At 61.6% G+C, this 56,130-nt stretch carries 51 protein-coding genes and 1 other RNA gene (1 of these 52 running past the window's edge); 26 read left to right on the top strand and 26 right to left on the bottom strand.

Annotated elements, in window-relative coordinates; genetic code table 11:
• Positions 1-6: 6 nt before the first annotated feature.
• From HDC30_RS11310 to HDC30_RS11300, 3 genes are all read right to left on the bottom strand, one after another.
• On the bottom strand, positions 7-381 hold the full coding sequence (locus HDC30_RS11310; RefSeq protein WP_027610463.1) for a YcfL family protein: 375 nt from the start codon (positions 379-381) through the stop codon (positions 7-9).
• Between the two features lie 15 nt (positions 382-396).
• Positions 397-1,791 (bottom strand): COG3014 family protein, encoded by a 1,395-nt coding sequence (locus tag HDC30_RS11305; protein WP_183782995.1) that lies wholly within the window; start codon positions 1,789-1,791, stop codon positions 397-399.
• Positions 1,792-2,032: 241 nt separating this feature from the next.
• Entirely contained in the window at positions 2,033-3,412 is a 1,380-nt protein-coding gene (locus tag HDC30_RS11300; RefSeq protein ID WP_096796116.1) for a COG3014 family protein, read from the bottom strand.
• Positions 3,413-3,540: 128 nt separating this feature from the next.
• Between HDC30_RS11300 and HDC30_RS11295 the strand changes: the two genes are divergently transcribed.
• The 3 genes from HDC30_RS11295 to HDC30_RS11285 all read left to right on the top strand — a co-directional run bounded on the left by HDC30_RS11295 (position 3,541) and on the right by HDC30_RS11285 (position 6,986).
• The gene (locus HDC30_RS11295; protein WP_183782993.1) at positions 3,541-4,440 is read left to right on the top strand and encodes a LysR family transcriptional regulator; all 900 of its coding nucleotides are present in this window, start codon (positions 3,541-3,543) and stop codon (positions 4,438-4,440) included.
• Positions 4,441-4,526: 86 nt separating this feature from the next.
• Positions 4,527-6,422 carry an FTR1 family protein gene (locus tag HDC30_RS11290; RefSeq protein ID WP_096796118.1) on the top strand — a complete coding sequence of 632 codons (1,896 nt, stop codon included), beginning with the start codon at positions 4,527-4,529 and terminating at the stop codon, positions 6,420-6,422.
• A 108-nt stretch (positions 6,423-6,530) separates the two neighbouring features.
• Complete coding sequence (locus HDC30_RS11285; RefSeq protein ID WP_183782991.1) at positions 6,531-6,986, top strand: YaiI/YqxD family protein; 456 nt, start codon at positions 6,531-6,533, stop codon at positions 6,984-6,986.
• A gap of 130 nt (positions 6,987-7,116) precedes the next feature.
• Here the strand turns inward: HDC30_RS11285 and elbB are convergent, their stop codons facing one another.
• Positions 7,117-7,785, bottom strand: coding sequence for an isoprenoid biosynthesis glyoxalase ElbB (elbB, locus tag HDC30_RS11280; protein ID WP_183782989.1), 669 nt, complete (start codon positions 7,783-7,785; stop codon positions 7,117-7,119).
• Between the two features lie 279 nt (positions 7,786-8,064).
• Positions 8,065-8,715 (bottom strand): DedA family protein, encoded by a 651-nt coding sequence (locus HDC30_RS11275; RefSeq protein WP_027610469.1) that lies wholly within the window; start codon positions 8,713-8,715, stop codon positions 8,065-8,067.
• A 207-nt stretch (positions 8,716-8,922) separates the two neighbouring features.
• Between HDC30_RS11275 and hemB the strand changes: the two genes are divergently transcribed.
• Both hemB and ppk1 read left to right on the top strand, forming a co-directional pair.
• Complete coding sequence (gene hemB, locus HDC30_RS11270; RefSeq protein ID WP_183782987.1) at positions 8,923-9,936, top strand: porphobilinogen synthase; 1,014 nt, start codon at positions 8,923-8,925, stop codon at positions 9,934-9,936.
• Positions 9,937-9,954: 18 nt separating this feature from the next.
• Positions 9,955-12,180 (top strand): polyphosphate kinase 1, encoded by a 2,226-nt coding sequence (ppk1, locus tag HDC30_RS11265; protein ID WP_041072035.1) that lies wholly within the window; start codon positions 9,955-9,957, stop codon positions 12,178-12,180.
• A gap of 242 nt (positions 12,181-12,422) precedes the next feature.
• Here the strand turns inward: ppk1 and ppx are convergent, their stop codons facing one another.
• From ppx to HDC30_RS11240, 5 genes are all read right to left on the bottom strand, one after another.
• Positions 12,423-13,925, bottom strand: coding sequence for an exopolyphosphatase (ppx, locus tag HDC30_RS11260; protein ID WP_096796121.1), 1,503 nt, complete (start codon positions 13,923-13,925; stop codon positions 12,423-12,425).
• Between the two features lie 235 nt (positions 13,926-14,160).
• Positions 14,161-14,898: an amino acid ABC transporter ATP-binding protein gene (locus tag HDC30_RS11255; protein ID WP_139055145.1), complete on the bottom strand. Its 738-nt coding sequence runs from the start codon at positions 14,896-14,898 to the stop codon at positions 14,161-14,163.
• A complete protein-coding gene (locus tag HDC30_RS11250; RefSeq protein WP_007968438.1) occupies positions 14,885-15,535 on the bottom strand; it encodes an amino acid ABC transporter permease in 651 nt (216 codons plus the stop codon). The genes HDC30_RS11255 and HDC30_RS11250 overlap by 14 nt, the downstream gene beginning before the upstream one ends.
• Entirely contained in the window at positions 15,532-16,200 is a 669-nt protein-coding gene (locus HDC30_RS11245) for an amino acid ABC transporter permease (protein WP_183782985.1), read from the bottom strand. Before HDC30_RS11245 ends, HDC30_RS11250 begins: the two co-directional genes overlap by 4 nt.
• A 22-nt stretch (positions 16,201-16,222) precedes the next feature.
• A complete protein-coding gene (locus HDC30_RS11240) occupies positions 16,223-17,008 on the bottom strand; it encodes a transporter substrate-binding domain-containing protein (protein WP_183782983.1) in 786 nt (261 codons plus the stop codon).
• 256 nt (positions 17,009-17,264) lie between these two features.
• Between HDC30_RS11240 and HDC30_RS11235 the strand changes: the two genes are divergently transcribed.
• The 6 genes from HDC30_RS11235 to HDC30_RS11210 all read left to right on the top strand — a co-directional run bounded on the left by HDC30_RS11235 (position 17,265) and on the right by HDC30_RS11210 (position 24,629).
• On the top strand, positions 17,265-17,972 hold the full coding sequence (locus HDC30_RS11235; RefSeq protein WP_027610476.1) for a FadR/GntR family transcriptional regulator: 708 nt from the start codon (positions 17,265-17,267) through the stop codon (positions 17,970-17,972).
• A 120-nt stretch (positions 17,973-18,092) separates the two neighbouring features.
• Positions 18,093-18,422: a thioredoxin TrxA gene (trxA, locus tag HDC30_RS11230; RefSeq protein ID WP_003177349.1), complete on the top strand. Its 330-nt coding sequence runs from the start codon at positions 18,093-18,095 to the stop codon at positions 18,420-18,422.
• Positions 18,423-18,669: 247 nt separating this feature from the next.
• On the top strand, positions 18,670-19,929 hold the full coding sequence (rho, locus tag HDC30_RS11225; RefSeq protein WP_003229334.1) for a transcription termination factor Rho: 1,260 nt from the start codon (positions 18,670-18,672) through the stop codon (positions 19,927-19,929).
• A gap of 195 nt (positions 19,930-20,124) precedes the next feature.
• A complete protein-coding gene (locus tag HDC30_RS11220) occupies positions 20,125-22,125 on the top strand; it encodes an acyltransferase family protein (RefSeq protein WP_183782981.1) in 2,001 nt (666 codons plus the stop codon).
• Positions 22,126-22,194: 69 nt separating this feature from the next.
• Complete coding sequence (gene ubiD, locus HDC30_RS11215) at positions 22,195-23,661, top strand: 4-hydroxy-3-polyprenylbenzoate decarboxylase (protein WP_003229330.1); 1,467 nt, start codon at positions 22,195-22,197, stop codon at positions 23,659-23,661.
• Positions 23,661-24,629, top strand: a complete 969-nt coding sequence (locus HDC30_RS11210; RefSeq protein WP_183782979.1) for a CDP-6-deoxy-delta-3,4-glucoseen reductase — start codon at positions 23,661-23,663, stop codon at positions 24,627-24,629. Before ubiD ends, HDC30_RS11210 begins: the two co-directional genes overlap by 1 nt.
• A 9-nt stretch (positions 24,630-24,638) precedes the next feature.
• Here HDC30_RS11210 and HDC30_RS11205 read toward each other — a convergent pair whose 3' ends face one another.
• Positions 24,639-25,112: a sn-glycerol-3-phosphate transporter gene (locus HDC30_RS11205; RefSeq protein ID WP_115988654.1), complete on the bottom strand. Its 474-nt coding sequence runs from the start codon at positions 25,110-25,112 to the stop codon at positions 24,639-24,641.
• 353 nt (positions 25,113-25,465) lie between these two features.
• Between HDC30_RS11205 and HDC30_RS11200 the strand changes: the two genes are divergently transcribed.
• Complete coding sequence (locus tag HDC30_RS11200) at positions 25,466-26,134, top strand: gamma-glutamylcyclotransferase (protein WP_047596692.1); 669 nt, start codon at positions 25,466-25,468, stop codon at positions 26,132-26,134.
• On the opposite strand, the gene glpT is transcribed toward HDC30_RS11200, so the two are convergent.
• On the bottom strand, positions 26,110-27,459 hold the full coding sequence (glpT, locus tag HDC30_RS11195) for a glycerol-3-phosphate transporter (protein WP_027610481.1): 1,350 nt from the start codon (positions 27,457-27,459) through the stop codon (positions 26,110-26,112). The genes HDC30_RS11200 and glpT overlap by 25 nt on opposite strands.
• Before the next feature lie 225 nt (positions 27,460-27,684).
• Here glpT and HDC30_RS11190 point away from each other — a divergent pair, with 225 nt between their 5' ends.
• Together HDC30_RS11190 and HDC30_RS11185 are read left to right on the top strand one after the other, a co-directional pair.
• On the top strand, positions 27,685-28,314 hold the full coding sequence (locus tag HDC30_RS11190) for a hypothetical protein (RefSeq protein ID WP_027610482.1): 630 nt from the start codon (positions 27,685-27,687) through the stop codon (positions 28,312-28,314).
• Between the two features lie 177 nt (positions 28,315-28,491).
• A complete protein-coding gene (locus HDC30_RS11185) occupies positions 28,492-29,106 on the top strand; it encodes an energy transducer TonB (protein WP_027610483.1) in 615 nt (204 codons plus the stop codon).
• Between the two features lie 69 nt (positions 29,107-29,175).
• On the opposite strand, the gene HDC30_RS11180 is transcribed toward HDC30_RS11185, so the two are convergent.
• Positions 29,176-30,153, bottom strand: coding sequence for an NADPH:quinone oxidoreductase family protein (locus HDC30_RS11180; RefSeq protein ID WP_096796130.1), 978 nt, complete (start codon positions 30,151-30,153; stop codon positions 29,176-29,178).
• 150 nt (positions 30,154-30,303) lie between these two features.
• On the opposite strand from HDC30_RS11180, the gene HDC30_RS11175 reads away from it, so the two are divergent.
• A complete protein-coding gene (locus tag HDC30_RS11175) occupies positions 30,304-30,711 on the top strand; it encodes a flagellar basal body-associated protein FliL (protein WP_027610485.1) in 408 nt (135 codons plus the stop codon).
• Between the two features lie 16 nt (positions 30,712-30,727).
• Here HDC30_RS11175 and HDC30_RS11170 read toward each other — a convergent pair whose 3' ends face one another.
• The 4 genes from HDC30_RS11170 to HDC30_RS11155 all read right to left on the bottom strand — a co-directional run bounded on the left by HDC30_RS11170 (position 30,728) and on the right by HDC30_RS11155 (position 36,105).
• Positions 30,728-31,846 carry an ABC transporter permease gene (locus HDC30_RS11170; RefSeq protein ID WP_027610486.1) on the bottom strand — a complete coding sequence of 373 codons (1,119 nt, stop codon included), beginning with the start codon at positions 31,844-31,846 and terminating at the stop codon, positions 30,728-30,730.
• Positions 31,846-34,572, bottom strand: a complete 2,727-nt coding sequence (gene rbbA, locus HDC30_RS11165) for a ribosome-associated ATPase/putative transporter RbbA (protein WP_183783502.1) — start codon at positions 34,570-34,572, stop codon at positions 31,846-31,848. The genes HDC30_RS11170 and rbbA overlap by 1 nt, the downstream gene beginning before the upstream one ends.
• Positions 34,569-35,534 (bottom strand): HlyD family secretion protein, encoded by a 966-nt coding sequence (locus HDC30_RS11160; protein WP_183782977.1) that lies wholly within the window; start codon positions 35,532-35,534, stop codon positions 34,569-34,571. Before HDC30_RS11160 ends, rbbA begins: the two co-directional genes overlap by 4 nt.
• A 121-nt stretch (positions 35,535-35,655) precedes the next feature.
• Positions 35,656-36,105, bottom strand: coding sequence for an EVE domain-containing protein (locus HDC30_RS11155; RefSeq protein ID WP_183782975.1), 450 nt, complete (start codon positions 36,103-36,105; stop codon positions 35,656-35,658).
• A 197-nt stretch (positions 36,106-36,302) separates the two neighbouring features.
• On the opposite strand from HDC30_RS11155, the gene HDC30_RS11150 reads away from it, so the two are divergent.
• The gene (locus HDC30_RS11150; RefSeq protein ID WP_003229308.1) at positions 36,303-36,458 is read left to right on the top strand and encodes a hypothetical protein; all 156 of its coding nucleotides are present in this window, start codon (positions 36,303-36,305) and stop codon (positions 36,456-36,458) included.
• A gap of 35 nt (positions 36,459-36,493) precedes the next feature.
• Here the strand turns inward: HDC30_RS11150 and HDC30_RS11145 are convergent, their stop codons facing one another.
• The 4 genes from HDC30_RS11145 to HDC30_RS11130 all read right to left on the bottom strand — a co-directional run bounded on the left by HDC30_RS11145 (position 36,494) and on the right by HDC30_RS11130 (position 37,912).
• Entirely contained in the window at positions 36,494-37,099 is a 606-nt protein-coding gene (locus tag HDC30_RS11145; protein ID WP_115985878.1) for a 5-formyltetrahydrofolate cyclo-ligase, read from the bottom strand.
• A gap of 80 nt (positions 37,100-37,179) precedes the next feature.
• Positions 37,180-37,358, bottom strand: a non-coding RNA gene (ssrS, locus tag HDC30_RS11140) — 6S RNA.
• A 30-nt stretch (positions 37,359-37,388) separates the two neighbouring features.
• Complete coding sequence (locus HDC30_RS11135; protein WP_007967943.1) at positions 37,389-37,706, bottom strand: cell division protein ZapA; 318 nt, start codon at positions 37,704-37,706, stop codon at positions 37,389-37,391.
• Complete coding sequence (locus HDC30_RS11130; RefSeq protein WP_007967945.1) at positions 37,703-37,912, bottom strand: TIGR02449 family protein; 210 nt, start codon at positions 37,910-37,912, stop codon at positions 37,703-37,705. The genes HDC30_RS11135 and HDC30_RS11130 overlap by 4 nt, the downstream gene beginning before the upstream one ends.
• Before the next feature lie 134 nt (positions 37,913-38,046).
• Between HDC30_RS11130 and HDC30_RS11125 the strand changes: the two genes are divergently transcribed.
• The 8 genes from HDC30_RS11125 (at position 38,047) to gcvH (ending at position 47,193) form a co-directional block, all read left to right on the top strand.
• Positions 38,047-38,607 carry a YecA family protein gene (locus tag HDC30_RS11125; protein ID WP_183782967.1) on the top strand — a complete coding sequence of 187 codons (561 nt, stop codon included), beginning with the start codon at positions 38,047-38,049 and terminating at the stop codon, positions 38,605-38,607.
• Between the two features lie 27 nt (positions 38,608-38,634).
• Positions 38,635-39,969, top strand: coding sequence for a Xaa-Pro aminopeptidase (pepP, locus tag HDC30_RS11120; protein ID WP_183782965.1), 1,335 nt, complete (start codon positions 38,635-38,637; stop codon positions 39,967-39,969).
• Positions 39,966-41,153, top strand: coding sequence for a 2-octaprenyl-6-methoxyphenyl hydroxylase (gene ubiH, locus HDC30_RS11115; protein ID WP_183782963.1), 1,188 nt, complete (start codon positions 39,966-39,968; stop codon positions 41,151-41,153). The genes pepP and ubiH overlap by 4 nt, the downstream gene beginning before the upstream one ends.
• 109 nt (positions 41,154-41,262) lie before the next feature.
• Positions 41,263-42,480 carry a 2-octaprenyl-3-methyl-6-methoxy-1,4-benzoquinol hydroxylase gene (locus HDC30_RS11110; protein WP_183783500.1) on the top strand — a complete coding sequence of 406 codons (1,218 nt, stop codon included), beginning with the start codon at positions 41,263-41,265 and terminating at the stop codon, positions 42,478-42,480.
• Between the two features lie 220 nt (positions 42,481-42,700).
• Positions 42,701-43,705 carry an extracellular solute-binding protein gene (locus HDC30_RS11105; protein ID WP_183782961.1) on the top strand — a complete coding sequence of 335 codons (1,005 nt, stop codon included), beginning with the start codon at positions 42,701-42,703 and terminating at the stop codon, positions 43,703-43,705.
• Between the two features lie 199 nt (positions 43,706-43,904).
• Positions 43,905-45,521, top strand: a complete 1,617-nt coding sequence (locus HDC30_RS11100) for an iron ABC transporter permease (RefSeq protein WP_134784918.1) — start codon at positions 43,905-43,907, stop codon at positions 45,519-45,521.
• 156 nt (positions 45,522-45,677) lie between these two features.
• Complete coding sequence (gcvT, locus tag HDC30_RS11095) at positions 45,678-46,760, top strand: glycine cleavage system aminomethyltransferase GcvT (protein ID WP_027610497.1); 1,083 nt, start codon at positions 45,678-45,680, stop codon at positions 46,758-46,760.
• 49 nt (positions 46,761-46,809) lie between these two features.
• On the top strand, positions 46,810-47,193 hold the full coding sequence (gene gcvH / locus HDC30_RS11090; RefSeq protein WP_027610498.1) for a glycine cleavage system protein GcvH: 384 nt from the start codon (positions 46,810-46,812) through the stop codon (positions 47,191-47,193).
• A gap of 56 nt (positions 47,194-47,249) precedes the next feature.
• Here the strand turns inward: gcvH and HDC30_RS11085 are convergent, their stop codons facing one another.
• Positions 47,250-48,392, bottom strand: a complete 1,143-nt coding sequence (locus HDC30_RS11085; RefSeq protein ID WP_183782960.1) for a DegT/DnrJ/EryC1/StrS aminotransferase family protein — start codon at positions 48,390-48,392, stop codon at positions 47,250-47,252.
• A 156-nt stretch (positions 48,393-48,548) separates the two neighbouring features.
• Here HDC30_RS11085 and gcvP point away from each other — a divergent pair, with 156 nt between their 5' ends.
• A complete protein-coding gene (gcvP, locus tag HDC30_RS11080) occupies positions 48,549-51,422 on the top strand; it encodes an aminomethyl-transferring glycine dehydrogenase (protein ID WP_183782958.1) in 2,874 nt (957 codons plus the stop codon).
• 190 nt (positions 51,423-51,612) lie between these two features.
• Here gcvP and HDC30_RS11075 read toward each other — a convergent pair whose 3' ends face one another.
• The 3 genes from HDC30_RS11075 to HDC30_RS11065 all read right to left on the bottom strand — a co-directional run bounded on the left by HDC30_RS11075 (position 51,613) and on the right by HDC30_RS11065 (position 54,212).
• Positions 51,613-51,933, bottom strand: coding sequence for a DUF2388 domain-containing protein (locus HDC30_RS11075; protein ID WP_177409030.1), 321 nt, complete (start codon positions 51,931-51,933; stop codon positions 51,613-51,615).
• 65 nt (positions 51,934-51,998) lie between these two features.
• Positions 51,999-53,783, bottom strand: a complete 1,785-nt coding sequence (locus HDC30_RS11070; protein WP_027610501.1) for a GspE/PulE family protein — start codon at positions 53,781-53,783, stop codon at positions 51,999-52,001.
• Between the two features lie 90 nt (positions 53,784-53,873).
• Complete coding sequence (locus tag HDC30_RS11065; protein ID WP_183782956.1) at positions 53,874-54,212, bottom strand: hypothetical protein; 339 nt, start codon at positions 54,210-54,212, stop codon at positions 53,874-53,876.
• A 126-nt stretch (positions 54,213-54,338) separates the two neighbouring features.
• On the opposite strand from HDC30_RS11065, the gene HDC30_RS11060 reads away from it, so the two are divergent.
• Positions 54,339-54,809: an Lrp/AsnC family transcriptional regulator gene (locus tag HDC30_RS11060; RefSeq protein WP_007951785.1), complete on the top strand. Its 471-nt coding sequence runs from the start codon at positions 54,339-54,341 to the stop codon at positions 54,807-54,809.
• 114 nt (positions 54,810-54,923) lie between these two features.
• Here HDC30_RS11060 and HDC30_RS11055 read toward each other — a convergent pair whose 3' ends face one another.
• Positions 54,924-56,130, bottom strand: partial view of an inorganic triphosphatase gene (locus HDC30_RS11055; protein WP_103368201.1) — the 3' portion only. It continues 164 nt past the right edge of the window; 1,207 of the gene's 1,371 nt are visible here — the last part of the coding sequence; its start codon lies off the right edge, out of view; its stop codon occupies positions 54,924-54,926.

Here is a 56,130-nt window from a genome sequence, read left to right as displayed (position 1 = left end):
GCGGACTTAAGGCGTCTTGAGTTCGAGACGGAAATCCACGGCTTTCGGGGTCGGGGCGATGCCCTGGATGAAGCTGGTCTGAGCGCCGTACATCATCTGGCTTTTCCAGACTTCTTCCTCGGCGATCGGGAAACCTTCCGGGCCCAGCCAGGCGAAACGGTAGTAGAACGTCTTGTTGCTGTTGAGGGTGTTGGTCAACTGCACATTGACGGTCATGAAGCCGTTCTCACGGGCGACGCGCATGGCGCCGACCGCAATGTGTTTCTGCGGGCCCATGGCCACGACCTTGCTCGCGGCGCTGCCCGGCTCCGGTGGTGGCGGGGTGGCGCAGCCGCTGGCCAGGATGGCGAGAGCGGCGACGGCGAAGAGTTTCAAGCGCATGCAAAGACTCCGTTCTTAAGGTTGTTTGAGGCTGGCGACGTTGGTCGCGCCGGCGCTCGGGATGACATGGGCGGCGACGCCGCCGGCAAATACCTGATTGCCCACGGCACGCAGGCTGATCACTTGATAACGCTGATCGACGGTGACCTTGACCAACGAACCGCCGACGGCGCTCGGCAGGCTGACCTGGTGCTCGCCTTTCTTCAAGCGCAGACGCACCACCTGGGTGTTGTCCGGCAGGGTACGCCACGTACGGGTATCGGCACCTTCCAGCACAGCTGAAGAAATACCCACGGCCAGACCGGCCAGCGGGTTGGTTTCGTTGATCTTCTTCTGCGCCACACCTTTGGTGATTGCGCGCACGGTGGTGCGGACGATGATCCCCGGCATGTCATCGCGCAGGGCGCGGCGCGACATGGCGGTGGTGCTGTTGAGGGCGGTCAGGTTGACTTGCTGACCATCGACGCCAATCTGCGCGAACGGTGCGGTCGAGGTGTCAGGCTTGATGATCGGGAACGACAGCGGGGTGATCACCACGTTGTTGGAGATCGGCAATGGCAGCGGCACGCGGATCGAATCACGCGAGGGTGCCAGACCACTTTGCACCACGATCAGGATGTCGCTGTCGTCGCTCTTGGTCGGCTTGTCGAGATTGACCAGCGCCTGCTCCAGCAGTGGGGTGTTCGGACGCAGTTCGGCGGCTTTACGGTAGCCTGGCGCAGCCAGGTCTTTCTCGCCCAGGGCTTCGTAGACGAAACCGGCCAGGTAATGGCTGAACGCACTCTGGTAGCTGTTTTTCAGGCTGACCACTTCTGGCGCATCGAGGCTGGCGACCGGGTAGCCTTGCAGATCCTTGTACTGAGTCTTGATGCCTTCTTTCTCGGCCTCTTCCTCACTCTTGAGGTATTCCTTGTCGCGCAGGTCGGCGATCACCGCTTCACGTTCGTGAGTCTTCTTGATCGCGGTGCGGGCGCCGTCGAAGTCATTGACCGCCAGCAGGTTGAGGGCCATCTGCGTGGTCAACATGACTTTTTCGTAGTCGTAGCCTTCGTAGCGACGCACCTTGTCGTTGACCAGGAAGCTGCCGAACTGAGCCAGGTATTTACCGGTATCGAGCTTGACCGAATCTTCCCACTGGCCAACCACCTGATCGGCGCTGGTCCAGGCGTTCTGGCTGCCGGACAGGTCGCCCTTGGCGCGCAGCAACTCACCTTTCTCGAAGTAATAGAGCAGGTCTTTGTCCGGACCGGTGTTGTTCTTTTCCAGCAGGCTCAGCGCGGCATCGACGTTGCCGGTGGCCAGTTGCTGGTTGGTCTGGGCCAGTTCCGAATCGTAGTTGCGAAACGCCGAACAGCCGGACAGCAAAGTGACAGCGCTGAGCGCGATCAAGGTGGGAGTGCGCAATGCCATGGGGGTACTTCTTCCCTGAGCTAGTAACTGCATCAGCCGCCGGTGCTGGTCGGGCTGGTGTGACCCATCGACAGTGGCGCTGGCCTCCTGCCAATTCCTCATAACCAGAGGAGCTTTTATGCCGCGTTGCTATAGCGCGGGCGCGGCATTATAAGCGGGCGATGCTGGCCATGTAATAGCTTTTTAATTGCAGTTGTTAGTTTGGTGCCATTACTCCTCTGCTTTATCTGACACCTTTCGTTCATGGCGTTTCGGGCAGGACCAATGCCGATCCGACGTAATAGTTCTGGCCCATGAATACCCGCAGGTTGAACACTTGATGGCTGTGGTCGACGCGTACCGTGAACCCGTCTTCTGCACGAAAATACGGAAAGCGCACGCGGTGCAGGCCTTTTTTCAGGCGCAGACGGGCGACCAGGGTTTTGTCCGGCAGCGTGCGCCAGGTTCTAGTGTCAGCCTCTTCAAAAGGATCAGGATCGGTCACCACCAACGACGCCTTGGACGGATCGCGCTCGTTCTTTTGCGCCTGGCTGATGGCGGCCATGTTGGCGCGGAACATGGCGCGAGAGATGATCGCCGGCATGTCATCGCGCAATGTGCGGATGGCCATGTCCGACACGCTGTTAATCATGGTCAATGGGTGCTTTTTACCGTCGACGAGGATCTGGGTCACGGCAGGTGTGAGGGTGTCGGGCACCATCAGCGGGAACGAGATCGGTGCAACAATCGTCAGGTTTTCGTTCAGCCGCACCGGGATCGGCACTTGCACCGAACTGCGTGCCGGGGCGAAACCGGCCTGGACCACGATCAGAATCTCGCTTTCATCGGCTGCCGGTCCGGGTTTGTCCAGGTTGCGCAAAGCGTTTTCGAGCAGCGGCACGCCCGGGCGCAATTCGATCGCCTGTCGATACCCCGGCGCTGCGAGCGCGCGTTCGCCCAGCGCTTCATAAGTGAAGCCGGCCAGATAATGGCTGAATGCACTCTGGTAGCCGTTCTTCAGCTCAAGCACTTGCGGGGCATCGAGGATGGCCACCGGATAGCCTTCCAGATCCTTGTAGTGCAAGGTGATGCCCTGTTGCGTAGCTTGCTCTTGCGCCTCTTCGTATTGCCGCTCCCGCTGGCGGGCGATCAGGGTTTCGCGCTCGTGGGTTTTCTTGATGTCGGCGCGGGCCCCGTCGAAATCGTTTTCCGCCAGTTGGTTGAGGGCCATTTCGGTGGTCAGCATGACTTTTTCGTAGTCATAGCCTTCGTAACGCTGCAGCTTGTCATTGACCAGCATGGTGCCCATTTCATTACCGAAACGGGTCAGCAACTTCATGCCTGCGGAGGGCACGGCTTCTTCGCGCTGAAAAATCATCCGGTCAGCACTGCGCCACGCTTCCTGGCTTTTTGGCAGGTTGGTGCCGGCGCTGAGGATCGCGCCGCGTTCCATGAAATACAGCAGATCCTTGTCTTCCCAAGGATTGTGCAGCTCCATCAGATAAAGCGCTTCGTTGAGATTGCCCTGCGCCATCTGATCGATGGTCTGCTGCATTTCCTGATCGTAATTGCGGTAAGCGGCGCACCCACTCAGTTGCATGATGAGGCTAAGCAGCAGGTAGAGCGGCAGGCAATGGCGCATGGAGACGGGTTCTTCCTTGAACGGCAAAAGCACGGAGGTGACGCATTATAGGGGCGCTTTGCTGCTGCCGGGTGGACAAGGATTGCGCTAGGCTTGCGCGCTCAGCGCTCAACAGATCCGGGGCTTTAATGAATCAACTGCAAGCCATGCGCGCGTTTCGTTGCATCGTCGAGTGTCGCGGGTTCAGCGCCGCTGCCGAGCGCCTCGACACCACTCACTCGACCATCTCCCGGCAGTTGCAGCAGCTGGAACGCGAGCTGGGCACGCGGCTGATCAATCGCAACACCCGAGGTTTCAGCCTGACCACGGCGGGGCAGCAGTATTACGCGGCGTGCGTGGACATTCTCGATCGCCTCGATCAAGCCGCACTGGCGGTGGGGCAGGCACATGAAAGCCCCAGCGGTGTGCTGCGCATCAGTGCACCGATGGTCATCGGTACGCTGGAACTGGCGAGCTGGTTGCCGGCGTTTCAGCAGCGCTATCCCGAGATTGAAGTGGACCTGTCCTGCGATGACCGTTTCGTCGATCTGATCGCCGAGGGTTTCGATGTGGCCCTGCGCATCTGCGGACCCTTGGCCGATTCATCCATGGTGGCGCGGTTGCTGACTGTCTCGGACATGTTGCTGGTGGCTTCGCCTGTGTATGTGGCGCGCAATGGTCTGGTGCGCCAGGTGCGCGAACTCGCCGAGCAGCAGTTGCTGGCGTTTGCCGGTGGCAGTGACTGGGTGCTGACCGATACGCGTGGACTCACCACCAGCGTGCGCGTGCAGGGCCGGTTCAAGGCCGATTCGATCAGTTCGCTGCACGCCGCCGCGTTGGCCGGGGTTGGCATCGCCGCGTTCACCCGGGCCACAGTGCAGGACGATCTGTTCAGCGGCCGGCTGGTACAAATCCTGCCCAACTACAGCCTTGGGCGGCGCCACTATTACGCGCTCTATCCGCATGCCCGGCACGTTGTGCTGAAGGTGCAGGTGTTCGTCGAATTCATGCTTGAGCACTACCGCAACAGCGCCGCGGCGCTGCGTTAAAACGCCACGAGACGTCGACAAAGCTTGAGTGAAAGGCGTTCGAAGTGAACAATATGTAACTTCGCATTTCCATTTGAGACTCATTCATGACTGCCGCGTCCCGATTCCTGGCCTGGCTGGTGTTCCCGCTGTTTGCCCTGAGCAGTTTCAACCTGCTGGCCGACACCGTGGAAGGCGCCCCGCAGGCGCTGCACCTGCTCGATTACATCAGCGCCGACTACCCGCCGACGGTCGAGGCGGGCAAGGTCGTCGACGACGGCGAATATCGCGAGCAACTGGAATTCACCCAGGTGCTGCAAGGGCTGATCGGCGGTCTGCCGGCCAAACCGGAGAAGGCTGAGCTAGAGCAGGGTGTCGAGGCTCTGCACGCGGCCATCACCGCGAAACAGGACGGCGCCGACGTCGCGCGTCACGCCCGACAATTGGGGGCGAAACTGGCGGTGGCGTATGAAGTCAGCCAAGCGCCGATCATCACTCCCGATCCGACCCGGGGCGCGCCGTTGTACGCGCAGAACTGCTCGGTATGCCACGGTGAAACCGGCGCCGGCGACGGCCCGGCGGGGCTCGGCATGACGCCGCCGCCGGCCAATCTGCGCGATGCCGCACGCATCGATCACCTGAGCCTGTACGCGATCTACAGCACCCTCGGCCAAGGCGTTGAAGGCACCGACATGCCGGCGTTCGCCGATCAACTGGACGACCGTCAGCGTTGGGATCTGGCGACCTACATTGCCGGTTTCAGTGCCGACCCGGCTGCGGCCAAGTCCGACAAGACCTTCAACATCGCTGATCTGGCACGCCAGACGCCGGCCGAAGTGCAAGCCGCCGAAGGCCCGCAGGTCGCCGCAAGCTTCCGTGCCCAGCGCGCGCAACCGCCGCAGGTCAAACGCGGCCCGGCGCAATTGCTCGATTACACCGCCGCCACGCTGGACAAGAGCCTGGCGGCGTACCGCGCCGGTGATCACGATCAGGCTTACGACCTGTCGGTGGCGGCGTATCTGGAAGGTTTCGAACTGGTCGAAAGCTCGCTGGATAACGTCGACGCCAACGTGCGCAAGGACACCGAAAAATCGCTGATGGCCTACCGTCAGTCGTTGCAGGACGGCTTGCCGGTGGCGCAGGCCGAACAGCGTCTGGACGTAGCCAAGGGCAAGTTGAAAGAGTCTGCTGAACTGCTCGGCAGCGATGGCCTGAGCTGGTCGCTGAGCTTTATCTCCGGCCTGCTGATTCTGCTGCGCGAAGGCCTGGAAGCGATTCTGGTGCTGGCGGCGATCCTCGCGTTTCTGCGCAACACCGGCCAGCAGTCGGCAGTGCGCAGCGTCAACATCGGTTGGGGCCTGGCGCTGCTCGCCGGTCTTGGCACCTGGGCGCTGGCGGCGTACGTGATCGACGTCAGCGGCTCGCAGCGTGAACTGCTCGAGGGCGCCACGGCGCTGTTCGCCAGCGTCATGGTGCTGTGGCTCGGCGTGTGGATGCACGACCGGCGCCACGCCGCGGCCTGGCAGGATTACATCAAGCAGAGTCTGGTCGGCGGCGGCGGGCGTTTCGGCTTCGCGATCCTCGCGTTCTTCTCGGTGTACCGCGAGTTGTTCGAAGTGATCCTGTTCTACGAAACCCTGTGGCTGCAGGCCGGCCCCGCCGGGCATGACGCGGTGCTGGCCGGTGGTGCGACCGCACTGGTGCTGCTGATCGGTCTGGCCTGGGTGATCCTGCGCGGTTCGGCGAAACTGCCGCTGGCGCTGTTCTTCAGCATCAACGCCGGTCTGCTCTGTGCCTTGTCGGTGGTGTTCGCCGGGCATGGCGTGAAAGCGCTGCAGGAAGCCGGCATCTTCGGCACGCGACCGGTGGCGTTCTTTGAATTCGACTGGCTGGGGATTCACGCCGACGCCTATTCGCTGACGGCTCAGGCCGTGGCGATTCTGGCGATTGTTGTGCTGTACGGGCGGAGTCGGATCGCGGAGAAGAAGCGGGTCACTGCTTAACAGCATTCGCTGCGCTCACATTCGCGGGCAAGCCACGCTCCCACAGGTTTAGCGTTAACCTTGTGGGAGCGGGCTTGCCCGCGATGCTTTTTTGAAGAGGAAAAAATCATGCGTGTATGGATCGATGCCGACGCTTGCCCCCGGGCCGCCAAGGATCTGGTGGTGAAGTTCGCCCTCAAGCGCCAGTTCGAAGTGGTGCTGGTGGCCGGGCAGCCGCAGACCAAGCCGGGACTGGCCATCGTCAAACTGATCGTGGTGCCCAGCGGTCCGGATGCGGCGGACGATTATCTGGTCGAGCACGCGGTGCCTGGTGAGCTGGTGATCTGCAGCGATATCCCGCTGGCCGATCGTCTGGTGAAGAAGGGGGTGGCAGCGCTGGACCCGCGCGGCAAGGAGTTCGATGCGCAGAACATGGGCGAGCGGCTGGCGGTGCGCAACCTGTTCACCGACCTGCGTGAGCAGGGCCAGATCAGCGGCGGCCCGGCACCGTTCGGCGAGCGCGAGAAGCAGGCGTTTGCCAATGCGCTGGACCGCATCCTGACGCGCCTGACCCGCAAATCTTGAAATAATCGCCATTCCCCTGTGGGAGCGGGCTTGCTCGCGAAGGCGTCGAATCAGACAACATTGATTTGAATGACACACCGCTTTCGCGAGCAAGCCCGCTCCCACATTTCGCTCCGCATGCGGTCAGAGATCAAACATCGTTTTCGTGGGTCAGCTCCAGAACGCGATCCACCAGTTTGTTGATCCCCGAAGCCGCCTCACTGATGTTCTGCGCCAGCATGTAAGCCGGGGTCGTCACCAGTTTGCGTGCCTTGTCTTCAATGATGTCAGTCACCGCGCAGTCTTCGTGGCTGGCGCCCATCTTGTTCATCGCGGTGGCGGTGTCGGCATCGTTGCCGATGGTGCAGGTCACGCCCGGGCCGTAGATCTTCGCTGCCAGCGCCGGCGAGATGCACATCAGGCCCACCGGTTTGCCCGCTTCGGCAAATGCTTCCGCCAAGGCCAGCACCTCAGGCTGTACTGCGCAACCGGCGCCTTCAACGGCGAAGTTCGAGAGGTTTTTCGCGGCGCCAAAACCGCCAGGTACGATCAGCGCGTCGAAGTCATCGACGTCGGCCTCGCGGATGTTCTTGATGTTGCCGCGGGCAATGCGCGCCGACTCCACCAGCACGTTGCGCGTTTCGGGCATTTCTTCACCGGTCAGGTGATTGATCACATGCAATTGCGCGATGTTCGGCGCGAAGCATTGCACCTGTGCGCCGCGTTGATCCAGGCGCAGCAGGGTGATGACGCTTTCATGGATTTCGGCGCCGTCGTACACGCCGCTGCCGGACAGGATCACTGCAACTTTTTTGCTCATGGGTTTCTCTCCAGATTCATGGCGCTAAATGTCCACTAATTTGTCGTGCGTTGCCATAGGCCCAAGTGGCGGCTGCACCTGCATGGAGCGCTTTCTAAATGGATCGCAACAACGGCGGGGTGTTCATTATTTGCGGTTGCCTGCTTCGTGACGAGCAGGAGATTTTTGGCGTGAGAACGCCGCTGGCGAACGGGAGTCCGCTGGCGCAGAGGGGATAAATGACTAAAAGAGCCGGCCAGCCCGGGCTTTGCGCAGGGCTGTGCGCCAGGCGCCAGCGCGTTATTCGGCTGGCGTCTTCGGTTCGGCAGGTTTGGCCACTTCGGCTTGATTCAGCAGTGCCGCTTTTGCGGCTTGCTCATCGGCGTAAACCTGTTTTGCCAGTCGCGCATTCTTGAAGCGGCGGCGCAGCCACAGACCAACGCCAAGAATCAGCAGCGCACCGAGCACCCACAGCTCGTACTTCTTGATGCTGCCGAGCATGCCTTCGAGCACCGCGCCGAAGTGGTAGGCGGCGGCCGCCAGCGCGGTTGCCCAGATTGCCGCGCCGATGCCGTTCAGCAGCAGGTAACGTCCCGGCGGGTAACCCGACAGGCCGATCGCCACCGGCATCACCGTGCGCAGGCCATAAACGAAGCGGAAACTCAGGACCCAGATGTCCGGATGTTTGCGGATATGTTCCAGCGCGCGGTCGCCCATCATCTGCCAGCGCGGTTTGCGCGCGAGCAATTTGCGCCCGTGCTTGCGCCCCAGGAAGTACCACAGCTGATCGCCGGCATAGCTGCCGAAGAACGCCACGACCACTACCAAGTTGATGTCCATGTATCCACGGAACGCGAGGAAGCCTGCGAGCACCAGGATGGTTTCGCCTTCGAAGAACGTGCCGAGGAACAAGGCAAAGTAGCCAAAGTCATGCAGAAATTGTTGGAGCATTGTCTGGGTGCTGGCGAAATGAACGCGCAGCCTAACCCTTCGGACACATTCATGAAAGTGTCCAAATGTGTCTCGACGTGAACAATTCCTACGCTAACAATGGAATGCGGCTACATGTCACGGGGTACGCACAACTGTAATCTGTTGGTCATAATGGCCGTCTATAACTGTCACGCTCGCCCGTTTGCGCGGGCTCAGGAGTCCGCCGTGAGCTTTACCCCTGCCAATCGTCTGTTTCCCGCCACTCGCCTGCGTCGCAATCGTCGTGATGATTTTTCGCGTCGGCTGGTGCGGGAAAACGTGCTGACGGTCGATGACCTGATTCTGCCGGTGTTCGTGCTTGAGGGTGAAAACCGTCGCGAGGCCGTGGCCTCGATGCCCGGTGTCGAACGTCTGAGCATCGACCTGCTGCTTGAAGAAGCGGCGCAATGGGTCGGGCTGGGGATCCCGGCGCTGGCGTTGTTCCCGGTCACGCCTGTCGAACTGAAATCCCTTGATGCTGCCGAAGCCTGGAACCCCGAGGGCATTGCCCAGCGCGCCACGCGCGCGTTGCGTGCGCGTTTCCCGGAATTGGGCGTGATCACTGACGTCGCCCTCGATCCGTTCACCACCCACGGGCAGGACGGCATTCTCGACGAAGAAGGCTACGTGCAGAACGACATCACCGTCGACGCACTGGTCAAACAGGCTTTGTCCCACGCCGAAGCCGGCGCTCAGGTCGTGGCGCCGTCGGACATGATGGACGGTCGGATTCAGGCGATCCGCGAGGCGCTGGAGCTGGCCGGTCACGTCAACGTGCGGATCATGGCCTACTCGGCCAAGTACGCCAGCGCCTATTACGGGCCGTTCCGCGATGCCGTGGGGTCGGCGGCGAATCTGGGCAAGGCCAACAAGGCCTCGTATCAGATGGACCCGGCCAACAGCGACGAAGCGCTGCACGAAGTCGGCGCGGACTTGTCTGAAGGCGCGGACATGGTCATGGTCAAACCCGGCATGCCGTACCTGGACATTCTTTTCCGGGTAAAAGATGCCTTCAAAGTGCCGACCTTCGTCTATCAGGTTAGCGGCGAATACGCCATGCACATGGCGGCGATCCAGAATGGCTGGTTGAGCGAGGCGGTAATTCTTGAATCACTGACCGCCTTTAAACGTGCCGGCGCTGATGGCATCCTGACTTACTTTGCTGTCCGCGCCGCTCAATTGTTACGAGAGCAGAAATAGCCCTCCCAGGAACATTCGATGAATACCGAAGGACTCACTGAAGTTGCAGTAAAAGAAGCTCAACCGGTGGTGGAGCAAATCACCGAAACCCCGCCGGAACTCGAGCCTGCGCCACCCGCGCCGGTTACCGAAGCCGTCGCGGCGGCGCCAGTGATTGCGATCCCGGGCCTGGATGACAGCAGCCTGTATATCCATCGCGAGCTTTCGCAATTGCAGTTCAACATCCGCGTGCTGGAACAGGCGCTGGACGAGTCCTATCCGTTGCTGGAGCGGCTGAAGTTCCTGCTGATCTTCTCCAGCAACCTCGACGAATTCTTTGAAATCCGCGTCGCCGGCCTGAAAAAGCAGATCACCTTCGCTCGCGAACAGGCCGGTGCCGACGGTCTGCAACCGCACCAGGCACTCGCGCGGATCAGCGAGCTGGTGCACGGTCACGTTGACCGCCAGTACGCGATCCTCAACGACATCCTGCTGCCGGAGCTGGAAAAGCATCAGGTGCGCTTCATCCGTCGCCGTCACTGGACGACCAAGATCAAGACCTGGGTGCGCCGTTATTTCCGCGACGAGATCGCGCCGATCATCACCCCGATCGGCCTCGACCCGACGCACCCGTTTCCGTTGCTGGTGAACAAGAGCCTGAACTTCATCGTCGAACTGGAAGGCATCGACGCCTTCGGTCGCGATTCCGGTCTGGCGATCATCCCGGCACCGCGCCTGCTGCCACGGATCATCAAGGTTCCGGAAGAAGTCGGCGGCCCGGGCGACAACTATGTGTTCCTGTCGTCGATGATCCACGCCCACGCCGATGACCTGTTCCAGGGCATGAAGGTCAAGGGCTGCTACCAGTTCCGCCTGACCCGAAACGCCGACCTTGCGCTCGACTCCGAAGATGTCGAAGACCTTGCGCGTGCCCTGCGTGGCGAACTGTTCTCGCGGCGTTACGGCGATGCGGTGCGCCTGGAGGTCGCCGACACTTGCCCGAAACACCTCTCGGACTATCTGCTCAAGCAGTTCAACCTGAGCGAGACCGAGCTGTATCAGGTCAACGGCCCGGTCAACCTGACCCGTCTGTTCAGCATCACCGGTCTGGACAGCCACCCGGAGCTGCAATACACGCCGTTCACCCCGCAGATCCCGAAACTGCTGCAGAACAGCGAGAACATTTTCAGCGTGGTGAGCAAGCAGGACATCCTGCTGCTGCACCCGTTCGAGTCGTTCACCCCGGTGGTCGACCTGCTGCGTCAGGCGGCGAAAGACCCGCATGTTCTGGCCGTGCGCCAGACTCTGTACCGTTCCGGCGCCAACTCGGAAATCGTCGATGCGCTGGTGGACGCCGCGCGTAACGGCAAGGAAGTGACCGCAGTCATCGAACTGCGCGCCCGCTTCGACGAAGAGTCCAACCTGCAACTGGCCAGCCGTCTGCAAGCGGCCGGTGCGGTGGTGATTTACGGCGTGGTCGGCTTCAAGACCCACGCCAAGATGATGCTGATCCTGCGTCGCGAAGCCGGTGAAATCGTGCGTTACGCGCACCTCGGCACCGGTAACTATCACGCCGGCAATGCGCGTCTGTACACCGACTACAGCCTGCTGACCTCCGACGACGCCTTGTGCGAAGACGTCGGCAAATTGTTCAGCCAGTTGATCGGCATGGGTAAAACCCTGCGCATGAAGAAGCTGCTGCACGCGCCGTTCACTCTGAAGAAGGGCATGCTCGACATGATTGCCCGGGAAACCCAGTTCGCCGTCGAAGGCAAACCGGCGCACATCATCGCCAAGTTCAACTCGCTGACCGATCCGAAGATCATTCGCGCGCTGTACAAGGCCAGCCAGTCCGGCGTGCGCATCGATCTGGTGGTGCGTGGCATGTGCTGCCTGCGTCCGGGCATCGCCGGGGTTTCGCACAACATCCATGTGCGCTCGATCATCGGTCGCTTCCTTGAACACACCCGAGTGTTCTACTTCCTCAACGGCGGCGAGGAGCAGATGTTCCTCTCCAGCGCCGACTGGATGGAGCGCAACCTCGACAAGCGCGTCGAGACTTGCTTCCCGGTGGAAGGCAAGAAGCTGCTGACCCGCGTCAAGAAAGAGCTGGAGCTGTACCTGACCGACAACACCCACAGCTGGAGCCTGCAGTCGGATGGCCGTTATATCCGCAACACGCCAACCGGCAACCAGAACCCGCGCAGCGCGCAGGCGACGTTGCTGGAACGCCTGGGCAGCCCGATTCTGCCGGTGAGCAGCTGACAGCTTAAAAGCGCCCTCACCCTAACCCTCTCCCGGAGGGAGAGGGGACTGACCGAGATGAATGGTCGAGTTACGCCGACCTGAAATATCGGGTCGAAGTCAGGCTTTGAAAACAACGCGGATCGGCTCCCTCTCCCTCGGGAGAGGGCTGGGGTGAGGGGCAGGTCCACACCCGCACTCAAGTCGAACCCAATAAAAAAGGCGATCCAGAAGGATCGCCTTTTTTGCACCTGAAATTTAACTCAGTGAACAGTGAGGACAATCCCCACCCGCGTCAGCCAGTCGGCTTCGAGGCCAAAGTCAGCCTGAGTCAGCTGGTTTTCATCCAACCAGTTCTCCGGAAATTCCACGTCGAGATTGTTGCCTTTGGCATGCAGCACCACTTGCGGCATCGCCTGGGTGCCACGGATGTGGTGGAACAGGATCGCGAAGCGCAGCAGCACGCACAGGCGGATCAGCTTGTCGCCGTCGTCACCGAACTCGGCGAACTTGTCCTTGGGGATGTTGCGGCGATGGCCGCGCACCAGCAGGGCGAGCATTTGCTGGTCTTCGCGGGAGAAACCGGCAAGGTCCGAGTGCTCGATCAGATAGGCGCCGTGCTTGTGATAGTGGTAGTGCGCGATGTCGAGGCCGACTTCGTGGACCTTCGCTGCCCAACCGAGCAATTCGCGCCAGATGCCGTCATCCAGCTCCCAGTCCGCGGCGACCTGATCGAAGGCGTGCAGTGCCTTGCGTTCAACTCGCGCGGCTTGTTCCAGATCGACGTGATAGCGCTCCATCAGCGAAGTCAGGGTGCGTTCGCGCACGTCTTCGTGGTGATGGCGCCCGAGCAGGTCGTAGAGCACGCCTTCACGCAGTGCGCCTTCGCAATGATCCATGCGTTGCAGTTCGAGGGCGTCGAAGATCGCTTCAAGAATCGCCAGGCCCGCCGGGAAGATCGCCCGACGGTCAGGCTTGATGCCTTCGAAGTCGATCTTGTCGACGTCACCCAGTTTGAACAGACGACGCTTGAGCCAGGCCAGGCCTTCGGCATTCACTTCGCCGGTGCCATGCCCGCCGGCCTTCAGCGCCAGGCCGATGGCGCGGATGGTGCCCGAGGAGCCGATGGCTTCATCCCAGGTCAGGCGGTGCAGGGCGTGCTCGATGCTCATGATCTCCAGCCGCGCCGCAGTGTACGCCTGGGCGTAACGGGCCGGGGTGATCTTGCCGTCCTTGAAATAACGCTGAGTGAAGCTGACGCAGCCCATTTGCAGGCTTTCGCGCAGCAGCGGTTCAAAACGCTGCCCGATGATGAATTCGGTACTGCCGCCGCCGATGTCGGCCACGAGACGCTTGCCCGGGGTGTCGGCGAGGGTGTGCGAAACGCCCAGATAAATCAGCCGCGCTTCTTCACGGCCGGAGATGACTTCCACCGGGTGACCGAGGATTTCTTCGGCACGGTGGATGAATTCCAGGCGATTGCGCGCTTCGCGCAGGGCGTTGGTGCCGACGATCCGCACGGCGCCCAGTGGCATGCCGTTGATCAGTTGGGCAAAGCGCTTGAGGCAGTCGAGGCCACGCTGCATCGATTCTTCGTTGAGATGGCGCTCATCGTCGATACCGGCGGCGAGCTGCACTTTCTCTCCGAGGCGCTCCAGGATGCGGATTTCACCGTTCTGGGCCTTGGCCACGACCATGTGGAAGCTGTTGGAGCCCAGGTCGATTGCGGCGATCAGGGACAGATTCTTGGCTTTGGATTGCGGCATGGTCAGGGGGTCTCGGTCGATAACCCCGCCATCGTGCCACGATCAAACGCTGACGCCAACGCGCATGGTTCAAACCGTTGATCCTGCGCATAAAAGCTTGAGACCGCGGCGCGGCCATTCGCGAGCAAGCCCGCTCCCACAGGTTTTGCAGCGAACTCACCATAGTGGTCCAACAGAGATCCCTGTGGGAGCGAGCCTGCTCGCGAAGGCGTCCGCCCCATCACTGCGGGCTATTTCAGGCTGTCGCTTCCACCGTGCCAATAAAGTTCGCCAGCTCCGCCGTCTGCGGATTGGCAAACAACACCTTCGGATCCCCCACCTCATGCACCTTGCCATGGTGCATGAACACCAGCTTGTCGCCGACTTCCCGGGCAAAGCGCATTTCGTGGGTGACCATGATCAGCGTCATGCCTTCCCTGGCCAGTTGGCGCACCACGGCGAGCACTTCATTGACCAGTTCCGGGTCCAGCGCCGAGGTGATTTCGTCGCACAGCAGCACTTTCGGCGACATCGCCAATGCCCGGGCAATCGCCACGCGCTGTTGCTGTCCGCCGGACAGCCGATCCGGGAAGGCGTCGAACTTCTCCCCCAGCCCGACGCGTTCGAGCATCTTGCGCGCCAGTTCGGCCGCCTTGGCCTTCGGTACTTTCTGCACCACTTGCGGCGCGAGCATCACGTTCTCGCCCACGGTCAGGTGCGGGAACAGGTTGAACTGCTGGAACACCATGCCGACTTTCTGCCGCAGGCTGCGCAGGTCGGCGCGGGCGGCGTCGAGGTATTCGCCGTCGACTTCGATCACTCCGTCGTTGATTGACTCCAGGCCATTGAGGGTGCGCAGCAGGGTCGATTTGCCCGAGCCGCTGCGGCCGATGATCGCCACCACCTGGCCTTCCTCGACGCTCAGGTCGATGCCTTTGAGCACGTGGTGATCGCCGTAGTATTTATGCAGGGCGGAAATTCTAAGCAGAGGCATGCAGTCTCCTTTCCAGGTAGCGCGCGCTGAGCGACAAGGGGTAGCAGAGCAGGAAGTAGCCGAGGGCGACGAGGCCGTAGACCATGAACGGTTCGAAAGTGGCGTTGGCGAGCATGCCGCCGGTCTTGGTCAGCTCGGTGAAACCGATGATCGAGGTCACCGCAGTGCCCTTGACCACCTGCACCGAGAAGCCCACGGTCGGCGCCACGGCGATGCGCAGCGCCTGCGGCAGGATCACGTAGCGCAACTGCTCCAGCGGATTCAGCGCCAGGCTCGACGAGGCTTCCCACTGGCCATTGGGGATCGCTTCGACGCAACCGCGCCAGATCTCCGCCAGATAGGCGCTGGTAAACAGCGTCAAGGCAATCGCCGCGGCCATCCACGGCGAGATCTCGATCCCGGCCAGCGCCACGCCGAAGAACACCAGAAACAGCTGCATCAGCAGCGGTGTGCCCTGGAACAACTCGATCCAGGTGCGGGCGATATTGCTCGGCAACGGGTTTTTCGAGATGCGCATGACCAGAATCAGCAGACCGACGATGCCGCCACCGATGAACGCTACCAGCGACAGCGCCAGTGTCCATTGCAGACCGGTGAGCAGGTTGCGCAGGATGTCCCAGAAGGTGAAGTCGCTCATCGGCTGCTCCTCGCGATATAGCGGCGGCCGACCCAGTTCAGCAACTGGCGGATCAGCAGCGCCATGCACAGGTAGATCAGCGTGGTCAGCGCATAGGTTTCAAAGGCGCGGAAGTTGCGCGACTGAATGAAGTTGGCGGCGAAGCTCAGCTCCTCGGTGGCGATCTGCGAACACACCGCCGAACCGAGCATGACGATGATGATCTGGCTGCTCAGGGCCGGCCAGACCTTGCCCAGCGCCGGCAGCAGGACCACGTGGCGGAACGCTTCGAAACGGCTCATCGCCAATGCGGCAGCGGCCTCCAGTTGTCCGCGCGGAATCGCCTGGATGCCGGCGCGGATGATCTCGGTCGAATACGCGCCGAGGTTGATCACCATCGCCAGCACGGCCGCCTGCCACTCGGAAATCTGCACCCCGAGGGATGGCAGGCCAAAGAAGATGAAGAACAGCTGCACCAGAAATGGCGTGTTGCGGATCAACTCGACGTAGACGCCGAAGATCGCCGAGAACGGGCGGATGTTCCACGCCCGCACCAGCGCGCCGACGATGCCCACGCCGACCCCGAACAGCGCGCCAATGGCCGTCAGCTCCAGGGTGAACAGGGCGCCGCGCAGCAACAGGTCGGTGTTTTGCACCACCGGCATGAAATCGAACTGATAAGCCATCGATTGTCTCCCGCGCGACCGATCAGAGATCGGCCGGCAGAGGCTCTTTGAGCCAGGTCTGCGAGTTTTTCTCCAGCGCGCCGTCAGCCTTGGCGGTGGCGAGGATCTCGTTGACCTTGCCCAGCAGCGCGGGCTCGTTCTTGTTCACGCCGACGTAGACCGGCGAATCCTTGAGCTTCACTTTCAGCGCCGGCACGCGTTTCGGGTTCTTCTCGCTGATCGCCACCATCACCACGTTGCCGCTGGCGATCAGATCGACCTGGCCGGCGAGGTAGGCGGCGATGGTCGAGTTATTGTCCTCGAAGCGCTTGATGGTCACGCCTTCGGGGGCGACCTTGGTCAGCTCGATGTCTTCGATGGCGCCACGGGTGACGCTGATGGTTTTGCCCTTGAGGTCGTCGAGCGTAGTGACGGCCGCATCAGGCGGGCCGAACACCGCGAGGTAGAACGGCGCGTAGGCGTGGGAGAAGTCGATGACTTTCTCGCGCTCCGGGTTCTTGCCGAGGCTGGAGATCACCAGGTCGACCTTGCCGGTGGTGAGAAACGGGATGCGGTTGGTGCTGTTGACCGGGGTCAGCTCGAGTTTGACCTTGAGTTGCTCGGCCAGCAGTTTTGCCGTGTCGATATCCAGGCCACGGGGTTTCATGTCCGGGCCGACCGAGCCGAATGGCGGGAAGTCCTGAGGCACGGCAACTTTCAGTGTGCCGCGTTTGATCACGTCTTCCAGGCCATCGGCGTGGGCGGGGATCTGGCTCAGCATCAGGCTGGAAAACAGAGCGGCGAGGAGGGCTCGGTAACGCAGGGTCATGGCAAATCTCCGGATCGACGGGAAGTGATTTCTGCGATCGGACAGAGCACGGGCCGTGCCAATACCCGGATTTATCCCCGGCAGGCCGCGGGTTTGCCGGGTTTATTCGGTCTTACTGGTCTGAACAGTCAGGTTGTTTTTCGCACCCTGATGGCGCACCGGCAGCGGGCGCCGAACCCCGCTGGGGCACGACTTGCCGGATCCGGCGAATAGCTTTACAACTAGCCGCACCTTGGCCTGGCTCGTCTGAAAAACCATGAACTCGATCTCCCGCGCCGTACCCGAAGTGGCGCTGCAAGCCATACGCAAACTGATCACCGAGCAGGGTTTCGGTGCGGGCGATGCGTTGCCGTCGCAACGGGATCTGGCGGTGCAACTGGGAGTCAGCCGGGCGTCGTTGCGTGAGGCACTGTCGTCGCTCAGCGCGCTCGGCGTGGTCAGCATCCAGCCGGGCAAAGGCGTGTTCGTGCAGGCACCGGTGGAGATTGCGCAGGGTGACAATGCGCCGGGCTGGCCGTTCGCAGCGCAGGCCTCGCCGCTCGACATCTTTCAGTTGCGCTATGCGCTGGAGGGGTTTGCCGCCGGGCTGGCGGCGGTGACCTTGAGCACGTTCGATCTGGATGCGCTGGAGGACAACGTTGCGGCGATGCGCGAGCAATTGAAGGCTGGGGACTTCGAGGCCGCGGCGAAACTCGACTTCGAATTCCACCGACGCATTCTGCTGGCCAGCGGCAATCAGGCGATGCTGAGTATCCTCACCGCCAGCGCCGAGATCTTTCTGGAAAGCCAGAAGCTACCGTTCATCCGCGCCGAACGGGCGATGGAAACCTGGCAGGAACACCGCAAGATCCTTCGTGCCCTCGCGCGCCGGGCGTCCGCTGCGGCCCAGAAGGCCATGCAGGAACACGTGCGCAACGCCGCCCTGCGCACCGGAATTTCCTTCATTGCCCCCGCCACGGCGTGACTTGGGCTATACCCAAACTCATCGAGTGCCATAGCAAGACTCAATCAACTGCGGCTTCCTGAACAAGGGAAGGGCGGCTATGATGGGCCACGTTTTTTTGCTTACAACCTGGAGAATTCCATGAGCAGCGATCTTATCAAACACGTTAGCGACGCCAGCTTCGAAGCCGACGTACTCAAGGCCGAAGGCGCTGTACTGGTCGACTACTGGGCTGAATGGTGCGGCCCTTGCAAAATGATCGCTCCGGTTCTGGACGAGATTGCCGAGACTTACAAAGGCAAGCTGACCATCGCCAAACTGAACATTGACGAAAACCAGGAAACCCCGGCCAAGCACGGCGTGCGTGGTATCCCGACGCTGATGCTGTTCAAGAACGGCAACGTTGAAGCGACCAAAGTCGGCGCCCTGTCGAAGTCGCAACTGGCTGCTTTCCTCGACGCCAACATCTAAGCGTCGCAGTAAATCGCCGAAAAAAAGCCTCGCAATTTGCGGGGCTTTTTGCGTATTCAGGGCTAGACGCTCCGAAACTCAGGTGGTACATTCGGCCCCGCACTGGTTTCTCCACTGCCCCCTGCTAGCCGTCGCCGACGCACTCCTTTTCGAACAAGTTCGCGATCCTGTCGCCTTCTCCGCGGCGCGGCCTCATTAAGCCAAAAGCTTAATTTCCCCCCTCCATAAATGATTACGTCATTCCTATATGAATCTGACTGAACTCAAGCAAAAGCCGATTACCGAACTGCTCGAATTGGCCGAACAGATGGGCATAGAAAATATGGCCCGTTCGCGCAAGCAGGACGTGATTTTCTCCCTGCTGAAAAAGCACGCGAAAAGCGGCGAGGAAATCTCCGGTGATGGCGTGCTGGAGATTCTCCAGGACGGCTTCGGCTTCCTGCGCTCCGCTGACGCTTCCTACCTCGCCGGCCCGGACGATATCTACGTCTCGCCGAGCCAGATCCGTCGTTTCAACTTGCGTACCGGTGACACCATCGTTGGCAAGATCCGCCCTCCGAAGGAAGGCGAGCGTTACTTCGCTCTGCTCAAAGTCGACACGATCAACTTTGATCGTCCGGAGAACGCGAAGAACAAGATTCTCTTCGAGAACCTGACCCCGCTGTTCCCGACCGTGCGCATGAAGATGGAAGCCGGCAACGGTTCCACCGAAGACTTGACCGGTCGTGTGATCGACCTGTGCGCCCCGATCGGCAAAGGCCAGCGTGGTCTGATCGTTGCACCGCCGAAAGCCGGCAAGACGATCATGCTGCAGAACATCGCGGCGAACATCGCCCGTAACAACCCTGAAGTTCACCTGATCGTGCTGTTGATCGACGAACGTCCGGAAGAAGTAACCGAAATGCAGCGCACCGTGCGCGGCGAAGTGGTTGCCTCGACCTTCGACGAACCGCCGACCCGTCACGTGCAGGTTGCCGAAATGGTGATCGAGAAGGCCAAGCGCCTGGTCGAACACAAGAAGGACGTGGTGATCCTGCTCGACTCCATCACCCGTCTGGCCCGTGCCTACAACACCGTGATCCCGAGCTCCGGCAAGGTGCTGACCGGTGGTGTCGATGCTCACGCCCTGGAGAAACCGAAGCGTTTCTTCGGTGCTGCGCGCAACATCGAAGAAGGCGGCTCGCTGACCATTATCGCCACCGCGCTGGTTGAAACCGGCTCGAAGATGGACGAAGTGATCTACGAAGAGTTCAAGGGTACCGGCAACATGGAACTGCCTCTGGATCGCAAGATCGCCGAGAAGCGTGTGTTCCCGGCCATCAACATCAACCGTTCCGGCACCCGCCGCGAAGAGTTGCTGACCGCCGACGACGAACTGCAGCGCATGTGGATCCTGCGCAAGCTGCTGCACCCGATGGACGAAGTGGCTGCCATCGAGTTCCTGGTCGACAAGCTGAAAACGACCAAGACCAACGACGAGTTCTTCCTGTCGATGAAGCGCAAGTAACATCGCCGGTTGAACCGATTAAAAGGGCGCCCCTTTGGGGGGCGCCTTTTTTTTGCATGAAATTTACCCCGGCAATGGGAGGTTCCTGATCTGGTAAGGTCTGTGATCGGGCAACCCACAAACAGCGCTCGGAGCCTCTGTGAATAAGGCTCGAGCTGTACAAAAAACAACCACCTGATTGGCATTAAAGATTTTATGAGCACACTCGCTTATCGAAGGGATATCGACGGCTTGCGGGCAGTCGCGGTGATCGCCGTAGTGCTGTTCCATTTTGGCGTCCCGGGGTTTACCGGCGGTTTTGTCGGCGTGGACGTGTTCTTCGTGATTTCCGGCTACCTCATCACCTCGATCATCTGGAATCAGCGTCAGGCTGGCCGTTTCAGCTTCGTCGAGTTCTGGGCGCGGCGTGCGCGGCGGATTCTGCCGGCGCTGTTCGCGATGATCATTGCGGTGCTGGCGGTGGGCTGGTTCCTGCTGGCGCCCAAGGACTACGAAGAGCTGGGGCGTTCGGTGCGCTATCAGGTGACGTTCGTCTCGAACATCCTGTTCATGCGTCAGGACGGCTACTTCGACGTTGCCTCTGACCTGAAACCGCTGTTGCACACGTGGTCACTGGCGGTGGAGGAGCAGTTCTACATCTTCTTCCCGCTGCTGCTGACGTTGCTCTCGAGCCGCCTGAAACACTGGCGGCTGGCGCTGTGCGGCGTGCTGCTGGTGTCGTTCGGGCTGAGTGTGTGGGCGATCCAGCATCATCCGGAGAAAGCCTTCTTCCTGCTGCCGATGCGCGCCTGGGAGTTGCTGGCCGGGGCGATGCTGGCGGTTGCGCCGAAACACGCCTGGCGCTTGAAGCCGCTGGCCGCCCAGGCCTTGAGCCTGCTCGGCATGGGGTTGATCCTGCTGGCGGTGTTTGCCTATGACAAGTCGACGCCGTTCCCGGGTGTCACCGCGTTGCTGCCGGTGCTGGGCGTGGTGCTGCTGATTCTGGCCAACGGTCATCGCGAAACGCTGGTTGGTCAATTGTTGAGCAGTCGGGTGATGGTCGGCCTCGGGCTGATCTCCTATTCCTGGTATTTGTGGCACTGGCCGGTATTCGTGTTTTCCAGCTACGCCAGTGTCGATGAGCCGGGCGCGCTCGACACGGCCGGGTTGATTCTGCTGACCCTGGTGCTGGGTTATCTGTCATGGAAGTTCGTCGAAACGCCGTTCCGTGAACGGCGCCTGCTCGCCGGTCGTCGGCAGATTCTGCTGGCCGGTTTCTGCGGGATCCTGGTGCTCGGTCTGGCCGGGCAATCACTGCGCTGGACCGATGGCTTGCCATGGCGCCTGTCCGAGCAGGCGCTGCAATATGCCAAGGGCCGCGAGTGGCGGCCGGAGCTGATGGCATGTCTGGCGGACGACAAGACCCCTGACGACAAGCTGTTCTGCCATTACGGCGTGGCGGATCTGCCGACCCGCGCGCTGGTCTGGGGCGACAGCCATGCCACCGCGCTGATCCCGGTGTTCGATGACGGTGCCAAGGCCCACGGTGTCAGTGTGATTCTGGCCAGTTCTCCGGGTTGCATTCCGGTCGATGGGCTGGAGCATGACGGTGTTTGTGCACGCTTCAACAAGCGGGTCGAGCAGGGGCTGAAAACCCAGGCGATCAGCGATGTGGTGCTGGTCGCCCGCTGGAGCCTGTACCTGTACGGCGATGCCAAGGGTGATCTCGGGCATGTTTTGAGAACGCCAGACGGTCGTTACGATCGCGCCGAGGCGGAGCAGCGTTTTGCCGAAGGCCTGCGCACTCGCGTCGCACAATTGCGGGCAGCCGGGCATCGCGTATGGCTGGTGAAAGAGGCGCCGTTGCAGGCGTTCAGCCCGCCGTATCGGCTGACGCGGCTGGCGATGCTCGATCGTCCGGTGGATGACGTCGGACTGGCCGTCGAGGCGCACCACAAGCGTCAGGTGTTCATCAGTCAGTTGTTCGCGCAACTGGCGCAGGAGGATCCGGCGGTGCGCGTGGTCGATCCGGCGCCGCGGCTGTGTGATGACAAGGGCCTGTGCCACGCCGAACTGGGCGGCTACTCGCTGTACACCGATGACAATCACCTGTCCGAAGTCGGTGCGCGGTTTGTGGCGCCGATCCTCGAGCCGCTGTTTATCGGCCTGCAAGGCCGGGAAAACCTTGGCAAAGCGCAGACGAATGCAGCCAAGTAAGCAGCGACAGGCTGCCACAGGGCTGCATAGCAGGTAGGATGTACGCCTATTTTGAGGGTGCCATCGTCAATGAAATTCAAGGATCTTCGGGATTTCGTGCAGCAGCTTGAGCAGCGCGGAGAGTTGAAACGCATCCAGATTCCCGTCTCGCCGGTGCTGGAGATGACCGAGGTGTGCGACCGCACACTGCGGGCCAAGGGCCCGGCGCTGCTGTTCGAGAAGCCGACCGGCTACGACATCCCGGTGCTCGGCAACCTGTTTGGCACCCCCGAGCGGGTGGCCATGGGCATGGGCGCCGAGTCGGTCAGCGAACTGCGCGAGATCGGCAAGCTGCTGGCTTTCCTCAAGGAGCCGGAGCCACCGAAGGGCTTGAAGGACGCGTGGTCGAAACTGCCGATCTTCCGCAAGATCATCTCGATGGCGCCGAAAGTCGTCAAAGACGCGGTGTGCCAGGAAGTGGTCATCGAAGGTGACGACGTCGACCTGGCGATGCTGCCGGTGCAGACCTGCTGGCCCGGCGACGTCGGCCCGCTGATCACCTGGGGCCTGACTGTCACCAAAGGCCCGAACAAGGACCGCCAGAACCTCGGTATCTACCGTCAGCAAGTGATCGGCCGCAACAAGGTGATCATGCGCTGGCTCAGCCACCGTGGCGGTGCGCTGGACTTCCGTGAGTGGTGCGAGAAGCATCCGGGCCAGCCATTCCCGGTCTCCGTGGCGCTGGGCGCCGACCCTGCGACCATCCTCGGCGCCGTGACGCCGGTGCCGGACAGCCTCTCCGAATACGCTTTCGCCGGTCTGTTGCGCGGTAACCGCACCGAGCTGGTCAAGTGCCGTGGCAACGACCTGCAGGTGCCGGCCACTGCCGAGATCATCCTCGAAGGGGTGATTCATCCGGGCGAAATGGCCGACGAAGGCCCGTACGGCGACCACACCGGTTACTACAACGAAGTCGACAGCTTCCCGGTGTTCACCGTCGAGCGCATTACCCACCGGATCAAGCCGATCTATCACAGCACCTACACCGGCCGTCCACCGGATGAGCCGGCGATTCTCGGCGTGGCGCTGAACGAAGTGTTCGTGCCGATCCTGCAGAAGCAGTTCCCGGAGATCACCGACTTCTACCTGCCGCCGGAAGGCTGCTCGTACCGCATGGCCGTGGTGACGATGAAGAAGTCGTATCCGGGGCATGCCAAGCGCGTGATGCTCGGTGTCTGGTCGTTTTTGCGACAGTTCATGTACACCAAGTTCGTTATCGTCACTGACGACGATATCAACGCCCGGGACTGGAACGACGTGATCTGGGCCATCACCACGCGCATGGACCCCAAGCGCGACACGGTGATGATCGACAACACGCCGATCGACTACCTCGACTTCGCCTCGCCGGTGTCCGGCCTGGGCTCGAAAATGGGCCTGGATGCCACCCACAAGTGGCCGGGCGAAACCACTCGCGAGTGGGGCCGCGTAATCGTCAAGGACGACGCCGTCACCCAGCGGATCGATGCCATCTGGAATCAGTTAGGAATAGATTGATGCGTGTAACCCTGCAGCCCTCCGGAGCAGTGCTTGAGATACGGCCCGGCGAGCGGATTCTCGATGGTGCGCGGCGCCTGGGCTACGACTGCCCGCAAAGCTGCCGCAACGGCAATTGCCACGTGTGTGCGGCGCTGTTGGTGGAAGGCCGGGTCGAGCAGGCCGGCAAGGTGCATGACCACGGCGAGTTCTACACTTGCATAGCCGAGCCGCTGGAAGACTGCGTCCTGCTGTGGGATGGCGTGCTCGCGCTGGGAGAACTGCCGGTGCGCAGCCTGTCGTGTCAGGTCATCGAATGCCGGGATGTCGGCGGCGACACCTGGCGCGTGCGTCTGCGTGCGCCGGCCGGCAAGCCGCCGCGTTATCACGCCGGGCAGTACTTGATGATCGAGCGTGAGAACGGTGAAAAATCAGCGTTCTCCATGGCCTCGGCACCGCACGGCGGACGGGATCTGGAAATCCACGTGCTGGCCCGCGAGGCCAGTGCGCTGAGCCTGATCGAGCAAATGCAGCGCAACCCGCTGGTGCGCGTCGAACTGCCGTTCGGCGACACCCACCTCGCCGAATTGCCTGACGGGCCGCTGGTGCTGATCGCCGCCGGCACCGGCATGGGCCAGATCCACAGCCTGATCGAACACTGCCGCGCCAACGGCTTCAAACACCCGGTGCATCTGTATTGGGGTGTACGCCGTCCGGAAGATTTCTACGAGATCGAACATTGGGACGAATGGTTGAAGCTGCCCAATCTGTTCCTGCACAAAGTCGTCAGCGATCAGTGCGGTTGGGAAGGGCGCTGCGGAATGCTGCACCAGGCCGTGTGCGAAGACTTCGCCGATCTGAAGTCCCTGCATGTATACGCCAGCGGCTCGCCGGCGATGGTCTACGGGACTCTGGATGCGCTGGTGGAAGCCGGGATGGATGCGCACCAGATGCGCGCCGATGTATTTGCGTATGCGCCTCGGTCTTGAACCGCGCCCCTAGAAACGTACGCCGCTAGTCACCATCGCCGCATTGGCGCCGAGAAATACCAGCTCGGCGGCCAATGGGCCGTAGTGAGTCCCGACGGACGGAATGATCACCGGCGCAACGCCGTAGCGGTTCAAAGGAATCTTGTCCTTGTAATCACCGCGATAACCCTGCAACAGCCCACCCGTGAGTTTCAGATACACCGGGTACTCGCTGCTGTCATAGCGCTTGCCGACATAGGCATAGTTCGAACGCTGACGAAACGAATTGCGGAAAGTTGCCCCGCCAAATACCCAGCCGGAAGCCTGATTGCGTTCGATGCCGATCAAGTCCTGATGATTATTGTGTTCGGGGTCGGGCGAGTAATGTCGGGTGTAGACACTGGTCTGGGCATACCAGAAGCCTTTGCCTTGCGCATTGTCCTCGGCCAATGCATGGCCGGCCTGAGCCATCAGCAACGCGGCCAGAAGTCTTGGGATTTTCATAGTGCAGCCTCGGTTAAACGGGATGGCTTGCGCCAGAGGAAGGCCGTTATACGTAGGCGTTCAGCGACGGAGAAGAAAGAAAGTCCGACATTTTAGTAGGAAGTTTCCTGTGCCTTCATGAACGAAACCTGAACAAGCGAAGGCTTATGCATATTTCATTCGGGTATTTAAGATATTTCTGCAATGGTATTAGGCTATATAAAGCCGCATAGCCGGGGCTGATAACCCCCAGTAGCGCTATCGGGCAGGCCATACATCCTTTAGCACTTTTCGTTTTACAGTTACTGCTATATGTTCTATCCAGCGAATTGTGCTTACATCTTGTAATACTTGCGGGGCCGAACACTTCCGTCATGACAGCCATTGAATCTGCTTTTGTGAATCTGGCTTACCCTCCGCGGCTCGATCTGGGGCCGCAGCTGACCCACGAACAACTTCTCGTCTCGATGCAATCGACCATGGCGCGCCACAAGGGCGGCCCGGTGTGGCTGTTCGCCTACGGTTCGCTGATCTGGCGCCCGGAATGTACGGCGGTGGAGCGGGTGCGCGGACGAGTCCATGGCTACCATCGTGGCTTGTACCTGTGGTCGCATGAGCATCGCGGAACGCCGGAAATGCCCGGGCTGGTATTTGGTCTGGATCGCGGCGGTTCATGCAGCGGCTTCGCCTATCGGCTGCCGGAAGAGAACCTCGACGCTGCGCTGTACGCGCTGTGGAAACGCGAGATGCCGTTCCCGTCCTATCGCCCGCACTGGCTGAACTGCCGGCTCGAAGATGGCAGTCAGGTTCAGGCGTTAGGGTTTGTTTTGGAGCGACACCTGCCCAGCTATGCCGGCAACTTGCCGGATCATGTGCTGAGCCAGGTGTTCGAAAGCGCTTGCGGGCGTTACGGCACCACTCGTGATTATGTCGAGCAGACCGCCCACGCCCTGCGCAGCCACGCCATGCCGGATCGAAATCTGGAGGCGCGGCTCAAGCGCTGTCAGTCAAAAGCCGATCAGGCGACGGCTTCGCGGCTCTGACTGGCGACTTGCTTGTGCCACAGGGTCGGGGCCAGGAAGGCCATCGACAGCAGGCAAGCGCCCACCAGCAGGACAAAACCACCGTTCCAGCCGAAGTGGTCAACGGTGTAGCCCATCGCCGCACTCGCCGCGACCGAACCACCCAGGTAACCGAACAGACCGGTGAAGCCCGCAGCCGTGCCGGCGGCTTTCTTCGGTGCCAGTTCCAGCGCCTGCAGGCCGATCAGCATCACCGGGCCATAGATCAGGAAGCCGATCGAGAACAGCGCGATCATGTCCACCGTCGGGTTGCCGGCCGGGTTCAGCCAGTACACCAGCGTCGCCACGGTCACCAGCGCCATGAACACCATGCCGGTCAGGCCACGATTGCCACGGAAGATCTTGTCCGACATCCAGCCGCACAGCAGCGTGCCCGGAATGCCCGCCCACTCGTAGAAGAAATAGGCCCACGAGGTTTTATCCACGGTGAAACCTTTGGCTTCTTTCAGGTAGGTCGGCGCCCAATCCAGTACGCCGTAGCGCAGCAGGTAAACGAACACGTTGGCCATGGCGATGTACCAGAGCATTTTGTTGCGCAGCACGTATTTGACGAAAATTTCCTTGGCGCTGAATTCGTCTTCGTGGCTGGCGTCGTAGCCTTCCGGGTAATCGTTCTTGTACTTCTCGATCGGCGGCAGGCCGACCGATTGCGGGGTGTCGCGCATGGTGATGAAGGCAAACACCGCCACGCCCAGCGCCACCGCTGCCGGAACGTAGAAGGCTGCGTGCCAGTCGTTGAACAGGCCCATGCCGATCAGGAACAGCGGGCCGATCAGACCGCCGCCGACGTTATGCGCCACGTTCCACACCGAAACCACGCCGCCACGTTCCTTCTGCGACCACCAGTGCACCATGGTGCGTCCGCTCGGCGGCCAGCCCATGCCCTGGGCCCAGCCGTTGATGAACAGCAGGATGAACATCATGGTCACGCTGGACGTCGCCCAAGGCGCAAAACCGAAAATGAACATCACCCCGGCCGACACCAGCAGGCCGAACGGCAGGAAGTAACGCGGGTTGGAACGGTCGGACACCAGGCCCATCAGGAACTTCGACAGACCGTAGGCAATGGCGATGGCCGACATCGCCAGCCCCAGATCGCCACGGCTGTAGCCTTCGTCGATCAGGTACGGCATGGCCAGCGAGAAGTTTTTGCGCAGCAGGTAGTAACCCGCGTAGCCAAAGAAGATACCGGCGAAGATCTGCCAGCGCAGGCGTCGGTAAGTACTGTCTATTTTTTCTTCAGGCAATGGAGCCTGATGTGCGGCAGGACGAAAGAAAGCAAACATTCAAGAGCTCCAGATTTCTTGTTTTGACTGCGGATGCGAATGTTACAGTTTCGTTACCGAAAATAGCACCGGTTCGCATTGGCAAAACAGGGGAAATGTTGGAATTCGCGCGTTCTTTTACGAACCTGTCGCTCAGCTGTAAGAACAGGGCGTTTTCACCACTTATCTACATGGAGTGACTTAGACTCGCGGCCCGTTCAGCCGATTGATCAGCCGAGATAAGCAATGTCACTGAAGGTTCGCATGTTGGTGCCGAGATTTTTGGTGGCAGCGGGACTTGCCGTCGTGTTGCTGACATTGATCGTCACCGATCATCCTGCTCATTCCGGCCTGCGCAACGCTACGGTGCTGATCATTCGGCATGCGGAAAAACCGGATACAGGATCGGTGCTCAATGCCCGAGGCGAGCAACGCGCCGCCGCCTACGTCGACTATTTCAATCCGCTGAAACTCGACGGCCAGACGTTCACCCCCCAGCGTTTGATCGCTGCCGGCGATACCCCGGAAAGTTCGCGCTCACGCCTGACCCTGACCCCGTTGGCCCAGCGCTTGAACCTTGCGATCGAGCAGCCCTACGTCAATGGCGACCTGCATCAACTGGTCAAACTGTTGCGCAAGAGCAATCAGGCGCAGACGGTGCTGATTGCCTGGCACCACGGCCATATCAACAAACTGCTCAAAGCCTTTGGCGGTGACCCCACAGCCCTGATGGGGCAGGAAAAATGGCCGGATGAGGTCTTTGACTGGCTGATCGTCCTGCGCTTCGACGACAAGGGTCGGCTGATTCCGTCGCGCAGCCTGAAGGTGCAGGAGCACTTGTTGCCGGGCGACGTTGCTGGTGCGAGCGGCGGCTAAACGTCCGTCAGAAAATGTACCTGCCGTCATTTGCCCAGCGGTTTCGTCGGATTTCCCATCGGGATCAGGAAATGTCCTGCATTCAATAGCGAAGCTGCGCCATTCAGTAAAAAGACAGTGCTCCTTAAACTTTCTGTTGTTGCCGGACAGGCATCTCAATAGGGAAGGGGCGCGATCATGCGGTGGTTTTTTGCAGGGCTTTTATTGACGATCTTCAGTCTTGCACTGGCGGCAGAAGGGTTACTCATACCTGAAAACAACCCGCAGCCGATTTACCCGAAGAGGTTGTCCAGGGCAGGGGTCGAAGGCGAGGTCAGGGTCAGCTTTATCGTCAAGGCGGATGGCTCGGTCAGCGCGATCGACATCGTGCAAAGTGATCACCCCGATCTGGCTGAGGCGGTCAAAGACGCCATAACACAGTGGCGCTTCAGGCCCTGGACGATTGAAGACGGTCGGCCTGCGGAACAGCCCGTCGTGGCGCCGATGCTCTTTCGATTGGCCAGGGACCAGCCGATCGACATCAACCAGTGGCTGAAGTCAGTAAAGTGTCGCGTCATCAATGACGGTTTCAGGAACATGCCTGAGCACGCCTGGGTCGACGCAGAAGTGTTTAATTACACCCGTGCTTACGTTTCCAACGTGATTCTCAAGAGTCAGTTGGCCGATGAACAACGTCTGGCAATCATCGCCAAGATGAACCGGCGCGTACCGATGATCGTCAGAGGCTGCCGGGAAGCTCCTATGCGTAGCTACATGAGTTTTCTGCCGGGAGAGGTTCGTGAGTTGCTTTGAGCCAGCGACGCTGTGTTGCTGCCTGGCGCGAATCAGGCCGGCTCCGAGAGGTCACCGGCCAGAAAACACTCAGCGCACCTGCACCACCACCTTGCCCACCGCCTTGCGCTGCCCCAGATCGTTGATCGCCTGCGCCGCGTTGCTCAGCGGATACACCTGCGACACCAGCGGTTTCAACTTGCCCTCGGCGAACCAGTCGAACAGTTGCTGGAAGTTCGCCGCGTTGTCCTGCGGCTGGCGCTGGGCAAAGGAGCCCCAGAACACGCCGAGTACCGCGGCGCCCTTGAGCAGGGCGAGGTTGACCGGCAGCTCGGGGATGCGTCCGCTGGCGAAGCCGACCACCAGCAGGCGGCCGTTCCAGGCGATGGCGCGGATGGCCTGGTCAAACAGGTCGCCACCGACCGGGTCGTAGATCACGTCGGCGCCCTGGCCGTCGGTGAGGCGTTTGATTTCATCCTTGAGGCTGGTTTCGCTGTAGTTGATCAGTTCATCGGCGCCAGCGGCCTTGGCCACGGCGAGTTTCTCTGCACTGCTGGCGGCGGCGATGACCCGGGCACCCATGGCTTTGCCGATTTCCACCGCCGCCAGACCGACGCCACCGGAAGCGCCGAGCACCAGCAGGGTCTCGCCCGGTTGCAGGTTGGCCCGTTGCTTGAGGGCGTGCATCGAAGTGCCGTAGGTCATGCTGAACGCGGCGGCGGTGTTGAAATCCATCGACGGCGGGATCGGCAGCACGTTGTAGCCCGGCACCGCGACCTGTTCGGCGAAGCTGCCCCAGCCGGTCAGGGCCATGACCCGGTCGCCGACTTTCAGGTGGCTGACTTTCTCACCGACGGCGCTGACCACGCCGGCCGCTTCGCCCCCCGGCGAAAACGGGAAGGGCGGCTTGAACTGATACTTGCCCTCGATGATCAGCGTGTCCGGGAAGTTGACCCCGGCGGCGTGCACCTCCAGCAGGATTTCGTTCTTCTTCGCGACAGGACTGGCGACGTCTTCCAGCACCAGCGATTCGGCAGGGCCGAAGGCTTTGCACAGCACGGCTTTCATCAGGGCTATTCCTTTGGGAGTGATGGCCGATAAGTGTAGGTGTGTCAGTCAACGGGTCAACGAGCATGCCCGGCCCTGATAGTCAGCCATAAGCTTGTGCTTGCGCGGCGGGTCGTTATGCTAGGCCGCAAACCGGATAAGGAGCGAATTGTGAAAGCGTGGATCATGTTGTTGCTGGCCCTGTCTCTGCCTGTGGCAGCGCTGGCCGAAGAAGCCAAAGAAGGCGAGGCGCCGAAGGTCAATTACATCACCCTGAGCCCGCCGTTCGTGGGTAACTACGGGCTGGACGGCACGCCTAAGCTGAAGGTCTACAAGGCCGACGTGGCGCTGCGTGTAACGGGCGAAGAGGCGACCAAGCTGGTCAAGGCCAACGAGCCGCTGATCCGCAATCAACTGGTGGCGCTGTTCACTCAGCAGACAACCGAGGCGATGGGCAGCATCGAAGGCAAGGAAAAGCTGCGTCAGGAAGCCCTGAAGCAGACCCAGCAAGTGATGAATGACGAGACCGGCAAACCGGTGGTTGAAGATCTGTTGTTCAACAACCTGATCATTCAGTAACCACGCTGGCCGCTGTTCAGGACGCCAGGCTCTTGCGAAAGCGCGCCAGGGCGATAACGAAGAACAGCAGACCGATGGCCGTCAGCGCCAGCAAGTCCGGCCAGACCACGCTCAGCCCGGCGTCGCGAAACAGAATCGCGGCGCTGAGGCTGACAAAATGCGTGGACGGCGAGCCCTGCATGACCCACTGCAGCCACTGCGGCATGCTGTCCAATGGCGTGCTGCCGCCCGACAGCAGCAACATCGGGATGATCACCGGAATCGCCAGCAGACCGAACTGCGGCGTCGAGCGCGCCAGCGTCGCCAGAAAGATGCCCAGCGCGGTACTGGCAAACAGATAAACCGCAGTCACCAGCAAAAACAGGCTCATCGAGCCGGCCAACGGCACATTCAACAGGCCTTTGACCACCACCTCCAGCGACAGCCAGGTGCACAACACCACCACCAGCAAGTTGCTCCAGATTTTCGCCAGCATGATTTCCAGCGCCGTCAGCGGCAGCACCAGCAAATGGTCGAGCGTGCCGTGTTCGCGTTCGCGCAGCAGCGCAGTACCGGTGAGGATGATCGCCAGAATAGTGATGTTGTTGACGATCTGAATCACCGCCAGAAACCAGCCGCCCTCCAGATTGGTGTTGAACAGGGCGCGAGTAGTCAGTTGCACGGGTGCCTTGGCCGCTGCACCGCCCTGACCGGCATAGTCGAGCAATTCGCGCTGGAAGATCCGGCCGATGTAGCCGGCGCCCATGAACGCCTGGCTCATGGCGGTGGCATCGACGTTGACCTGAATCGCCGGTTGCCGCGCGGCGAGCAAGTCGGTTTGAAAGCCCGCCGGAATATTGATCACGAAGGTGTACTCACCGCTGTCCATGACCTGATCCAGTTGCGCATAAGGCAGCAGCACCGGCGTCTGGAATTCCGGCGGCTGCAGGGCCTGGGCCAATTGGCGTGAGAGGGCGCTGTGGTCTTCGTCGACGATGGCCACGCTGGCGTTGTGCACGCCGATCACCGAACCGGCGGCGGGCATGTAAATCGCCACGGTGAAGGCGTAGAACAGGAACAGCAGCAACACGCTGTCATGGCGCAGGCTGGTCAGTTCCTTGAGTCCCAGGCGCAGGATGTGCGCGAACTTGTGCATCAGGCCTCCTGCTTTTTCAGCATGATCAGGCTCAGCCCGGTGAACCCGACAAAGAACCCGAACAGCGCCAGGCACTGTGGCCACAGCTGACGCAAGTCCAGCGCCTTGGTGAACGTACCCACCGCGATGTCGAGGAAGTGCCCCGCCGGAAACAGCATGCCCATCACTGCTGCCGCACCTTCCAGCGACGAGCGCGGCACGATCAGCCCGGAGAACTGGATGGTCGGCAGGCTGGTGATGATCATGGTGCCGAGGATCGCGGCAATTTGCGTGCGGGTGAACGCCGAGATCAGCAGGCCCATGCTGGTGGTCGCCAGCACGTACAGCAGGCCGCCGAATGCCAGCGTCAGCAGGCTGCCCTTGAACGGCACGCCGAACAGCCAGCGATTCATCGCCACCAGCAGCGCCAGGTTGACCAGACTGACCAGCAGGTACGGCGCCTGTTTGCCCAGCAGAAATTCGAGGCGGGTCAGGGGCGTGGCGTAGAAATTGGTGATCGAGCCCAACTCCTTTTCGCGGACGATGCCCAGCGCCGTGAGCATCGCCGGAATGAAGGCGAGGATCAGCGCCATGACCCCGGGGCCGATGGCGTTGACGCTGACTACGTCCTGGTTGTAGCGAAAGCGGGTTTCCAGGCTGGCCGCCGCCGGGTGGGCCAGCGCCGGGCTACTTTGTTCGGCCAACTGTTGCAGATTGCCCAAGTGCACTGCTTCAACATAATTGCGGCTGGTTTCGGCGCGAAACGGCATGCCGCCATCCAGCCACGCCGCCACGGCGGGTTGGCGCCCGGCGTACAGATCGCGGCCGAATCCGGGGGGAATCTCCAGCGCCAGTTTGATTTCCGAGCGTTGCAGGCGCCGGTGCAGTTCCTGCGGATCATGAATGGCCGGCTGTTCGTCGAAGTACCGGGAGCCGCGAAACGCCTCCAGATAAGCTCGGCTCTGCGGCGTCTGATCCTGGTCGTACACGGCAAACGCGAGGTTTTCCACGTCCAGCGAGATGCCGTAACCGAAGATCACCATCATGAAAATCGCCCCGGCCAAGGCGAACGCCATGCGCACCTTGTCGCGCAACAGCTCCTTGCCTTCGCGACTGGCCACGGCCAACAGGCGACCGAGGCTGAAACCGTGACGGGGCAGCGGTGTTGTCGCTGCGCTCGGCGGCGCCATTTGCGGTTCGGCCACAGGCGCTGATGGCTGAGCGCCCTGAGCCTGTTCCAGGCAAGTGACGAAGGCCGCTTCCAGCGTCTCTCCCGCAAACTGGCGTTGCAGCGCCGCCGGGGTGTCGCAGGCGAGAACTTTGCCCGCGTGCATCAGCGAGATGCGGTCGCAGCGCTGCGCTTCGTTCATGAAGTGCGTGGAGAGGAAGATCGTCACGCCCTGTTCGCGGGACAACTCGATCAACAGTCGCCAGAAATCATCACGGGCTGCCGGATCGACGCCGGAAGTCGGCTCGTCGAGAATCAGCACCTCCGGGCGGTGCAGCACCGCCACCGCCAGTGACAGACGCTGGCGCAGCCCCAATGGCAATGCTCCGGATGGCTGGTCGGCGACCGCGAGCAGATTGAAGCGCTGAATCAATGCCTCGATGCGTTGTGCGCTCTCGGTTTTGGGCAGGTCGAACAGCCGCGCGTGCAGCTCGAGGTTCTGCCGCATACTCAGTTCGCCGTACAGCGAAAAACTCTGCGACATGAAGCCGACCCGCTTGCGCGTGGCCAGATCCTTGGCGTTCACCGGGTTGCCGAGCAGCGTCGCACTGCCTTCACTGGCCGGCATCAGCCCGGTCAGGACTTTCATGGTGGTGGTCTTGCCGCAGCCGTTGGAGCCAAGAAAGCCGAAAATCTCGCCACGCCCAATGGCAAAACTGACGTGATCCACAGCGGTGAAATCGCCGAAGCGCAGCGTCAGGTCGTGGGCTTCGATGGCGATGTCGCTGCTGTTGCCGGTGCGCGGTGGAATCACCAGCGGCTGAGCGTCATGCTGGCTGTCACCCTGAAAATGGGTGAAGGCGTCATCGAGTTTGCCGCTGGGGGTGACGTTCGCCAGCTCGCGGCTCAGGCCGGTGGCGATCAACTTGCCGGCATCGAGCATCAGGCAATGCTCGAACTGCTCGGCTTCTTCCATATAGGCCGTGGCGACCAGCAGCGTCAGTTGCGGGCGCTGGCGTCGCACATCGTCGACCAACTCCCAGAAGCGCCGGCGCGAGAGCGGGTCGACGCCGGTGGTCGGCTCATCGAGGATCAGCAGATCCGGTTCATGGATCAGCGCGCAGCACAGCCCGAGTTTCTGCTTCATGCCGCCGGACAACTTGCCGGCGGGGCGCTCGGCGAACTTCAGCAGATCCGTGGCGAGCAACAGGCTGTGCATGCGCTGCTCGCTTTCAGCCTTGGACAGGCCGAACAGCGTCGAGAAGAACTGGATGTTCTCGCGGATCGACAGCTCCGGGTACAAGTTGCCGCCCAGTCCCTGCGGCATGAAGGCGATGCGCGCATAGAGTGTGTCGCGATGCCGGCGATCCTCGATCGCGCCACCGAGCACGTCCAGTTGCCCTTGCTGCAAGGTCTTCACGCCGGCAATCAACCCCAGCAGGCTGGATTTGCCCGCGCCATCGGGGCCGATCAGCCCGCAGCGGGTGCCGGTGGGCAGGCTGAAGGCAATGTCGCTCAGCGCTTGCTGTTTGCCGTAGCGGTGCGCGATACCGTTCGCTTGAACCGCAAGGCCGCTCATTGCAGATTGGCCGGCCATTCGACGGGCGCGATCCGTACGTAGCCGGCCCCGGGCATGCCGGGTTTGGCCTGCGGCACGGCGCTGGGCTGAACCAGGCGCAGCTTGACGCGGAACACCAGTTTTTGCCGCTCGTCGCGGGTCTCGACCTCTTTGGGGGTGAACTGCGATTTGGCCGCGACGAAGCTGATTTTTGCCGGCAGCGGTTTATCGGGCAAGGCATCGAGCAGCACGCGCGCCTCGTCGCCCACCGCCAGGCGCCCAGCCACCGCGGCTGACAGATAGAGGTTCATGTACTGGTCGTTGGGATCGATCAGCAGCAGCACGCGACCACCGGCCCCCAGCACTTCGCCGGGTTCGGCCATGCGCAGCTGGATCACGCCATCAATCGGCGCGCGCAGACTGCTGTCGTCAATTTCACTGGTCAACTGTGCGACTTGAGCCTGTGCCGCGCCAATCGCCGCACTGACAGCAGACACCTGGGCCCGGGCGGCGACAACGGCAGCGTTGCCAGTGCCGATGCGTGACTGCAACTGATCGATGATCTGCGCGCTGACGTAACCGTGCTTGAACAGTGATTGCGAGCGGCCGAGTTCTTGCTGGGCCAGCAGCAGTTCACTCTGGCGCAATTGCACGTTGGCCTGAGCGGCGTTGAGATTCTCCCGGGCGCGCAACACTTCGGCTTCGGCCTGATTACGCTGGGCTTCAAGGGTGCGGGTGTCCATGCGTGCCAGCAATTGCCCTTTGCTGACCTTGTCGCCTTCGTCGACCAGTACTTCGGCGAGGCGCCCAGGAGTCTTGCTGGCGATCTGCACTTCGCTGGCTTCCAGCCGCCCGTTGCCCATCGACAGTCCTTCGACCAGGCGGCTGCTGATGGACATCCAGTAACCGAGGCCGCCAGCGACGGCGAGTAATACCAGGAGCGAACCGGCGTATAGAAGTGAAGAACGGCTGTGCGTCGACATGGGGGCATCCTGCGGCTGTGGCTTGCAGTCTGACTGTTCAAGCGTTCCATTCGCTTGATGTCAGTCAAATGAGCGCCAAGCCTAGCCCCTTTTGTCGGTAAAAACCGTGACCGGCGAGTTCTCAGCGCAAACCAAGCACCGCGACCCACTGTTCGGCCGTCACCGGCATCACCGACAGGCGACTGCCTTTTTGCACCAGCGGCATTTCGGCCAGCGCAGTCTGCTGTTTCAGGTAATCGAGCTTCAGCACCCGGGCAAACGTCTCGACGTGTGCCACATCAATCGCACTCCAGGCGTTTTTCTCGGGTGTGGCCTTCGGGTCGAAGTAATGGCTCTCGGGTTCCAGTGCGGTGGGATCCGGGTACGCCGCCTCGATTATTTTGCCGATTCCGGCGATACCCGGCTCCGGGCAACTGGAGTGGTAGAAAAAGAACTCATCGCCCACCGCCATCGCCCGCAGGAAATTGCGCGCCTGATAGTTGCGAACCCCGTCCCAGCGCGCTTTGCCGAGTTTCTCCAGATCTTTGATCGAGAGTTCGTCGGGCTCGGATTTCATCAGCCAATAGGCCATGTCTTTTGCTCCTCAAGCGGTGATTGGGCAGGTTGTCGGGCAATTTTATGACAAACCGACGGTCGGTTGACGTCAGCGTTTGCGCCCGGGTTCACGTTGTCGCAAAATGCCGGCCTTTAAAGCTTGACGCTGCTGCACGGCCTACGAACGGAAACCGCTGCTGTCATCGTGATGATGTGCCTTGAGGGGGGCAATCGATGAAACGCAAACCGGATTTGCTATGGACTTTGGTTATTTTGTTCGGCCTTGGCGTCGTAACCACCGGTTATGCGCAAAGTCTGTGGACGAGCAAGACCGATGCTCCGGTTGAAGTCGCGCAACAGGTTCAACAGTCGACCGCTTTCAAACGCTGAAACTGCCTTCCCGACGCCGCTGATCTGCGCGGCGTCTATCCTGCGAAATACCACGCCTTATCGGTGACCGTGCCTTGCAACGGTACATCCCAGCTTGCCTGCGCCAGGCGTTCGACCTTCTGACATTCATGGGCCAGGCCCAGCAACGTCGGCTTGCGCCAGTTCTTGCGCCGGGCCAGGTATGCCAGACTGCGGTCGTAGAATCCGCCGCCCATCCCCAGGCGTCCGCCAACATCGTCAAACCCCACCAGTGGCAACAGCACCAGATCCAGGGTCCAGATCTTGCGCTGATGGGCCAGATTGGCCCGCGGTTCGAGGATGCGGAAGCGATTGGGCTTGAGCTTGTCGCCGGGGCGAATTCGCTGGAACACCATTTTGGTTCGCGGCCAGGCGCTGAGCACCGGCAGGTAGGTGGCTTTGCCGCGCCGCTGGGCTTCGCGCAGCAGCAGGCGCGGGTCGATTTCACCGTCGGTGGGCAGATACAGAGAGATGTGTTTCGCCCGGCGAAAGTGCGGGTCTTGCGCCAGTTGGCGGAACAGGCCTTTGGCGGCCTGCCGCTGTTCACCGGGAGTCAGTGAACGACGCGCCTTGCGCAGCAGGCGGCGGAGTTGCGGGCGGGGCAGCAGCGCAGGTTCGGTCATGGTTCGGCTTCGGCAGGTGAGGGCGAAAACGCACGCATAAAAAATCCGATGCCGGCAAAAACCGGCATCGGATTCGAATCAGGCTCCCCGGATGAACCGCTGTCAACTTAGCCCTTGAACCCGAAAGTTCAAGGTGGAGGATGCAGTAGACTTTAAGGCTTTCCGTCTGGCGGACATGCACACCAGCCCAACGTGCAACCTCCAGGGTAGTGCAAATCGGCTCAGGGACATCGTCAACTGGCAAGCACCCCAGGGAGTGCGGCGAGTATACCTCAAGCGGCCTGGCGAATCAGCCCTTGCTGATGTCCGGATCGTCGGCCAGCACCAGATCGACACGATCGAGCAAGTCGCGCACCTGTTCACGGGTCGAGCCGCTGGCCTGGATGTCCGGGCGCTCTTCTTTGTGCAAGAGGTCGTGGGTGATGTTCAGCGCAGCCATCACCGCAATACGGTCGGCGCCGATGACTTTGCCGCTGCTGCGGATCTCGCGCATCTTGCCGTCCAGGTAGCGGGCGGCGCTGACCAGATTGCTGCGTTCTTCCTGGGGGCAGATGATCGAATATTCTTTGTCGAGGATCTGCACGGTAACGCTATTGCTTGAACTCATGAGTCTTGCTCCAGGGCCTTGAGGCGCGAAATCATCGATTCGACCTTACGCCGGGCGATTTCGTTTTTTTCAATGAGGTGAGCGCGTTCCTCGCGCCAGGTCTTTTCCTGAGCTAGTAAGAGTGCGTTTTGACTCTTTAGTTGCTCGACTCGGCCAATCAGCTTTTCGAGTCTGGCCATCAGCGCTTGCAGGTCGGTGTCTTCCATTGTGTCCACTGAATTCATCTGATGGGCGGCAGGCGCCTGGCTGGCGGACAGCCTTTAATAGTCTTGGCGAGTCTGTCGATGTAGGATACAAGGCCTTCATTCTAGACATAGCGCCGTCTGGCGCCTAGCTGCCCATGACCATTGCGAATTCCCCGTACCAAGCCTTTGCCACCCTGCTGACGTCCAGCGGCCACAACGTCTCGCCTGCCGAACTGCACGGCCTGCTGCTCGGCCGCAGCTGCGCCGGTGCCGGCTTCAACGCCGACGAGTGGCTGATCGATGCCGCCGAACTTCTGGAAAACGAGCCACAGGACAACGTCCGCAACGCCCTGATCGGCCTGCAAGAGATGGTCAAGGGTGAGTTGACCGGTGACGACGTCACCGTCGTTCTGCTGTTGCCGACTGATGACGCACCACTGGCCGAGCGGGCTGCCGCGCTGGGCGAATGGTGCCAGGGCTTCCTCAGCGGTTTCGGCTTGAACTGCCGCGACAGCAGCATGCTCAGCACCGAAGCCACCGAAGTGCTGCAGGATCTGGCGGCGATCTCCCAGGTGCAAGACGCCCTGGAAGAATCCGAAGACGGCGAAAGCGACTACATGGAAGTCATGGAATACCTGCGCGTCGCGCCGCTGCTGCTGTTCTCGGAAACCAGGAAAGCCGACGTGCCGCCAGCCGCCAAGCCGTCGCTGCATTAATCGCGTGCCAGGGAAAGCCATCTGCCCATGACCCATATCCCCAAAGCGGAATACAGCCGTCGCCGCAAGGCCCTGATGGCGCAGATGGAACCCAACAGCATCGCGATCCTGCCCGCCGCCGCAGTGGCGATCCGCAACCGCGACGTCGAGCACGTCTACCGTCAGGACAGCGACTTTCAGTACCTCAGCGGTTTCCCCGAGCCGCAAGCTGTCATCGTCCTGATGCCCGGCCGCGAGCACGGCGAGTACGTGCTGTTCTGCCGCGAGCGCAATGCCGAACGCGAGTTATGGGACGGCCTGCGCGCCGGCCAGGAAGGCGCAATCCGTGATTACGGCGCTGACGACGCGTTCCCGATTACCGACATCGACGACATCCTGCCGGGCCTGATCGAAGGCCGCGACCGGGTGTATTCGGCGATGGGCAGCAACCCGGAGTTCGACCGCCATCTGATGGACTGGATCAACGTGATCCGCTCCAAAGCGCACCTCGGCGCCCAGCCACCGAACGAATTCGTTGCCCTGGATCACCTGTTGCACGACATGCGCCTGTATAAATCGGCGGCAGAAGTGAAGGTGATGCGCGAAGCCGCGCGGATTTCCGCTCAGGCGCATATCCGCGCGATGCAGGCCAGCCGGCCGGGACTGTACGAATACAGCCTGGAAGCCGAACTCGATTACGAATTCCGCAAGGGCGGGGCGAAGATGCCGGCCTACGGTTCCATCGTCGCCGCCGGGCGCAACAGTTGCATCCTGCATTACCAGCAGAATGACGCGCTGCTCAAGGACGGTGATCTGGTGTTGATCGACGCCGGTTGCGAAATCGACTGCTACGCCAGCGACATCACCCGCACCTGGCCGGTCAACGGCAAGTTTTCCGCCGAGCAGAAAGCGATTTACGAACTAGTGCTGGCCTCGCAGGAAGCCGCATTCGCTGAAATCGCCCCGAACAAAAACTGGAATCAGGCGCACGAAGCCACGGTCAGGGTGATTACCGCAGGTCTGGTCAAGCTCGGAATCCTGCAAGGCGAGGTCGATGAGTTGATCGCGACCGAAGCCTATAAAGCGTTTTACATGCACCGTGCCGGCCATTGGCTGGGCATGGATGTACATGACGTTGGCGAGTACAAAGTCGGCGGCGAATGGCGGGTGCTGGAGGTCGGCATGGCGCTGACCGTGGAGCCGGGCATCTACATCGCCCCGGACAACCAGCACGTAGCGAAGAAATGGCGCGGCATTGGCGTGCGCATCGAGGATGACGTGGTAGTGACCAAGACCGGTTGTGAAATATTGACCAGCGGCGTACCGAAAACCGTTGCCGAAATCGAAGCGCTGATGGCGCAAGCACGGACACACGCGGCATGAGTCGAGTCAATCTGGCAATCATCGGTGGCGGCCTGGTCGGCGCCAGTCTGGCGTTGGCTTTGCAGGCCGGGGCCAAGGCGCGTGGCTGGAAAATTGTCCTGATCGAACCGTTCGCCCCCGGCGACAGCTGGCAGCCGAGCTACGACGCGCGTTCGTCGGCGCTGTCCTTCGGTTCGCGGCAGATCTATCAACGGCTGGGCGTATGGCAGGAAATTTCCCGCCGCGCCGAGCCGATCAAACAGATTCACGTGTCCGACCGTGGTCGCTTCTCTACCGCCCGTCTGTCGGCGATGGAAGAGGGCGTGCCGGCGCTCGGTTATGTGGTGGAAAACGCCTGGCTTGGTCAATGCCTGTGGCAGCACCTGGACAAAGACGTGATCAGCTGGCGCTGCCCGGCGGAAGTCACGCGCATGGAGCCGCTGCCCGACGGCTATCGCCTGACCCTCAACGATGAAACCACCGTCGAGTGCGATCTGGCGGTGCTGGCCGATGGCGGCCGTTCCGGTTTGCGCGAGCAACTGGGCATCAACGTGCGCAAGCGTCCGTACAACCAGAGCGCGCTGATCGCCAACATCACCCCGAGTGAAGCGCACAACGGCATGGCCTTCGAGCGTTTCACCGACGAAGGGCCGATGGCGCTGTTGCCACTGCCGGACAACCGTTGCGCACTGGTCTGGACCCGCCTGGGCATGGACGCGCAGCGTCTGGCAGACTTGAGTGAGCGCGATTTCCTCAGTGAATTGCAGGGTGTGTTCGGCTACCGCCTCGGCACTTTGAAGCAGGTCGGTGCGCGGCATTTGTATCCGTTGTCGCTGGTCGAGGCCGAGGAGCAAGTGCGCTCGCATCTGGCCGTACTCGGTAACGCCGCGCACAGCCTGCACCCGATTGCCGGGCAAGGTTTCAACCTCTCCCTGCGTGATGCTGACGCATTGGCCGCGGCGCTGCTCGCGAGCGATAAACCGTTGGGCGACATCGCTACATTGCAGGCGTATCGCGAGCGTCAGCGCCTGGATCAAGAGCTCACGGTGGGCTTCTCCGATCAGGTCACGCGATTGTTCGGTAGCACCCAGCCGCTGGTCTCGCTGGGCCGCAACATCGGCCTGCTCGGCCTCGATCTGCTGCCACCGGCCAAGCGCTGGTTTGCCCGTCAGGCCATGGGGCTGGGGACGCGGCCGGATGCTTGAGCGGCGGGTCGGCACTTTCACTTTCAGCAGCGCGCCGCTAACTGGCGCGCTCGCTAAAACCTTTTACGAGCGGCGCATGCCGCCAGCGAGACAGGCTTAAAGCATGGAAATGCGCGCAGATCTGCTGATTGTCGGAGCCGGAATGGTCGGCAGCGCCCTCGCGTTGGCGTTGCAGGACAGCGGCCTGGAAGTGTTGCTGCTCGACGGCAGCCCGCTGAGCGTCAAACCGTTCGACGCCGCCGCGCCGTTCGAGCCGCGAGTGAGCGCCTTGTCGGCGGCCAGCCAGCGGATACTCGAACGTCTTGGCGTCTGGGACGGCATCGCCAAGCGCCGCAGCAGCCCCTACACCGACATGCACGTGTGGGACGGCAGCGGCACCGGGCAGATTCACTTCTCGGCGAGCAGTGTGCATGCCGAAGTGCTCGGTCATATCGTCGAAAACCGTGTGGTGCAGGATGCCTTGCTCGATCGCTTGCACGATTGCGATCTGGGCATGCTGGCCAACGCACGGCTGGAACAGATGCGCCGCTCCGGTGACGACTGGCTGCTGACCCTGGCCGATGGTCGGCAGTTGCGTGCGCCGCTGGTGATTGCGGCGGACGGTGCGAATTCGGCGGTGCGCCGTCTGACCGGCGTCGCCACCCGCGAGTGGGATTACTTGCACCACGCCATCGTCACCAGCGTGCGCAGCAGCAAGCCGCACCGGATGACAGCGTGGCAGCGTTTCACCGATCACGGGCCGCTGGCGTTTCTGCCGTTGGAGCGTGACGGGCAGCAGGACTGGTGCTCGATCGTCTGGTCGACCACGCCGAGTGAAGCCGAACGCCTGATGGCGCTGGATGAAACCGCATTCTGTCGTGAGCTGGAGCGAGCCTTCGAAGGTTGCCTGGGCAAAGTCGTCAGTGCTGATCCACGGCTGTGCGTGCCCTTGCGTCAACGCCACGCCAAACGCTATGTGGCCGAAGGCCTGGCACTGATCGGCGACGCCGCGCACACCATTCACCCGTTGGCCGGGCAGGGTGTTAACCTGGGTTTCCTCGATGCGGCGGTGCTGGCTGAAGTGTTGTTGCAGGCGGCGGAACGCGGCGAACGGCTGGCGGATGTGAAGGTGCTGAGCCGCTACGAGCGTCGGCGCATGCCGCACAACCTGGCATTGATGGCGGCGATGGAGGGCTTCGAGCGTCTGTTCCAGGCTGACCCGTTGCCGGTGCGCTGGTTGCGCAACGCCGGGTTGAAGCTGGTGGAGCAGATGCCGGAGGCCAAGGCGTTGTTTGTGCGTGAGGCGCTGGGGTTGACCGGGGATCTACCGGTACTGGCCAAACCCTGAGATCTGTTTGAGGCTGATGGCCCCTTCGCGAGCAAGCCCGCTCCCACATTGGAATGCATTTCAAGGGTGGGAGCGGGCTTGCTCGCGAAGGGGCCAGAACCGATGCCATGAATTTCAGCTTGTGCAACATCTGGTAACTCCTTGCCCAAGTGTTCGATTGAGCTGGTAAATGTGAGTCCTTATCATTTGGCCCACATTTTCCGACCGAGAGATCACTCCCATGTTGGCACCCAAGCGTCTCCTGACCGCACTGGCCCTGACCCTGATCGGCAGCACTGCCGCCCAGGCCGCCGACGAGGTGGTGGTCTACTCCTCGCGTATCGATGAGTTGATCAAACCGGTGTTCGACGCCTACACCGCGAAAACCGGGGTGAAGATCGAGTTCATCACGGACAAGGAAGCGCCGCTGATGCAGCGGATCAAGGCCGAAGGTGCAAACGCCACCGCCGACCTGCTGCTCACCGTCGATGCCGGCAACCTCTGGCAGGCCGAGCAGATGGGCATCCTCCAGCCATTCACCTCGAAAACCATCGATACCAATATTCCCGCGCAATACCGTTCGTCCACCCATGCCTGGACTGGCCTGAGCCTGCGCGCGCGGACCATCGCTTACTCCACCGAGCGCGTTAAGCCGGGCGAGTTGACCACCTACGAAGCGCTGGCCGACAAGAACTGGGAAGGACGCCTGTGCCTGCGCACGGCGAAGAAGGTCTACAACCAGTCGCTGACCGCGACCATGATCGAAGTGCACGGCGCCGAGAAGACCGAGAAAATCCTCAAGGGCTGGGTCAACAACCTGTCCACCGATGTGTTCTCCGACGACGTAGCGGTGCTGGAGGCGATCAACGCCGGGCAGTGCGATGTCGGCATCGTCAACACCTACTACTACGGTCGCCTGCACAAGCAGAAGCCCGACCTGCCGGTGAAACTGTTCTGGCCGAATCAGGCCGATCGCGGCGTACACGTGAACCTGTCGGGCATCGGCCTGACCAAACACGCACCGCATCCGGAAGCAGCCAAGGCGCTGGTCGAGTGGATGACCACGCCTGAGGCGCAGAAGATCTTCGCCGACGTCAACCAGGAATTCCCGGCCAACCCGGCGGTGAAGCCTTCGGAAGAAGTGGCGGCGTGGGGCCAGTTCGTCGCTGACACCTTGCCGGTGGAAGTGGCGGGCAAGCGTCAGGCGGAAGCGATCCGGATGATGGATCGGGCGGGCTGGAACTAAAACCTGGTTATATCCTGTGGCGAGGGGATTTATCCCCGATCGGATGCGCAGCATTCGTAAAGGCTACGCCCGCGGTGTATCAGTACGCCTTGATTGACGACATTGGGGGTGCTTCGCACCCCATCGGGGATAAATCCCCTCGCCACAATTGGGGCTGGCGTTACGCTTGCGCCGACCCACGATTTATTAGAGAACCCCCTTGGCCCACCCCGCCCAACGCCGCTGGTACCCCATCGTCCTCGCCATTGCCGCGCTGGTGCTGTTGCCCCTGAGTGTCCTGCTGCTGTCGTGGCAGACCATCGATCAGCAGATCTGGTCGCACCTGTGGGAAACCCAGATGCCGCGCCTGCTGGGCAACACCCTGACGCTGGTGCTCGGCGTCGGCGTCGGCGTGACGCTGCTCGGTGTCAGCCTGGCGTGGCTCACCAGCCTCTGCGAATTCCCCGGAAGACGCTGGCTCGACTGGGCTCTGATGCTGCCGTTCGCCATCCCGGCCTACGTGCTGGCGTTCGTCTTCGTCGGTCTGCTGGACTTCGCCGGCCCGGTGCAAACCCTGCTGCGCGAATGGTTCGGCAGCGGCTTGCGCCTACCACGCGTGCGCTCTACCGGCGGGGTGATTGTGGTACTGGTGCTGGTGTTTTATCCCTACGTCTATTTGCTGGCGCGCACCGCGTTTCTCGCGCAGGGCAAAGGCTTGATGGAGGCGGCGCGGGTACTCGGGCAATCGCCATGGCAGGCGTTCTGGCGGGTGGCGTTGCCGATGGCGCGTCCGGCGATTGGCGCCGGTGTGGCGCTGGCACTGATGGAAACTCTGGCGGATTTCGGCGCGGTGTCGGTGTTCAATTTCGACACCTTCACCACCGCCATCTACAAGACCTGGTACGGCTTCTTCAGCCTGCCGAGCGCCGCGCAACTGGCGAGCCTGTTGTTGTTGGTTGTGATGCTGGTGCTGTACGGAGAGCGGCGCGCCCGTGGCGCCAACCGGGCGAGCAACGAGCGCCCCAGGGTCAAGGCGTTGTATCAGCTGCGCGGGCTAAAGGCGTTCGCGGCGACCGGCTGGTGCACGTTGGTGTTTGCCTGCGCGTTCGTGATTCCGTTGCTGCAACTGCTCGTATGGTTCTGGCAGCGCGGGCGCTTCGATCTCGATGAGCGTTATGCCGGGCTGATCCTGCACACCCTGTATCTGGGCGGCATGGCGGCGTTGATCACCGTCAGCGTCGCGCTGCTGCTGGCGTTTGCCCGACGTCTGGCGCCGACCCGGGCAATCCGTTCCGGGGTCAGTCTGGCCAATCTTGGTTATGCGCTGCCGGGTTCGGTGCTGGCGGTGTCGATCATGCTGGCGTTCAGTTATCTCGACCGCGAACTGGTTATTCCGCTGTCGGGCTGGCTCGGCGGCGCCGGCAAACCATTGCTGCTGGGCAGTCTGGCGGCGTTGCTGATGGCCTATCTGGTGCGCTTTATCGCGGTGGCCTACGGACCACTGGAAAACAGTCTGGCGCGTATACGGCCTTCATTGCCCGAAGCGGCACGTAGTCTGGGTGTCAGTGGGCCGCGACTGTTTTTCAAAGTGTATCTGCCGCTGTTGCTGCCCGGCACACTGAGCGCGGCGTTGCTGGTGTTCGTCGATGTGCTCAAGGAAATGCCCGCGACCCTGCTGATGCGCCCGTTTGGCTGGGACACGCTGGCGGTGCGGATCTTCGAAATGACCAGTGAAGGGGAATGGGCGCGGGCATCGCTGCCGGCGCTGACCCTGGTGTTGGTCGGCCTGTTACCGGTCATCGGCCTGATCCGCCGCTCGGCGCACCGAAACACTTAGTCGTCAGTCCTGAATCATGCGGCTACAATGCGCGGCATTCGGTGCGGTTCGTCTGACAGACCCGTTCGCTGAAATCGGCTGAAAGCCTTCTATTTCGAGGCTTTCACCCCGTACAGCGGCTGTCCGCACCTTCGCCACGCCCGGAAGGAGAAACCCATGGGACAGCGTACGCCTCTGTATGACCTGCATCTCGCCCTCGGCGCGAAGATGGTCGATTTTGGCGGTTGGGACATGCCACTGCATTACGGCTCGCAGGTCGAGGAACACCACGAGGTGCGCCGCGATTGCGGGGTGTTCGATGTTTCCCATATGACCGTTATCGACATTGACGGCCCCCAGGCCAAGGCCTGGCTGCAGCATTTGCTGGCCAATGACGTCGAACGCCTGCATCGCCCCGGCCGCGCGCTCTACAGCACGATGCTCAACGAACGTGGCGGCATCGTCGACGACATGATCGTCTATCGCCTCGAAGACCGTTATCGTCTGGTGTTCAACGCCTCCACTCGTGACCAGGATCTGGCGTGGATGCAGGCGCAGGTCGCCGGTTACGACGTGCATCTGCACGAGCGTCAGGATCTGGCGATGCTCGCCATTCAAGGCCCGCAGGCCCGGCAGAAGATTGCCGAACTGGTGACCCAGTCACGCGCCGCACTGATCCAGCACCTCAAACCGTTCGAAGCCGAAGTCGATGGCGACTGGTTCATCGCCCGCACCGGTTATACCGGTGAAGACGGCCTGGAAATCGCCTTGCCGGCCGAGCAGGCGCCGGGATTTTTCAACGATCTGGTCGGTGCCGGCATTTCGCCAATCGGCCTCGGCGCCCGCGACACGTTGCGGGTCGAAGCCGGGATGAACCTCTATGGCCAGGACATTCATCAGGATGTCTCGCCGCTGGCGTCCAATATGGCCTGGAGCATCGCCTGGGAACCGGCCTCGCGGCAGTTCATCGGTCGCTCGGCCCTGGAAGCGGAAAAAGCCGCCGGCGTTGCGCACAAACTGGTGGGTCTGGTGCTTGAGGAGCGCGGTGTTTTGCGCGCCCATCAAGTGGTTCGTATCGCCGATGTTGGCGAAGGAGAGATCACCAGTGGTAGTTTCTCTCCTACGCTAAGCAAATCGATTGCCCTGGCGCGTGTACCGATGGCTACCGCCGACCGCGCCGAAGTGGAAATCCGTGGCAAGTGGTATCCGGTACGAGTGGTCAAACCGACCTTCGTGCGCCATGGTAAAACCTTGATCTGACCTTTTCCGGCGGGCCTGACCGCTGACAATTTTCTTGAGGACACCGAGCATGAGCAATATCCCCGCTGAACTGCGTTTTGCCGAAAGTCATGAATGGGCACGCCTGGAAGCCGACGGCACCGTTACCGTGGGCATCAGCGATCACGCGCAGGAAGCGCTGGGCGATGTGGTGTTCGTTGAACTGGCCGAAGTCGGCAAGGTGTTTGCTGCCGGTGAGGCTGCCGGTGTTGTCGAGTCGGTGAAGGCCGCGTCCGACATCTACTCCCCGATCGGCGGTGAAGTGATCGCGGTCAACGAAACGCTGGCTGACTCGCCGGAAGAGCTGAACAACGATCCGTACGCCGCATGGATCTTCAAGCTCAAGCCAAGCGACAAGGCCGAGCTGGACAAGCTGCTGGACGCTGCTGCCTACAAGGCTGCCATCGGCGAATAAGCAGACTGTAATACTGCAAAAGCCCCGATCTCTCGGGGCTTTTTTGTAGGCGTCGATCAGGCGTCGCGCAATACCGCTTTCACTGCCGCCACCGAACGCTCGACGTCGTCCTTGGTCATGGTGGTGAACATCGGCAATGACACGATCAAGCGTCCAACGCGCTCGGCAACTGGCAACATGCCTTCCTTGAAACCGCGCTCGCGGTACAGACTCAGCAAGTGAATCGGTGGGTAGTGATAGCCAATGCCGATGCCTTTGGCCTGCATCTGTTCCATGAACGTGGCGCGGGCCGGCAAGCCGTCCTTGCGCTCCGGCAGGACCAGTTGGAACAGGTGCCAGTTGCTCTGGGTAAAGTCCGCCGGTGGCAGTTGGGCGCCATTAGTCGCTTCAAAGTCATCGCCAAAACATTTGAAGTAGTGCCGGGCCAGTTCCTGACGATGGGCGGTCAGCGCCTCGATATGGGCGAACTGGCCGAGGCCGATGGTGGCGGCGATGTCGGTCATGTTGAACTTGCCACCGAGCACATCGACGTCCAGACCATCAAAGCCGTTGCGGGTCACGCCCTGCAGGCGGTACTTCTCCGCCAGTCGCGCCTCTTCCGGGGTGTTCAGCACCAGGCAGCCGCCCTCGGAGCAGGTGACGTTCTTGTTCGCCTGAAAGCTGAACGACACGAAATCGCCGGTGGCGCCGATGCGCTGGCCGTTCCAGCTCGAACCCAGGGCCTGAGCGGCGTCTTCGACGATACGCAGATTGTGTTTGCGCGCGATGGCATATAGCCGATCCATATCCACTGGCAGACCGGCGAGGTACACCGGAATCAGCGCTTTGGTGCGCGGGGTGATGGCCGCTTCCAACTGGTCCAGATCGATGTTGCGGGTCACCGGATCGATGTCGGCAAACACTGGTGTGGCGCCGACTTCGAGGATCACGTTGGCGGTGGCGACCCAGGAAATCGGCGTGGTGATCACTTCGTCACCCGGCCCGATGCCGGCGATGCGCAAGGCGATTTCCATGGTGCAGGTGCCGGAGTTGAAGGTGCGCACCGGGCGTCCGCCGAAGTATTCCGACAACTGTGCTTCAAAGGCTTGGACCTTCGGCCCGCTGGTGATCCAGCCGGAACGCAGCACATCGCCGACGGCGGCAATCGTGGCTTCATCAATGACAGGTTTGGAAAACGGCAGGAACGGCAGTTGGTTCATGAGGATTGGATCATCCGAAGGTTGGACGCCTGATGCAGGCGCTACAGCATGCCCCGGAACCCCCTCTGCCGCCAAGCCGTGCGCGTCGGGATCGGCTGCTATGCTGGTTTGACCGTGTTGCATTGACGCCGAGCGCCAGCCAAGAGAGAGCCCGTCATGTCCCAGTTGCCATCCTTGAGCCAGTTACGCGACCCCGAAGCCTTTCTGCGCCGCCATTTGGGCCCCGACGCCGCCGAACAACAGGCGATGCTCGACAGCCTCGGTCTGGGCAGCCGGGTCGAACTGATCGAGCAGACGGTGCCGCCGGGCATTCGCCTGAATCGGGCGCTGGACTTGCCGCCGGCCCTTGATGAGCAGGCGGCGCTGGCCAAGCTGCGCAGTTACGCCGAGCAGAATCAGGTCTGGACCAGCCTGATCGGTATGGGTTACCACGGCACGCTGACGCCGACGGTCATCCTGCGCAATGTGCTGGAAAATCCTGGCTGGTACACCGCCTATACACCGTATCAACCGGAGATCGCCCAAGGCCGTCTCGAAGCGCTGCTGAATTTCCAGCAACTGACCATCGACCTCACCGGGCTTGAACTGGCCAACGCCTCGTTACTCGACGAAGCCACCGCCGCTGCAGAAGCCATGGCGCTGGCCAAGCGTGTGGCGAAATCGAAGAGCAATCTGTTTTTCGTCGATGAGAACTGTCATCCGCAAACCATCTCCGTGGTGCAGACCCGCGCCGAAGGTTTCGGCTTCGAGCTGATCATCGACGCTGTGGATAACCTCAACCAGCATCAGGTGTTCGGCGCGTTGCTGCAGTATCCCGACACCCACGGCGAGATCCGTGATCTGCGTCCGGTCATCGATCAGTTGCACGCGCAGCAGGCGTTAGCGTGTGTCGCCACCGATCTGCTGAGCCTGTTGCTGCTGACACCGCCGGGTGAACTGGGCGCGGACGTGGTGTTCGGTTCGTCCCAGCGCTTTGGCGTACCGATGGGCTACGGTGGCCCGCATGCGGCGTTTTTTGCCAGCCGTGAGGAGTACAAACGGGCGATTCCGGGGCGGATCATCGGCGTGTCGAAAGACGCTCGTGGCAACGTCGCGTTGCGCATGGCCCTGCAAACCCGTGAGCAACATATTCGCCGCGAGAAGGCCAACTCGAACATCTGCACCGCGCAGGTGCTGCTGGCCAACATCGCCAGTTGCTACGCGGTGTATCACGGGCCGCAAGGCTTGAAACGCATCGCCCAGCGCGTGCACCGCTTGACCTGCATCCTGGCGGCGGGCCTTGAGCGCCATGGCATCCAAAGGATCAACGCACAGTTTTTCGACACCCTCACGCTGGAGGTTGGCGGCGCGCAGAGCGCGATCATCGACAGCGCCAAGGCTGCACAGATCAACCTGCGGATTCTCGGCCGTGGCCGAGTCGGCTTGAGCCTCGACGAGACTTGCGATGAAAACACGGTGGCCAAACTGTTCGATGTGCTGCTCGGTGCCGATCATGGTTTGAACGTCGACGACATTGACGCAGAAGCACTGGTTTCCGGCATTCCCGACCACCTGCAGCGCAACACGCCGTACCTGCGCCACCCGGTGTTCAATGCGCATCACAGCGAAACCGAGATGCTGCGCTACCTCAAGCAACTGGAGAACAAGGATCTGGCGCTTAACCAGTCGATGATCCCGCTGGGCTCCTGCACCATGAAACTCAACGCCACCAGCGAGATGATCCCGATCACCTGGCCGCAGTTCGCCAATCTGCACCCGTTCGCGCCACGGGAACAGGCGCTCGGTTACACCTTGATGATTGAAGAACTGCAGCGTTGGTTGTGCGCGATCACCGGGTTCGATGCGATCTGCATGCAGCCCAATTCCGGCGCTCAGGGCGAGTACGCCGGGCTGCTGGCGATTCGCAAATATCACGAGAGCCGGCAGCAGGGCGCGCGGGACATTTGCCTGATCCCGTCCTCGGCCCATGGCACCAACCCGGCCTCGGCGCAGATGGCCGGGATGCGCGTGGTGATCGTCGAGTGCGACGAGGCCGGCAACGTCGATCTGGGCGATCTGAAAACCAAGGCTGCCGAGGCGGGGGACAAGTTGTCGTGCCTGATGGCGACCTATCCATCGACTCACGGCGTGTATGAGGAGGGTATCAGCGAGATCTGCGAAGTTATCCACCAGCACGGCGGGCAGGTGTACATGGACGGCGCCAATCTCAATGCGCAGGTCGGGCTGGCGCGGCCGGCGGACATCGGCGCCGACGTGTCGCACATGAACCTGCACAAGACTTTCTGCATTCCCCACGGCGGTGGCGGGCCGGGCATGGGGCCGATCGGTATTCGCGCGCATCTGGCGCCGTTCGTTGCCAATCACCCGGTGGTGCCGATTGACGGCCCGCTGCCACAGAACGGCGCGGTCAGCGCGGCGCCGTGGGGCAGCGCGAGCATTTTGCCGATCAGCTGGATGTACATCGCGATGATGGGGCCGCAACTGGCGGATGCCAGCGAAGTGGCGATCCTCGCGGCGAACTATCTGGCGCAGCATTTATCCGGCGCATTCCCGGTGCTCTACACCGGGCGCAACGGGCGGGTGGCCCATGAGTGCATTCTTGATCTGCGGCCGTTGAAGGCGCAGACCGGGATCAGTGAAGAGGACGTCGCCAAGCGCCTGATGGACTACGGCTTCCACGCGCCGACCATGTCCTTTCCGGTGCCGGGGACGTTGATGGTCGAGCCGACCGAGAGCGAGTCCAAGGCCGAACTCGATCGTTTCATCGGCGCCATGCTGAGCATCCGCGCGGAAATCACCGAAGTGCAGAACGGCAACTGGCCGGCGGAAGACAACCCGCTCAAGCGCGCGCCGCATACCCTGGCGGATGTCACTGGAGTGTGGGAGCGGCCTTACAGCATCGAACAGGGCATCACCCCGGATGCGCACACCAAGGCGCACAAGTATTGGCCGGCGGTGAATCGGGTGGATAACGTTTATGGGGATCGCAATCTGTTTTGTGCCTGCGTCCCGGTAGACGATTACCGCTGATCTTCAGGCAACACGCAGAGCCATAGTGGGAGCGGGCTTGCTCGCGAAGGCGTCGTGTCAGAGAAATACATGTGTCTGACCCACCGCCTTCGCGAGCAAGCCCGCTCCCACAGGGGGGCGGCGTGGTGAATTCGACATTACGGGCAAAAAAATGCCGCTCGATCGAGCGGCATTTTTGTTGGCGCCTGGCTTACTCGGAGGCCACTGCGTTCTTCGCCAGAATCGCATTCGCCAGTTCCATGTCCGTGGCCTGCAGGCCCGGATTGTCGGCGCGGACTTTCTGCATCGCTGCTTCCAGGTACGGCCCACGGATGCCGCCATCGCTGGCAACGAAGCTGCCGGCATCGTCCTGTGCGGCAACGATCAGCTTGTGATCCTTGAAGGTCAGGTAGGTCGAACCGGTGGTGGCGCCGGACGAAATGACGTTACGCCAAAAGCTGTCGGCCATCGCTGAACCAACGGGAAGGGACAGCAAGGCAACGGTGGCGACAGCAAGTTTGAGACGCATGATTGAGTGACTCCTGGGGGTTAACTACGGCGTTGGATAACGATTCGCCAATCCGGTTCCGTAGTGGCCTATTTCTGCTCGCTCTGCGGTGTCACCCGCAGCACTTCTTCGAGGGTGGTCAGCCCCGCCGCAACTTTTTGCGCACCCGACAGGCGCAGGCTGCGCATGCCTTCCTTGAAGGCTTGCCGGCGGATGGCGGTGAGGTCGGTGTCGGGGGTGATGAGCGCTTTGAGGCTATCGCTCAACTGCATGATTTCGTAGACCCCGGCGCGTCCGCGATAACCGGTGTCGCGACACTCCAGGCAACCGATAGCGCGTTGCGCATTGCCCGGCAGCGGCGCCTGCCAGGGCCGGGTCAGGGTTTGCCAGTCTTCCTCTTCCAGCGTCAGCGGCGCCTTGCAGTGCGGGCACAGGGTGCGCACCAGACGCTGGGCCATGACCCCGAGCACCGTGGCTTTAATCAGATAGTGCGGCACGCCGAGTTCCAATAGCCGACTGATCGCGCTGGGGGCATCGTTGGTGTGCAGGGTCGACAGCACCAGATGGCCGGTGAGAGCAGCCTGAATCGCCATTTCTGCGGTTTCCAGGTCACGGATCTCGCCGATCATGATGATGTCCGGGTCCTGCCGCATCAGCGCACGCACGCCGGCGGCGAAGCTCAGGTCGATGTTGTGCTGCACCTGCATCTGGTTGAACGCCGGCTCGACCATTTCGATCGGGTCTTCGATGGTGCAGAGGTTGATCTCCGGCGTCGCCAGTTTTTTCAGCGTGGTGTAGAGCGTGGTGGTCTTGCCCGAGCCGGTTGGTCCGGTGACCAGAATGATGCCGTTGGGCTGACGGGTCATGTCCTGCCAGCGGCGCAGGTCATCGGCGGAAAAGCCCAACTGATCGAAGTCCTTGAGCAGCACTTCCGGGTCGAAGATCCGCATGACCATTTTTTCGCCAAACGCGGTGGGCAGCGTTGAGAGCCGCAGCTCCACCTCGCCGCCGTCCGGGGTTTTGGTCTTGACCCGGCCGTCCTGGGGTTTGCGCTTCTCGGCGACGTTCATCCGCCCGAGGCTTTTCAGGCGACTGACGATCGCCATGGTCACCTGCGGCGGGAATTGATAGACGTTGTGCAGCACGCCGTCGATGCGGAAACGCACGGTGCCCTGTTCGCGGCGCGGTTCGATGTGGATATCGCTGGCGCGCTGCTGGAAGGCGTACTGGAACAGCCAGTCGACGATGTTGACGATGTGCGCGTCGTTGGCGTCCGGTTCCTGATCACTGGCGCCGAGGTTGAGCAGTTGTTCGAAGTTGCCGAGGTTGCCGTTTTGCTGATCGGCGTTGTTGGCGCCGCTGACCGATTTGGCGAGGCGGAAGAACTCGACGCTGAAGCGCTGGATATCCACCGGGTTGGCGACGACCCGTTTGATCGGCAGCTTCAGCACGTGGGTCAGGTCAGCCTCCCAACCGGTGACGTAGGGCTGGGCGCTGGCCACGACCACCGCATCGCGGTCGACCGCCACCGCAAGAATCTTGTGCCGTTGGGCAAAGGCGTAGGACATCAGCGGGGTGATTGCGGCTACGTTGATCTTCAACGGGTCGATGCGCATGTACGGCTGGCCGGCCTGCTGCGCCAGCCACAGGGTCAGGCTTTCCAGATCCAGATGTTTACCTGGACGGCTGAGGTCATCCAGCTGCTGGCTGGCAATGAACTCCAGCGGATGTTGCTGGCCGTGGGTCGCGTGGCGGCGCCGGGCGTTGAGCGCCTGCTCCGCCGAGTCCTGGCTGATAAAACCCTGGGCGACCAGTTCACGCAACACATCGTTGAGATCCAGCCAGCGGTCCTGAGTGGCGAGTTGAACGGACATGCGGGCTCCTTTTGAACGACTGTGCGCAAAGGATAGTCGTGGCCCCGCAGACTGTTGGGCCACTACCCGACAAAGCCGTTGCCGGATTTGTCAGCCGGACGCCTGGGCTGGCGCAGCCCACGCCGTGTCGGCGTCTTGCAGGTTCACCGAGCAGACGCTGATCAGGTTACGAAGTTTTTCCGCAATCACCTGGGCGCGATGCCAGCTCAGTCCGTCGATGGTGATATCGACCGACAGCAGATCGTCCAGACGCTCGGCGTTGACCTTGACTGGCGTCAGAAATTGCAGCGCAAACAGGTTCAGCACCCGCACCAGCAGATCCGGCTCGGCCTCGGCAAGCAGTTGATAACGCGCGCAGCAGTGCGCGTTGTTGACGTTCCACACATCGGCGCGGGGCGCGGGGGTATTCACGGCTTCGAGGTGAGGCATGTCCGGTCTCCAGAGTCAGTGGAGGAATTTTTACATTCGATGCCGGGCATTTCTTGTCTAAAATGAGCGGATTCGCGGATTGCTCGACTGGAACGATTCGCAGAATGATCATTTTGAGGATTGATTATGCATAGCGAGCTCGACAGCTACGACCGGCGGATTCTCGCCCTGCTGCAAGAGGACGCGTCACTGTCCAGCGCGCAGATCGCCGAGCAGGTGGGACTGTCGCAGTCGCCGTGCTGGCGGCGGATTCAGCGGATGAAGGAGGAGGGGATCATTCGCGGGCAGGTGACCTTGCTTGATCGCAAGAAGATCGGCCTGAACACGCAGATCTTCGCCGAGATCAAACTCAACGCCCACGGGCGTTCGAACTTCACCGAATTCACCGAGGCGATTCGCGGCTTTCCGGAAGTGCTGGAGTGTTATGTGCTGATGGGCGCGGTGGACTTTCTGTTGCGGATTGTCGCGGCGGACATCGAGGCGTATGAGCGATTCTTCTTCGAAAAGCTGTCGCTGGTGCCAGGGATTCAGGAGGTGAACTCGATTGTGGCGCTGTCGGAGATCAAATCCACGACCAGCCTGCCAGTCTTGCGCTGATCCTTTTGTGGCGAGGGGATTTATCCCCGATGGGTCGCGAAGCGGCCGCCGCTTAGTTGAAAGCAGGGACTGTTGCGCAGTCCATCGGGGATAAATCCCCTCACCACACAGTCATCACATGCGCAGCAGCATTTTCCACGCACGATTCTGATAAACCGCAATCGCCTGCTGCTTGCGCGCATCGAGCAGTTCGTCAGTGATCGTCGGCTCGTTGGCCAGTTGCGCCAGTTTGTTCAGCTCGCCGTACAGGCGATCCATTTCCGGGATTTCCAGCACGTTACGCGCGTGGTGCAGCCAGACCTGGATGCGTTCGATGCGCGGCAGTTGCTCGGCCAGATCTTCCGGCTGCTGCTGATAGCGCTGCAGTTGCAGGGACGTGGCTTCTTCGCCGAGCATGCGCGGCAGCCAGCTGTGCAGTTGCGCGGCGCCCTGGCGGTTGCCGCGGGTGTTGCGCTCGGCGGCCCAGGTACGGGCCAGCAGCCAGCGCGAAACCGTCAGCGAGAACAGGCCCCAGCGCGGGTCTTCCAGCTCTTCAAGGAACTGCTCCGGCGCGGCCTTGCGCACGTCTTCGTCTTCGATACCGACCTGAACCAGTGGGCGCCAGTCTTCCAGCAGTGCATCCAGCGCCACGCGCAGGTCGTGAGTGGCCGGACGCGGTGCGGCCTGGCCGAGGCTGCTGAGCAGGGCGCGCATTTCCGCGAGGTTCTCGACCCAGTCCTGCAGCAGGCGCCAGTGGCCGTTGAAGCGATATTGTTCGGCCAGACGCTGGCTGCTGCCGAGCAAGTGCCAGGCCAGCGCGGCGAAGGCGTCGTCGAGTTGGGTTTCCGGGGTCAGTTGCGGCGCGGGCAGGCTCAGCGAGTAGCTGTTGGCGTCGTACAGACGGTAGCCGCGCTCGGCCTTGCTGATGTCGCACGGCATCAGGGCCAGGGTTTCGGCCAGTTCGGCGGCCAGTTCCAGCAACGCGGCAGGCTCACCTTCGCGCAGTTCCAGTTCCAGCTCGCAGATTTCTTCTTTCTGTTTGCCGACCACCACGTGACCGAGGTCCAGCGCGGCTTCGATCACCACTTTGGCCTTGCCGCGGCCCCAGGCGATTTCCGCGCGCTCGCGGACGAAATCGGTGGTGAAGATCGGCTTCAGGGTTTTCTTGTCCAGCTCGGCCAGCGACTCGGGCCAGCATTCGCCGTCGAGTTTCTTCACGTCGAGCTTGGCTTTGGGCAATTTCCAGTCGTACTCATTACGCTCGGACAGACCGGCCACGCTCTGGCCGCGGGTCTTGAGGGTCTGAATCACTTCGTCACCGTCCTTGCGCAGACGCAGGGCG

The sequence above is a fragment of the Pseudomonas sp. JAI115 genome, assembly GCF_014200835.1.
GTDB lineage: Bacteria > Pseudomonadota > Gammaproteobacteria > Pseudomonadales > Pseudomonadaceae > Aquipseudomonas > Aquipseudomonas putida_A.
The sequence above is the reverse complement of the archived record's forward strand: the minus strand, read 5'-3'. Positions and strand labels throughout refer to the sequence as shown.

Bases quoted from the DNA above. Each gene is read 5' to 3' on its own strand.
- HDC30_RS11310 (WP_027610463.1), bottom strand. From the start codon at position 381: ATGCGCTTGAAACTCTTCGCCGTCGCCGCTCTCGCCATCCTGGCCAGC.
- HDC30_RS11305 (WP_183782995.1), bottom strand. From the start codon at position 1,791: ATGGCATTGCGCACTCCCACCTTGATCGCGCTCAGCGCTGTCACTTTG.
- HDC30_RS11300 (WP_096796116.1), bottom strand. From the start codon at position 3,412: ATGCGCCATTGCCTGCCGCTCTACCTGCTGCTTAGCCTCATCATGCAA.
- HDC30_RS11295 (WP_183782993.1), top strand. From the start codon at position 3,541: ATGAATCAACTGCAAGCCATGCGCGCGTTTCGTTGCATCGTCGAGTGT.
- HDC30_RS11290 (WP_096796118.1), top strand. From the start codon at position 4,527: ATGACTGCCGCGTCCCGATTCCTGGCCTGGCTGGTGTTCCCGCTGTTT.
- HDC30_RS11285 (WP_183782991.1), top strand. From the start codon at position 6,531: ATGCGTGTATGGATCGATGCCGACGCTTGCCCCCGGGCCGCCAAGGAT.
- elbB (WP_183782989.1), bottom strand. From the start codon at position 7,785: ATGAGCAAAAAAGTTGCAGTGATCCTGTCCGGCAGCGGCGTGTACGAC.
- HDC30_RS11275 (WP_027610469.1), bottom strand. From the start codon at position 8,715: ATGCTCCAACAATTTCTGCATGACTTTGGCTACTTTGCCTTGTTCCTC.
- ppk1 (WP_041072035.1), top strand. From the start codon at position 9,955: ATGAATACCGAAGGACTCACTGAAGTTGCAGTAAAAGAAGCTCAACCG.
- ppx (WP_096796121.1), bottom strand. From the start codon at position 13,925: ATGCCGCAATCCAAAGCCAAGAATCTGTCCCTGATCGCCGCAATCGAC.
- HDC30_RS11255 (WP_139055145.1), bottom strand. From the start codon at position 14,898: ATGCCTCTGCTTAGAATTTCCGCCCTGCATAAATACTACGGCGATCAC.
- HDC30_RS11250 (WP_007968438.1), bottom strand. From the start codon at position 15,535: ATGAGCGACTTCACCTTCTGGGACATCCTGCGCAACCTGCTCACCGGT.
- HDC30_RS11245 (WP_183782985.1), bottom strand. From the start codon at position 16,200: ATGGCTTATCAGTTCGATTTCATGCCGGTGGTGCAAAACACCGACCTG.
- HDC30_RS11240 (WP_183782983.1), bottom strand. From the start codon at position 17,008: ATGACCCTGCGTTACCGAGCCCTCCTCGCCGCTCTGTTTTCCAGCCTG.
- HDC30_RS11235 (WP_027610476.1), top strand. From the start codon at position 17,265: ATGAACTCGATCTCCCGCGCCGTACCCGAAGTGGCGCTGCAAGCCATA.
- trxA (WP_003177349.1), top strand. From the start codon at position 18,093: ATGAGCAGCGATCTTATCAAACACGTTAGCGACGCCAGCTTCGAAGCC.
- rho (WP_003229334.1), top strand. From the start codon at position 18,670: ATGAATCTGACTGAACTCAAGCAAAAGCCGATTACCGAACTGCTCGAA.
- HDC30_RS11220 (WP_183782981.1), top strand. From the start codon at position 20,125: ATGAGCACACTCGCTTATCGAAGGGATATCGACGGCTTGCGGGCAGTC.
- ubiD (WP_003229330.1), top strand. From the start codon at position 22,195: ATGAAATTCAAGGATCTTCGGGATTTCGTGCAGCAGCTTGAGCAGCGC.
- HDC30_RS11210 (WP_183782979.1), top strand. From the start codon at position 23,661: ATGCGTGTAACCCTGCAGCCCTCCGGAGCAGTGCTTGAGATACGGCCC.
- HDC30_RS11205 (WP_115988654.1), bottom strand. From the start codon at position 25,112: ATGAAAATCCCAAGACTTCTGGCCGCGTTGCTGATGGCTCAGGCCGGC.
- HDC30_RS11200 (WP_047596692.1), top strand. From the start codon at position 25,466: ATGACAGCCATTGAATCTGCTTTTGTGAATCTGGCTTACCCTCCGCGG.
- glpT (WP_027610481.1), bottom strand. From the start codon at position 27,459: ATGTTTGCTTTCTTTCGTCCTGCCGCACATCAGGCTCCATTGCCTGAA.
- HDC30_RS11190 (WP_027610482.1), top strand. From the start codon at position 27,685: ATGTCACTGAAGGTTCGCATGTTGGTGCCGAGATTTTTGGTGGCAGCG.
- HDC30_RS11185 (WP_027610483.1), top strand. From the start codon at position 28,492: ATGCGGTGGTTTTTTGCAGGGCTTTTATTGACGATCTTCAGTCTTGCA.
- HDC30_RS11180 (WP_096796130.1), bottom strand. From the start codon at position 30,153: ATGAAAGCCGTGCTGTGCAAAGCCTTCGGCCCTGCCGAATCGCTGGTG.
- HDC30_RS11170 (WP_027610486.1), bottom strand. From the start codon at position 31,846: ATGCACAAGTTCGCGCACATCCTGCGCCTGGGACTCAAGGAACTGACC.
- rbbA (WP_183783502.1), bottom strand. From the start codon at position 34,572: ATGAGCGGCCTTGCGGTTCAAGCGAACGGTATCGCGCACCGCTACGGC.
- HDC30_RS11160 (WP_183782977.1), bottom strand. From the start codon at position 35,534: ATGTCGACGCACAGCCGTTCTTCACTTCTATACGCCGGTTCGCTCCTG.
- HDC30_RS11155 (WP_183782975.1), bottom strand. From the start codon at position 36,105: ATGGCCTATTGGCTGATGAAATCCGAGCCCGACGAACTCTCGATCAAA.
- HDC30_RS11150 (WP_003229308.1), top strand. From the start codon at position 36,303: ATGAAACGCAAACCGGATTTGCTATGGACTTTGGTTATTTTGTTCGGC.
- HDC30_RS11145 (WP_115985878.1), bottom strand. From the start codon at position 37,099: ATGACCGAACCTGCGCTGCTGCCCCGCCCGCAACTCCGCCGCCTGCTG.
- HDC30_RS11135 (WP_007967943.1), bottom strand. From the start codon at position 37,706: ATGAGTTCAAGCAATAGCGTTACCGTGCAGATCCTCGACAAAGAATAT.
- HDC30_RS11130 (WP_007967945.1), bottom strand. From the start codon at position 37,912: ATGGAAGACACCGACCTGCAAGCGCTGATGGCCAGACTCGAAAAGCTG.
- HDC30_RS11125 (WP_183782967.1), top strand. From the start codon at position 38,047: ATGACCATTGCGAATTCCCCGTACCAAGCCTTTGCCACCCTGCTGACG.
- pepP (WP_183782965.1), top strand. From the start codon at position 38,635: ATGACCCATATCCCCAAAGCGGAATACAGCCGTCGCCGCAAGGCCCTG.
- ubiH (WP_183782963.1), top strand. From the start codon at position 39,966: ATGAGTCGAGTCAATCTGGCAATCATCGGTGGCGGCCTGGTCGGCGCC.
- HDC30_RS11110 (WP_183783500.1), top strand. From the start codon at position 41,263: ATGCGCGCAGATCTGCTGATTGTCGGAGCCGGAATGGTCGGCAGCGCC.
- HDC30_RS11105 (WP_183782961.1), top strand. From the start codon at position 42,701: ATGTTGGCACCCAAGCGTCTCCTGACCGCACTGGCCCTGACCCTGATC.
- gcvT (WP_027610497.1), top strand. From the start codon at position 45,678: ATGGGACAGCGTACGCCTCTGTATGACCTGCATCTCGCCCTCGGCGCG.
- gcvH (WP_027610498.1), top strand. From the start codon at position 46,810: ATGAGCAATATCCCCGCTGAACTGCGTTTTGCCGAAAGTCATGAATGG.
- HDC30_RS11085 (WP_183782960.1), bottom strand. From the start codon at position 48,392: ATGAACCAACTGCCGTTCCTGCCGTTTTCCAAACCTGTCATTGATGAA.
- gcvP (WP_183782958.1), top strand. From the start codon at position 48,549: ATGTCCCAGTTGCCATCCTTGAGCCAGTTACGCGACCCCGAAGCCTTT.
- HDC30_RS11070 (WP_027610501.1), bottom strand. From the start codon at position 53,783: ATGTCCGTTCAACTCGCCACTCAGGACCGCTGGCTGGATCTCAACGAT.
- HDC30_RS11065 (WP_183782956.1), bottom strand. From the start codon at position 54,212: ATGCCTCACCTCGAAGCCGTGAATACCCCCGCGCCCCGCGCCGATGTG.
- HDC30_RS11060 (WP_007951785.1), top strand. From the start codon at position 54,339: ATGCATAGCGAGCTCGACAGCTACGACCGGCGGATTCTCGCCCTGCTG.